The 55,905-nt window shown below is 58.6% G+C and carries 58 protein-coding genes, 3 tRNA genes and 1 pseudogene (1 of these 62 only partly in view); 17 read left to right on the top strand and 45 right to left on the bottom strand.

All coding sequences use genetic code 11. The features are described 5' to 3' along the window. From lipA to GAO09_RS05920, 14 genes and pseudogenes are all read right to left on the bottom strand, one after another. On the bottom strand, nucleotides 1-640 hold the 5' portion of the coding sequence (lipA, locus tag GAO09_RS05985; protein ID WP_153353136.1) for a lipoyl synthase. It extends 335 nt beyond the left edge of the window; only the first 640 of its 975 coding nucleotides appear in the window; the start codon lies at nucleotides 638-640; its stop codon lies off the left edge, out of view. 39 nt (nucleotides 641-679) lie between these two features. After that, a complete protein-coding gene (locus GAO09_RS05980; protein WP_112503624.1) occupies nucleotides 680-925 on the bottom strand; it encodes a GlsB/YeaQ/YmgE family stress response membrane protein in 246 nt (81 codons plus the stop codon). Between the two features lie 77 nt (nucleotides 926-1,002). Beyond that, nucleotides 1,003-2,448, bottom strand: a complete 1,446-nt coding sequence (gene lpdA, locus GAO09_RS05975) for a dihydrolipoyl dehydrogenase (protein WP_153353135.1) — start codon at nucleotides 2,446-2,448, stop codon at nucleotides 1,003-1,005. 75 nt (nucleotides 2,449-2,523) lie between these two features. Continuing rightward, on the bottom strand, nucleotides 2,524-2,796 hold the full coding sequence (locus tag GAO09_RS05970) for an HP1242/YdcH family protein (protein WP_153353134.1): 273 nt from the start codon (nucleotides 2,794-2,796) through the stop codon (nucleotides 2,524-2,526). A 68-nt stretch (nucleotides 2,797-2,864) separates the two neighbouring features. Beyond that, nucleotides 2,865-3,503, bottom strand: a complete 639-nt coding sequence (locus GAO09_RS05965) for an SGNH/GDSL hydrolase family protein (protein WP_153353133.1) — start codon at nucleotides 3,501-3,503, stop codon at nucleotides 2,865-2,867. Next, nucleotides 3,500-3,840, bottom strand: a pseudogene (locus GAO09_RS30445) (endonuclease domain-containing protein). The gene GAO09_RS05965 and the pseudogene GAO09_RS30445 overlap by 4 nt, the downstream one beginning before the upstream one ends. Before the next feature lie 81 nt (nucleotides 3,841-3,921). Then, nucleotides 3,922-5,274 carry a pyruvate dehydrogenase complex dihydrolipoamide acetyltransferase gene (locus GAO09_RS05955; RefSeq protein WP_153353132.1) on the bottom strand — a complete coding sequence of 451 codons (1,353 nt, stop codon included), beginning with the start codon at nucleotides 5,272-5,274 and terminating at the stop codon, nucleotides 3,922-3,924. A 1-nt stretch (nucleotide 5,275) separates the two neighbouring features. Then, nucleotides 5,276-5,554 carry a hypothetical protein gene (locus GAO09_RS05950; RefSeq protein ID WP_209018620.1) on the bottom strand — a complete coding sequence of 93 codons (279 nt, stop codon included), beginning with the start codon at nucleotides 5,552-5,554 and terminating at the stop codon, nucleotides 5,276-5,278. Nucleotides 5,555-5,580: 26 nt separating this feature from the next. After that, complete coding sequence (locus GAO09_RS05945; protein ID WP_153353130.1) at nucleotides 5,581-6,987, bottom strand: pyruvate dehydrogenase complex E1 component subunit beta; 1,407 nt, start codon at nucleotides 6,985-6,987, stop codon at nucleotides 5,581-5,583. 21 nt (nucleotides 6,988-7,008) lie between these two features. Next, nucleotides 7,009-8,079 (bottom strand): pyruvate dehydrogenase (acetyl-transferring) E1 component subunit alpha, encoded by a 1,071-nt coding sequence (gene pdhA, locus GAO09_RS05940; RefSeq protein ID WP_153353129.1) that lies wholly within the window; start codon nucleotides 8,077-8,079, stop codon nucleotides 7,009-7,011. A 185-nt stretch (nucleotides 8,080-8,264) separates the two neighbouring features. Then, complete coding sequence (locus GAO09_RS05935; RefSeq protein WP_153353128.1) at nucleotides 8,265-8,582, bottom strand: FtsB family cell division protein; 318 nt, start codon at nucleotides 8,580-8,582, stop codon at nucleotides 8,265-8,267. Between the two features lie 166 nt (nucleotides 8,583-8,748). Continuing rightward, complete coding sequence (gene eno, locus GAO09_RS05930; protein ID WP_153353127.1) at nucleotides 8,749-10,023, bottom strand: phosphopyruvate hydratase; 1,275 nt, start codon at nucleotides 10,021-10,023, stop codon at nucleotides 8,749-8,751. A 130-nt stretch (nucleotides 10,024-10,153) separates the two neighbouring features. Continuing rightward, the gene (gene kdsA, locus GAO09_RS05925; RefSeq protein WP_153353126.1) at nucleotides 10,154-11,002 is read right to left on the bottom strand and encodes a 3-deoxy-8-phosphooctulonate synthase; all 849 of its coding nucleotides are present in this window, start codon (nucleotides 11,000-11,002) and stop codon (nucleotides 10,154-10,156) included. 2 nt (nucleotides 11,003-11,004) lie between these two features. Beyond that, nucleotides 11,005-11,886 (bottom strand): VOC family protein, encoded by an 882-nt coding sequence (locus GAO09_RS05920; protein ID WP_153353125.1) that lies wholly within the window; start codon nucleotides 11,884-11,886, stop codon nucleotides 11,005-11,007. A gap of 172 nt (nucleotides 11,887-12,058) precedes the next feature. Here GAO09_RS05920 and lexA point away from each other — a divergent pair, with 172 nt between their 5' ends. Then, nucleotides 12,059-12,778 (top strand): transcriptional repressor LexA, encoded by a 720-nt coding sequence (gene lexA, locus GAO09_RS05915; protein ID WP_153353124.1) that lies wholly within the window; start codon nucleotides 12,059-12,061, stop codon nucleotides 12,776-12,778. Here the strand turns inward: lexA and GAO09_RS05910 are convergent. Continuing rightward, nucleotides 12,759-15,239 carry a ComEC/Rec2 family competence protein gene (locus GAO09_RS05910; RefSeq protein WP_235937950.1) on the bottom strand — a complete coding sequence of 827 codons (2,481 nt, stop codon included), beginning with the start codon at nucleotides 15,237-15,239 and terminating at the stop codon, nucleotides 12,759-12,761. The two genes, lexA and GAO09_RS05910, sit on opposite strands and share 20 nt — an antisense overlap. 606 nt (nucleotides 15,240-15,845) lie before the next feature. Here GAO09_RS05910 and gltA point away from each other — a divergent pair. After that, the gene (gene gltA, locus GAO09_RS05905; protein ID WP_153353123.1) at nucleotides 15,846-17,135 is read left to right on the top strand and encodes a citrate synthase; all 1,290 of its coding nucleotides are present in this window, start codon (nucleotides 15,846-15,848) and stop codon (nucleotides 17,133-17,135) included. Between the two features lie 31 nt (nucleotides 17,136-17,166). Here gltA and lpxB read toward each other — a convergent pair whose 3' ends face one another. From lpxB to GAO09_RS05830, 15 genes are all read right to left on the bottom strand, one after another. Further along, the gene (lpxB, locus tag GAO09_RS05900) at nucleotides 17,167-18,345 is read right to left on the bottom strand and encodes a lipid-A-disaccharide synthase (protein WP_153353122.1); all 1,179 of its coding nucleotides are present in this window, start codon (nucleotides 18,343-18,345) and stop codon (nucleotides 17,167-17,169) included. Further along, nucleotides 18,342-19,226, bottom strand: a complete 885-nt coding sequence (locus GAO09_RS05895; RefSeq protein ID WP_235937951.1) for an LpxI family protein — start codon at nucleotides 19,224-19,226, stop codon at nucleotides 18,342-18,344. The genes lpxB and GAO09_RS05895 overlap by 4 nt, the downstream gene beginning before the upstream one ends. Nucleotides 19,227-19,230: 4 nt before the next feature. Further along, nucleotides 19,231-20,046: an acyl-ACP--UDP-N-acetylglucosamine O-acyltransferase gene (lpxA, locus tag GAO09_RS05890; RefSeq protein ID WP_153353120.1), complete on the bottom strand. Its 816-nt coding sequence runs from the start codon at nucleotides 20,044-20,046 to the stop codon at nucleotides 19,231-19,233. Then, nucleotides 20,046-20,507 carry a 3-hydroxyacyl-ACP dehydratase FabZ gene (gene fabZ / locus GAO09_RS05885; RefSeq protein WP_153353119.1) on the bottom strand — a complete coding sequence of 154 codons (462 nt, stop codon included), beginning with the start codon at nucleotides 20,505-20,507 and terminating at the stop codon, nucleotides 20,046-20,048. Before fabZ ends, lpxA begins: the two co-directional genes overlap by 1 nt. Next, nucleotides 20,500-21,564 (bottom strand): UDP-3-O-(3-hydroxymyristoyl)glucosamine N-acyltransferase, encoded by a 1,065-nt coding sequence (lpxD, locus tag GAO09_RS05880; protein ID WP_153353118.1) that lies wholly within the window; start codon nucleotides 21,562-21,564, stop codon nucleotides 20,500-20,502. The genes fabZ and lpxD overlap by 8 nt, the downstream gene beginning before the upstream one ends. A 48-nt stretch (nucleotides 21,565-21,612) precedes the next feature. Then, the gene (gene bamA, locus GAO09_RS05875) at nucleotides 21,613-23,943 is read right to left on the bottom strand and encodes an outer membrane protein assembly factor BamA (RefSeq protein ID WP_153353117.1); all 2,331 of its coding nucleotides are present in this window, start codon (nucleotides 23,941-23,943) and stop codon (nucleotides 21,613-21,615) included. A 196-nt stretch (nucleotides 23,944-24,139) separates the two neighbouring features. Beyond that, on the bottom strand, nucleotides 24,140-25,264 hold the full coding sequence (rseP, locus tag GAO09_RS05870; RefSeq protein ID WP_209018619.1) for an RIP metalloprotease RseP: 1,125 nt from the start codon (nucleotides 25,262-25,264) through the stop codon (nucleotides 24,140-24,142). Between the two features lie 72 nt (nucleotides 25,265-25,336). Continuing rightward, the gene (locus GAO09_RS05865; RefSeq protein WP_153353115.1) at nucleotides 25,337-26,170 is read right to left on the bottom strand and encodes a phosphatidate cytidylyltransferase; all 834 of its coding nucleotides are present in this window, start codon (nucleotides 26,168-26,170) and stop codon (nucleotides 25,337-25,339) included. Further along, entirely contained in the window at nucleotides 26,170-26,913 is a 744-nt protein-coding gene (locus GAO09_RS05860; RefSeq protein WP_153353114.1) for an isoprenyl transferase, read from the bottom strand. Before GAO09_RS05860 ends, GAO09_RS05865 begins: the two co-directional genes overlap by 1 nt. 48 nt (nucleotides 26,914-26,961) lie before the next feature. Further along, nucleotides 26,962-27,522: a ribosome recycling factor gene (gene frr, locus GAO09_RS05855; RefSeq protein ID WP_153353113.1), complete on the bottom strand. Its 561-nt coding sequence runs from the start codon at nucleotides 27,520-27,522 to the stop codon at nucleotides 26,962-26,964. 57 nt (nucleotides 27,523-27,579) lie between these two features. Beyond that, nucleotides 27,580-28,302: a UMP kinase gene (gene pyrH, locus GAO09_RS05850; RefSeq protein ID WP_153353112.1), complete on the bottom strand. Its 723-nt coding sequence runs from the start codon at nucleotides 28,300-28,302 to the stop codon at nucleotides 27,580-27,582. 97 nt (nucleotides 28,303-28,399) lie between these two features. Beyond that, nucleotides 28,400-29,326: a translation elongation factor Ts gene (gene tsf / locus GAO09_RS05845; RefSeq protein ID WP_153353111.1), complete on the bottom strand. Its 927-nt coding sequence runs from the start codon at nucleotides 29,324-29,326 to the stop codon at nucleotides 28,400-28,402. Between the two features lie 245 nt (nucleotides 29,327-29,571). Continuing rightward, a complete protein-coding gene (rpsB, locus tag GAO09_RS05840) occupies nucleotides 29,572-30,345 on the bottom strand; it encodes a 30S ribosomal protein S2 (protein WP_153353110.1) in 774 nt (257 codons plus the stop codon). Between the two features lie 183 nt (nucleotides 30,346-30,528). Then, entirely contained in the window at nucleotides 30,529-31,242 is a 714-nt protein-coding gene (locus GAO09_RS05835) for a pentapeptide repeat-containing protein (RefSeq protein ID WP_153353109.1), read from the bottom strand. A 91-nt stretch (nucleotides 31,243-31,333) separates the two neighbouring features. Continuing rightward, entirely contained in the window at nucleotides 31,334-32,164 is an 831-nt protein-coding gene (locus tag GAO09_RS05830; protein ID WP_153353108.1) for a cell envelope integrity EipB family protein, read from the bottom strand. Between the two features lie 113 nt (nucleotides 32,165-32,277). On the opposite strand from GAO09_RS05830, the gene GAO09_RS05825 reads away from it, so the two are divergent. The 4 genes from GAO09_RS05825 to GAO09_RS05810 are packed head-to-tail and all read left to right on the top strand — an operon-like array spanning nucleotide 32,278 to nucleotide 35,161. Further along, entirely contained in the window at nucleotides 32,278-32,748 is a 471-nt protein-coding gene (locus tag GAO09_RS05825) for a RidA family protein (RefSeq protein ID WP_153353107.1), read from the top strand. Beyond that, nucleotides 32,745-33,473 (top strand): glycerophosphodiester phosphodiesterase, encoded by a 729-nt coding sequence (locus GAO09_RS05820; protein WP_153353106.1) that lies wholly within the window; start codon nucleotides 32,745-32,747, stop codon nucleotides 33,471-33,473. Before GAO09_RS05825 ends, GAO09_RS05820 begins: the two co-directional genes overlap by 4 nt. A 31-nt stretch (nucleotides 33,474-33,504) precedes the next feature. Then, nucleotides 33,505-34,692, top strand: coding sequence for a GNAT family N-acetyltransferase (locus GAO09_RS05815; protein WP_153353105.1), 1,188 nt, complete (start codon nucleotides 33,505-33,507; stop codon nucleotides 34,690-34,692). A gap of 37 nt (nucleotides 34,693-34,729) precedes the next feature. After that, entirely contained in the window at nucleotides 34,730-35,161 is a 432-nt protein-coding gene (locus GAO09_RS05810) for an HIT family protein (protein ID WP_153353104.1), read from the top strand. Here GAO09_RS05810 and GAO09_RS05805 read toward each other — a convergent pair whose 3' ends face one another. From GAO09_RS05805 to GAO09_RS05770, 8 genes are all read right to left on the bottom strand, one after another. After that, on the bottom strand, nucleotides 35,162-35,500 hold the full coding sequence (locus tag GAO09_RS05805; protein ID WP_153353103.1) for an AzlD domain-containing protein: 339 nt from the start codon (nucleotides 35,498-35,500) through the stop codon (nucleotides 35,162-35,164). It lies immediately after the preceding gene. Then, the gene (locus tag GAO09_RS05800) at nucleotides 35,500-36,246 is read right to left on the bottom strand and encodes an AzlC family ABC transporter permease (protein ID WP_153353102.1); all 747 of its coding nucleotides are present in this window, start codon (nucleotides 36,244-36,246) and stop codon (nucleotides 35,500-35,502) included. The genes GAO09_RS05805 and GAO09_RS05800 overlap by 1 nt, the downstream gene beginning before the upstream one ends. Nucleotides 36,247-36,348: 102 nt before the next feature. After that, the gene (locus GAO09_RS05795) at nucleotides 36,349-36,888 is read right to left on the bottom strand and encodes an RNA 2'-phosphotransferase (RefSeq protein WP_153353101.1); all 540 of its coding nucleotides are present in this window, start codon (nucleotides 36,886-36,888) and stop codon (nucleotides 36,349-36,351) included. Between the two features lie 150 nt (nucleotides 36,889-37,038). Then, on the bottom strand, nucleotides 37,039-39,573 hold the full coding sequence (gene clpA / locus GAO09_RS05790) for an ATP-dependent Clp protease ATP-binding subunit ClpA (protein ID WP_324184749.1): 2,535 nt from the start codon (nucleotides 39,571-39,573) through the stop codon (nucleotides 37,039-37,041). Nucleotides 39,574-39,582: 9 nt separating this feature from the next. Beyond that, entirely contained in the window at nucleotides 39,583-39,936 is a 354-nt protein-coding gene (gene clpS, locus GAO09_RS05785) for an ATP-dependent Clp protease adapter ClpS (RefSeq protein ID WP_153353100.1), read from the bottom strand. 363 nt (nucleotides 39,937-40,299) lie between these two features. Further along, complete coding sequence (locus tag GAO09_RS05780) at nucleotides 40,300-40,503, bottom strand: DUF3126 family protein (RefSeq protein ID WP_132273477.1); 204 nt, start codon at nucleotides 40,501-40,503, stop codon at nucleotides 40,300-40,302. Nucleotides 40,504-40,628: 125 nt separating this feature from the next. After that, the gene (cysE, locus tag GAO09_RS05775; protein WP_153353099.1) at nucleotides 40,629-41,453 is read right to left on the bottom strand and encodes a serine O-acetyltransferase; all 825 of its coding nucleotides are present in this window, start codon (nucleotides 41,451-41,453) and stop codon (nucleotides 40,629-40,631) included. 103 nt (nucleotides 41,454-41,556) lie between these two features. Beyond that, complete coding sequence (locus tag GAO09_RS05770; RefSeq protein WP_153353098.1) at nucleotides 41,557-42,333, bottom strand: alpha/beta fold hydrolase; 777 nt, start codon at nucleotides 42,331-42,333, stop codon at nucleotides 41,557-41,559. A gap of 169 nt (nucleotides 42,334-42,502) precedes the next feature. On the opposite strand from GAO09_RS05770, the gene GAO09_RS05765 reads away from it, so the two are divergent. The 3 genes from GAO09_RS05765 (at nucleotide 42,503) to GAO09_RS05755 (ending at nucleotide 44,302) form a co-directional block, all read left to right on the top strand. Further along, the gene (locus GAO09_RS05765; protein WP_153353097.1) at nucleotides 42,503-42,757 is read left to right on the top strand and encodes a hypothetical protein; all 255 of its coding nucleotides are present in this window, start codon (nucleotides 42,503-42,505) and stop codon (nucleotides 42,755-42,757) included. A gap of 113 nt (nucleotides 42,758-42,870) precedes the next feature. Next, on the top strand, nucleotides 42,871-43,116 hold the full coding sequence (locus GAO09_RS05760) for a zinc-finger domain-containing protein (RefSeq protein WP_153353096.1): 246 nt from the start codon (nucleotides 42,871-42,873) through the stop codon (nucleotides 43,114-43,116). A 16-nt stretch (nucleotides 43,117-43,132) separates the two neighbouring features. Further along, complete coding sequence (locus GAO09_RS05755; RefSeq protein WP_153353095.1) at nucleotides 43,133-44,302, top strand: FAD-dependent monooxygenase; 1,170 nt, start codon at nucleotides 43,133-43,135, stop codon at nucleotides 44,300-44,302. Here GAO09_RS05755 and GAO09_RS05750 read toward each other — a convergent pair whose 3' ends face one another. Further along, entirely contained in the window at nucleotides 44,303-45,493 is a 1,191-nt protein-coding gene (locus GAO09_RS05750; RefSeq protein WP_153353094.1) for a cystathionine beta-lyase, read from the bottom strand. 341 nt (nucleotides 45,494-45,834) lie between these two features. On the opposite strand from GAO09_RS05750, the gene GAO09_RS05745 reads away from it, so the two are divergent. From GAO09_RS05745 to GAO09_RS05730, 4 genes are all read left to right on the top strand, one after another. Further along, nucleotides 45,835-46,857, top strand: a complete 1,023-nt coding sequence (locus GAO09_RS05745) for an amino acid ABC transporter substrate-binding protein (RefSeq protein ID WP_153353093.1) — start codon at nucleotides 45,835-45,837, stop codon at nucleotides 46,855-46,857. A gap of 124 nt (nucleotides 46,858-46,981) precedes the next feature. Continuing rightward, entirely contained in the window at nucleotides 46,982-48,175 is a 1,194-nt protein-coding gene (locus GAO09_RS05740; RefSeq protein WP_153353092.1) for an amino acid ABC transporter permease, read from the top strand. A 3-nt stretch (nucleotides 48,176-48,178) separates the two neighbouring features. Then, entirely contained in the window at nucleotides 48,179-49,339 is a 1,161-nt protein-coding gene (locus GAO09_RS05735) for an amino acid ABC transporter permease (RefSeq protein WP_153353091.1), read from the top strand. Between the two features lie 14 nt (nucleotides 49,340-49,353). Beyond that, nucleotides 49,354-50,127 carry an amino acid ABC transporter ATP-binding protein gene (locus tag GAO09_RS05730; RefSeq protein ID WP_153353090.1) on the top strand — a complete coding sequence of 258 codons (774 nt, stop codon included), beginning with the start codon at nucleotides 49,354-49,356 and terminating at the stop codon, nucleotides 50,125-50,127. An 88-nt stretch (nucleotides 50,128-50,215) separates the two neighbouring features. Here the strand turns inward: GAO09_RS05730 and GAO09_RS05725 are convergent, their stop codons facing one another. After that, the gene (locus GAO09_RS05725) at nucleotides 50,216-50,872 is read right to left on the bottom strand and encodes a hypothetical protein (RefSeq protein ID WP_153353089.1); all 657 of its coding nucleotides are present in this window, start codon (nucleotides 50,870-50,872) and stop codon (nucleotides 50,216-50,218) included. A 567-nt stretch (nucleotides 50,873-51,439) separates the two neighbouring features. Here GAO09_RS05725 and GAO09_RS05720 point away from each other — a divergent pair. Next, a complete protein-coding gene (locus GAO09_RS05720; protein ID WP_153353088.1) occupies nucleotides 51,440-51,973 on the top strand; it encodes a PAS domain-containing protein in 534 nt (177 codons plus the stop codon). A 473-nt stretch (nucleotides 51,974-52,446) separates the two neighbouring features. Here GAO09_RS05720 and GAO09_RS05715 read toward each other — a convergent pair. The 5 genes from GAO09_RS05715 to GAO09_RS05695 all read right to left on the bottom strand — a co-directional run bounded on the left by GAO09_RS05715 (nucleotide 52,447) and on the right by GAO09_RS05695 (nucleotide 54,119). Further along, nucleotides 52,447-52,523: transfer RNA gene (locus tag GAO09_RS05715), tRNA-Arg, on the bottom strand. Between the two features lie 19 nt (nucleotides 52,524-52,542). Beyond that, nucleotides 52,543-52,848: an ETC complex I subunit gene (locus GAO09_RS05710; RefSeq protein WP_153353087.1), complete on the bottom strand. Its 306-nt coding sequence runs from the start codon at nucleotides 52,846-52,848 to the stop codon at nucleotides 52,543-52,545. Nucleotides 52,849-52,893: 45 nt separating this feature from the next. Further along, nucleotides 52,894-52,970: transfer RNA gene (locus GAO09_RS05705), tRNA-Pro, on the bottom strand. Nucleotides 52,971-53,061: 91 nt separating this feature from the next. Continuing rightward, on the bottom strand, nucleotides 53,062-53,538 hold the full coding sequence (locus GAO09_RS05700) for a DUF192 domain-containing protein (protein ID WP_153353086.1): 477 nt from the start codon (nucleotides 53,536-53,538) through the stop codon (nucleotides 53,062-53,064). A gap of 2 nt (nucleotides 53,539-53,540) precedes the next feature. After that, nucleotides 53,541-54,119, bottom strand: coding sequence for a cold-shock protein (locus tag GAO09_RS05695; protein WP_112731213.1), 579 nt, complete (start codon nucleotides 54,117-54,119; stop codon nucleotides 53,541-53,543). Nucleotides 54,120-54,320: 201 nt separating this feature from the next. On the opposite strand from GAO09_RS05695, the gene gloA reads away from it, so the two are divergent. The 3 genes from gloA (at nucleotide 54,321) to GAO09_RS05680 (ending at nucleotide 55,900) form a co-directional block, all read left to right on the top strand. Next, nucleotides 54,321-54,761, top strand: a complete 441-nt coding sequence (gene gloA / locus GAO09_RS05690; RefSeq protein ID WP_153353085.1) for a lactoylglutathione lyase — start codon at nucleotides 54,321-54,323, stop codon at nucleotides 54,759-54,761. A gap of 99 nt (nucleotides 54,762-54,860) precedes the next feature. Then, nucleotides 54,861-55,652, top strand: a complete 792-nt coding sequence (locus GAO09_RS05685) for a hypothetical protein (protein WP_153353084.1) — start codon at nucleotides 54,861-54,863, stop codon at nucleotides 55,650-55,652. Between the two features lie 173 nt (nucleotides 55,653-55,825). Then, nucleotides 55,826-55,900, top strand: a tRNA-Glu gene (locus tag GAO09_RS05680). Nucleotides 55,901-55,905 lie beyond the last annotated feature (5 nt).

The following is a 55,905-nucleotide window of genomic DNA, read 5'->3' as shown; positions in this document are numbered from 1 at the left end:
CCCGCTGTAGCAGGCGCACGGAGTGGAAATAACGCGCACCGGGGCGAACCGTGAGGTAATTGCCCGGAACCGTTTCCATATTATGGTTGAACACATCCGGCTTGGCGGCGACGACGCGCTCCAGCGCACCCGGCTTTTTCAAAAAGTCCGGCGTCAGGATTTCGATCGTCGTCAGCGGCGAAGCGGCGCGGATCGCCCAGATCACCTTTTCAAAGTGTTCGGCGCCACCATCGGCCAGATCGTCGCGGTCCACCGAGGTGATGACGACGTGGCTCAGGCCCATTTCCTTGACGGCCTTGGCGACGTTTTCCGGCTCGGCCAGATCGAGTGCGTTGGGCTTGCCTGTGGCGACATTGCAGAAGGCACAGGCGCGGGTACAGATTTCACCCATGATCATGAAGGTGGCGTGCTTCTTGTCCCAGCACTCACCGATGTTGGGACAGCCCGCCTCTTCGCAGACCGTGACGAGCTTGTGCTCCTTCACGATCGAACGGGTTTCCTGATAGCCTTTGGAGACCGGCGCCTTGACGCGGATCCACTCGGGCTTGCGCATGACCTCGGTATCGGGACGATGCGCCTTTTCAGGGTGACGGATGCGCTTCTCATCAGAGAGCGACGTCCTGTCGAGAATGGTGACCATGGTAGACTGTTCCTCCGCCGCTTCCGGTGCGGCCTCCCGTCAACGCCTGACGAGTTTGGCGACAAATAGCAAAATGCAGGAACCGACGAAACCCTGCACAAGGTAACCCAGCCATCCGCCGGCGACATGGATATTGGCGCTGTCGAAGATCGCATTGGCGAGTACGGCGCCGACAATGCCGATGATGATGTTCATGAATATGCCGAACCGCATATCCATCAGCTTGCCGGCGAGCCAGCCCGCTAGGCCACCGATGATGATTGCTGCAAACCAGCCGACGCCCATTCCATTCTCCTGATGTTCAAAGCCCAGATATGGTTAGGGCCTCATCCGCACACAATGCCGGATGAGGCCCCGCAATATCAGGCGTTCAGCACGCGACCATAGGCGTCGAGTACGCTTTCCTTCATCGATTCCGAAATGGTCGGATGCGGGAAGATCGTGTGCATCAGGTCTTCTTCAGTCGTTTCCAGGTTCATGGCGACGACAAAACCCTGGATCAGTTCGGTGACTTCAGCGCCGACCATGTGTGCACCCAGCAGTTCGCCGGTCTTCTTGTCGAAGATAGTCTTGACCATGCCCTGATCCTCGCCGAGCGCGACAGCCTTGCCGTTGGCGGCAAAAGAGAAGCGGCCGACGCGGATATCGCGGCCCTGTTCCTTGGCCTTCGCTTCCGTCAGGCCAACCGAGGCGACCTGCGGGTTGCAATAGGTGCAGCCCGGAATCTTGCTCTTGTCCGTCGCATGCACTCCGGCCAAGCCGGCGATCTTTTCGACGCAAACAACGGCTTCATGTTCGGCCTTGTGGGCGAGCAGCGGGCCACCGGCAACGTCGCCGATGGCGTAGATGCCATTGACGTTGGTCTTGCCGTAACCGTCGATGACGATGAAACCACGCTCGGTCTTCACGCCGGCAGCTTCGAGGCCGATGTTTTCGATATTGGCCTGAACGCCGACAGCCGAAATCATCCGGTCAGCCGTAATCTTTTCGGACGAGCCGTCCTTCTTCTCGATCGTGGCGGTGACTGAGTTTGCACCCTTCTCGATCTTGGCGACCTTGGCTTCGAGAAGGATCTTGATGCCCTGCTTTTCGAACTGCTTCTTGGCGAAGGCAGAGATTTCCGCATCTTCGACCGGCATGACCTGGCTCATGATCTCGACGACGGTAACATCGACGCCCATGGTGCGATAGAAGGAAGCAAATTCGATGCCGATGGCGCCCGAGCCCATGACCAGCAGCGACTTCGGCAGTTCTTCCGGCTTCATGGCTTCAAAATAGGTCCAGATCAGCTTGCCATCCGGCTCGATGCCAGGCAGCGCGCGCGGACGCGCACCCGTGGCAACGATGATGTGCTTGGCGGTGTAGGTGCCCTCGCCCAGCGTGTTCTTCGGCACAGGACCCTGCGGCTGGACGATTTCCTTGGAGATCTTGCCGACAACGATTTCGCCCGGCTTGGTGATCTTTGCTTCACCCCAGATGATATCGACCTTGTTCTTCTTGAACAGGAAACCGACGCCGTTGTTCATGCGGGCGGCAATACCACGCGAACGGGCAACGATCGCCTTGACGTCCGGCTTGATCGAGCCTTCCAGCGTCAAACCGTAATCCTTGGCGTGGGTTGCGGTGTGCAGCACGTCGGCGGAACGCAGCAGCGCCTTGGTCGGGATGCAGCCCCAGTTGGAGCAAATGCCGGCAAGATGTTCGCGCTCGACGACGGCAACCTTCATGCCGAGCTGAGCTGCGCGGATCGCCGCGATATAACCGCCGGGGCCGGAGCCGATTACGATAACGTCATAAGCGTTGGACATGAGCGCTTCCAATCCTCTTTTGTCTTAAGCCTCGGGCGGATGCCTGAAGCCTTTGGGGATGAGAAGCGTCTGGCGTCATACCGCCAGCTTGACCGCTTCCGCTTCTGGTTCAGGTTGAACCAGCATCCCGCAGATTTCATCCTTGAGCCGCATCCGCGTCTTGCACATATCCATGAGCAGGTTCGCGTCAGCGGGCTCGTTTCGTGTCTGGGCCTGGAATATTCTCCGGTTCAGGTCTTCATATCGCCGGCAGAGCTGGGCGAAATGCCCGTCGATCTGCTGGAGATGGCGCATCAGCGCCAGAAAATCCGGAAATTCCTCAGCCAGTTCATTCGGCGTCTCAGACATGGTCCCGTTCCCCTATGGTTGGAAAGGGCCAAGCTAGGTCCGCCTCAAATTACCTCCGTTGATCCAGATCAAAGACCGAGCATCATGCGCACGATCGGCTCCAAACCACGGCCGATTGCTCGCGTATTGTCCGCTGTGAGATGCACGCCATCGATCGGGCTGGTTTTGGCGACCGATCCCGCATCGAAAAAACCGCAACCAAGATCATCGGCAAGATCGCGGTAGAGCGAGGCCAGCATGGCCGATTGTTCGATGCCGCCGCGAAAGATGGCCGAAAAGATCGGATCGGCCGTCTCCGCAAGCGGTGGCGGCGAGACGATCAGGATATCGGGCGCATCGTAATCGAACGAATATTCGTGGTGACGGACCAGGCCGACCAGTCGCTGGATGCCTGCCCGTGCTGCATGCGCGGTCCCGGCGATCACCGGCTTCATGTCATTGGTGCCGAGCATGATGACGACGAGATCGAGCGGCTGATGCGTATGCAGCAGCGTCGGCAGGTTTTTCACGCCATTGCGGTCACAATCCGCGAGATGATCGTCGTAACCGGTGGTGCGACCGTTCAGGCCTTCGGCGATGACGGTAACGCCTTCACCGAGCGCCGACGCGAGAACGCTTGGCCAGCGATCTTCAAAAGCGTGCCGACCGCGACCTTCGGGATCGAAACCCCAGGTGATGCTGTCGCCGAAGCAGAGAACGGTTTTCATATCTTCGCGTCCTGTTCCCCTCCCCCTTGCGGGGAGGGGTTAGGGGTGGGGGTGGCTCCAAAACCACCAAGCACCACTCCAATTCGCCTCAATACCAATGGCATGTCCAACATTACGTCCCTGTTCGAGAAGCGTATCACGCGGAAATTCTGTCCTCGAAGACAAGCCTCCCGATCGGCATCTGACGCCGAAAATGCGAGTTATGCACTTTCGGTAGTTCGTTGCGAAGAGCGTTCCAAAGGCGTCGCTCCGCATCTGTCATCGTCTTGCGCAGACGGCCGGCATTGCGACTGGCCGCAGCGCTGGGTGGATTGGGATTTTCTCGATTCCATGCCATCCAGCGCGTCCTCCAGTCGATCCACCCCCACCCGTCCGCTGACGCGGACACCCTCCCCGCAAGGGGGAGGGAAAGGCCAGACTAAACCAGCATCGACATCGGGTTTTCGATGTAGCGCTTGAAGGCGGAAGCGAGTTCCGCGCCGAGCGCGCCATCGATGACGCGGTGGTCGAAGGCAAAGGTTGCCGTCATCACCGTGCCGACCTTGATCTCGCCGTTCTTGACGACCGGCTTCTCCACGCCGGCGCCGATCGAAACGATCGAAGCTTGCGGCAGGTTGACGATCGACGTGAAGTTGGAGACGCCGAACATGCCGAGGTTGGACACGGAGGTCGTGCCGCCCTGGTATTCTTCCGGCTTCAGCTTCTTGTCACGGGCACGCTTGGCCATGTCCTTCACCTCGTTGGAGATGACCGACAGGGATTTCGTTTCCGCCTTGCGAACGATCGGCGTGATCAGGCCATCCGGAATCGACACGGCAACACCGACATCGGCGTGCTTGTGCAGAACGCGGGCCGTCGAGGTCCAGGAGGCGTTCGCCATCGGAACATCGCGCAGTGCCAGTGCCATCGCCTTGATGATGAAGTCGTTGACGGAAAGCTTGAAGGCCGGGACCTCGCCCTTCTCCGTCTTCTTCACCGGTGCAGACTTGTTGATGTCGGCACGCAGCGCCATCAGCGCGTCGAGCAGGCAATCCATCGAGATCGTGTAGGATGGAACGGTCTGCGTCGACTCGGTGAGGCGGGCAGCGATCGTCTTGCGCATGCCGTCATGCGGGAGAAGTTCGTAGGAACCATCCGCAAACAGTTTTAGCACGTTGTCGTCCGAAGGACCCTTGGCGAGAGCCGGAGCCGCGGCAGACTGGCCAGCGGCAGCCGGAGCAGCCTTCGCACCACCGGCAGCAGCCTTCTCGACGTCAGCCTTGACGACACGGCCATGCGGGCCGGTGCCGGTGACGGCAGACAGATCAAGGCCAGCGTCCTTGGCCAGACGGCGAGCAAGCGGCGACGAGAAGACGCGTTTGCCATCGGCGGCCACCGGAGCCGGAGTCGACGGTGCAGGAGCAGCATCGGTAACCGGCTTTTCAGCCTTCGGAGCTTCCGCAACGGTTTCGGCCTTTGCAGCTTCTGCCTTAGGAGCTTCAGCCTTCGGCGCGGAACCCGCACCGGCGGCAGCGGCAGCAACGTCTTCGCCTTCTTCGGCGATGATGGCGATCAGGGCATTGACCTTGACCGCTTCAGTGCCGGCCGGAACGACGAGCTTGGCAATCGTGCCTTCGTCGATGGCTTCGACTTCCATCGTCGCCTTGTCGGTTTCGATCTCGGCGATCACGTCGCCGGACTTGACCTTGTCGCCTTCCTTGACCAGCCACTTGGAGAGGTTGCCCTCCTCCATGGTCGGCGACAGGGCGGGCATGGTGATGTTGATTGGCATATTAATCCTCCGCCCAAACAAGTTCAAACTGGGCAAGTTCTTCCGGGTGTTCCGTCAGCCGTTCGACTTGCTCAGCAGGCACTTCGATATATCCGGCAACATCTTCAAGCCATCCGTCCACAGCGCCAATCACACCAATCTCTTCGCGTGGAACGCCGACGATGACTTCGGTGTCCTCGGTCTTGACCAAGGCCCAGAACACGACTTTTTCCAGAACCGGGCTGTCCTTGGTTCCGATCACTCGGAACCAAGAACCGGAAACCGGCAGGATCTGCTTCACAGACGCTTTAGGCATCAGCCCAGCCCCTACTTGTAGCAGACGGTTTTGACCGCCTGAATGACTTCGTCGACAGTCGGCAGAGCCAGCTTTTCAAGGTTGGCCGCGTAAGGCATCGGAACATCCTTGCCGGCGATCGTCAGGATCGGGGCATCGAGATAATCGAAGGCCTGCTGCATGACGCGGGTGGCGATTTCAGTGCCGACCGAGTTCTGCGGGTAACCTTCCTCGACGGTAACGAGGCGGCCGGTCTTCTTGACGCTTTCGATGACGGTCGGAAGATCCATCGGACGCAGCGTGCGCAGATCGATCAGTTCGACATCGATGCCTTCCTTTTCCAGCTCGGCGACTGCCTTTGTGGCGTAGCTCATGCCGATGCCGAAGGAAACGACGGTCACGTCCTTGCCCTTGCGGTGGATGCGTGCCTTGCCGATCGGCAAAACAAAGTCATCCAGCTTCGGAACTTCGAACGACTGACCGTAAAGGATCTCGTTTTCGAGGAAGACGACCGGGTTCGGATCGCGGATGGCAGCCTTCAACAGGCCCTTGGCGTCGGCTGCCGTATACGGCATGACGACCTTGAGGCCCGGGATCTGGCTGTACCACGATGCGTAGTCCTGGCTGTGCTGGGCGCCAACGCGGGCAGCAGCACCGTTCGGACCACGGAAGACGATCGGAGCACCCATCTGGCCGCCGGACATGTAAAGCGTCTTGGCAGCAGAGTTGATGATCTGGTCGATCGCCTGCATGGCGAAGTTGAAGGTCATGAACTCTACGATCGGCTTCAGGCCCGCCATCGCGGCACCGACGCCGACGCCGGCAAAGCCGTGCTCGGTGATCGGGGTGTCGATGACGCGCTTGTCACCGAATTCCTGCAGCAGCCCTTGAGTGATCTTGTAGGCGCCCTGATATTCGGCGACTTCTTCACCCATCACGAACACGTCGCCATCGCGGCGCATTTCTTCGGCCATGGCGTCACGCAGCGCTTCGCGCACGGTGGTCATGACCATTTCGGTGCCTTCCGGAATATCCGGATCGGCAGCGACTTCGATCTTCGGCTGCGCCGGAACCTTGGCGGAAACCGGCGTCTCCTCCGAGGCTTCGCGGGCCTTGCCACCAGAGGCGTCAGAGGTCGCAGCCGGCGTATCGGCGTCGGCCTTCGGCGCGTCGGCGGAAATCGAGTCGGCGCTTTCGCCCTCTTCGAGCAAGATCGCGATCTTGGTGTTGACCTTGACGTTTTCGGTGCCGGCAGCGATCAGCAGCTTGCCGATCACGCCTTCATCGACGGCTTCCACTTCCATGGTCGCCTTGTCGGTCTCGATTTCTGCGATGACGTCGCCGGACTTGACGGTGTCGCCTTCGTTCTTCAGCCACTTGGACAGCGTGCCTTCTTCCATTGTCGGAGAAAGCGCGGGCATCAGGATATCAATAGGCATGTGTTCTTTCCTCCCCGCGGCTCAGAGCAAGATGTCGGTGTAGAGCTCGGATGCATCCGGCTCGGGGTCGTTCTGTGCAAAATCGGCCGAATCCGAAACGACGTCGCGGATATCCTTGTCGATCGCCTTCAGATCGTCTTCGGTTGCCCAGCCGCCATCGAGAATGCGCTGGCGCACCTGCTCGATCGGATCCTGCTCGGAGCGGATCTTCTGGACTTCTTCCTTGGACCGATACTTGGCCGGGTCGGACATCGAGTGACCACGATAACGGTAGGTCAGCATTTCGAGGATGATCGGGCCCTTGCCGGAACGGCAGTGCTCGAGCGCCTCTTCAGCCGCAGCCCTGACGGCGCGAACATCCATGCCATCCACCTGGACACCGGGAATGCCGAAACCAACACCGCGCATGGAATAGTTCGCCTGCGCCGTCGCACGGGCAGTCGACGTACCCATGGCGTAACGGTTGTTCTCGACGATATAGATGATCGGCAGTTTCCAGAGAGCTGCCATGTTGAAGCTCTCGTAGACCTGGCCCTGGTTGGCAGCGCCATCGCCGAAATAGGCGACCGAAACGCTGTCATTGCCGCGATAGGAATTCGCGAAGGCGAGACCCGTGCCGAGCGAGACCTGCGCACCGACGATGCCGTGACCGCCGTAAAAATGCTTCTCTTTCGAGAACATGTGCATCGAGCCGCCCTTGCCCTTGGACAAGCCGCCCTGACGCCCGGTCAATTCCGCCATAACGCCACGCGGGCTCATGCCTGCCGCGAGCATGTGACCGTGGTCACGATAGGCAGTGATGACCTGATCACCCTCTTTCTGGGCCATCTGCATGCCGACAACGACAGCTTCCTGGCCGATATAGAGGTGGCAGAAGCCGCCGATGAAGCCCATGCCGTAAAGCTGGCCGGCCTTTTCTTCAAAACGGCGGATGAGCAGCATTTCACGATAGGCGTGAAGCTCATCTTCCTTGTCGAAATCCGGCGTGTTCTTGCCGGTGAATTCCTTAGGAGCCGATTTGGAAACGGATTTGTTTGCAGACTTTGCCGCGGATCTGCGGCCGGATGTAGACGCGGTTTTTGCAGGCGCCATCAATCCCTCCCTATGTACTGCGCTTATCGAAGTAGGGCTCGCCATACCATTGTGGCGCGTCCCGGTTTCGAGGCGTAACATAGGGACAAAAGAGCGCCCCAGCAATGCCATATTTGCATGGCTCACATGCTTGATAAACCTATGATTTATCAAGAAAAATACAGATTAACTGAAATTCGGTTAAGTTAGCGATTGCCGTTAAAAATGACAATTTCGTCCGCGCGCGATACGTTGAGCTGGTAACGCGCGGTTTCATCGAGCATGTCGCGCTCCATCGAGCCATCACTCAAAAGAGCCACCTGACGCTCCAGCGCCTGGCGTTTTTCCGTCAGCCTAGCAAGTTCGTCTGCGCGAAGCACACGCTGACGCTCGAATTCCTCCGTTGCAATCAGACCGAGATCACCATGAACCGAATGATAGCCGAAATAGCCAAGAAAAGCGACGGTGATGGCGGGAAGGACAAAACGGCCCAGTTTTCTTTGCTTATGATGCTTGGTCCACATGCTCGTTCAGAATCCCGTCACGCAATAATCTGTCATGACAGTCGCAGAACTTGTTTAAGCAATCGTTGACCATGTTCGCCCGACACGGAGCGGAAACACAAAAGCCCGCGACCTGAGGCGCGGGCTTTCACAATCAGCATTAATGGCCTTACGGCCAACCTTGCTATCAGGCCTTCAGGATCGAACGACCAGCGTAGACAGCCTGCGGGCCCAGCATTTCTTCAATGCGGATCAGCTGGTTGTACTTGGCGAGACGATCCGAACGCGACAGCGAACCGGTCTTGATCTGACCGCAGTTGGTGGCGACCGCGAGATCGGCGATCGTCGAGTCTTCGGTCTCGCCCGAACGGTGCGACATGACAGCTGTGTAGCGTGCCTTGTGGGCGGTCTCTACGGCGTCGAGCGTTTCCGTCAGCGAGCCGATCTGATTGACCTTGACGAGGATCGAGTTGGCGGTGCCCATCTTGATACCGTCGCGCAGGCGGGCCGAGTTGGTGACGAACAAATCGTCGCCGACCAGCTGAACCTTGGAACCGATCTTGTCGGTCAGGTACTTCCAGCCATCCCAGTCGTCTTCGGCCATGCCGTCTTCGATCGAGATGATCGGGTATTTTGCGGCGAGTTCGGCCAGATAATCGGCCATGGCTTCCGGCTCGAGCGTGCGGCCCTCACCTTCCATCTCGTACTTGCCGTTCTTGAAGAATTCGGTCGAAGCGCAATCGAGGCCGAGGAAGACGTCTTCGCCCGGCTTGTAACCGGCCTTTTCGACCGACTTCATGATGAAATCGAGGGCTTCCGGAGCGCTCTTCAGACCCGGTGCAAAACCACCTTCATCACCAACATTGGTGTTGTGGCCCTGTGCGCCCAGTTCCTTCTTGAGAACGTGGAAGATTTCAGAACCGATGCGGACGGCGTCGGACAGCGATTCCGCGCCGACCGGCATGACCATGAATTCCTGGAAGTCGATCGGGTTGTCGGCGTGCGCGCCACCGTTGATGATATTCATCATCGGAACCGGCAGAACGTGGGCGGCTGCGCCACCGATATAACGGTAGAGCGGCAGGCCAGACGATTCGGCAGCAGCCTTGGCAACGGCCAGCGACACGCCGAGGATGGCGTTGGCGCCGAGACGCGATTTGTTCGGCGTGCCGTCGAGCGCGATCATCGTCTTGTCGATGTGGATCTGGCTTTCGGCATCAAAACCGCCGATGGCATCGAAAATCTCGGTATTGACGGCTTCAACAGCCTTCAGCACGCCCTTGCCGCCATAACGCTTGCCGCCATCGCGAAGCTCTACGGCTTCGTGCGCGCCGGTCGAAGCACCCGACGGAACGGCAGCGCGGCCCATCGTGCCGTCTTCGAGATAGACGTCGACTTCAACAGTCGGGTTGCCGCGGCTGTCGAGGATTTCGCGGGCAATGATATCGGTAATGGCAGTCAAGGGTCTCTCCTCAGGTTGACGTCTATGCGGTCACTGAAAATGGCTCACAATCAATGACACGGCAATTACAGTGCAGGCACTTTTGGTTCCTTGACGGCGATCAAAAGTGCAATTTGTCACATGGGCGGCTTCACGCAGCCTTGGCTATGGCGTCGAAGGCCAGCAGTTTTTCCAGCAGTTTCGGCATGTCCTTCAGATGCACCATGTTCGGGCCATCCGACGGAGCATTGTCCGGATCCTCGTGGGTTTCGATGAAAACGCCGGCAACGCCGACAGCCACAGCTGCACGCGCAAGCGTTTCCACAAACTCGCGCTGACCGCCGCTCGAACCGCCCTGACCGCCCGGCTGCTGTACCGAATGTGTGGCATCAAAAACGACCGGAGAGCCGAGGGACGCCATGATCGGCAACGAGCGCATGTCCGATACCAGAGTGTTGTAACCGAAGGAGGCGCCGCGCTCGCACAGAAGCACATTGCCGTTGCCGCTTTCTGTAAATTTTGCCTGGACATTTTTCATGTCCCAAGGGGCGAGAAACTGGCCCTTCTTGACGTTGATGGCACGGCCGGTCTTTGCGGCCGCCACCAGAAGATCGGTCTGGCGTGACAAGAAGGCCGGAATTTGCAGGATATCGACCGTTTCAGCGACGATCGCGCACTGCTCTTCGTTGTGGATGTCGGTCAGGACCGGAAAGCCGAATTCCTTCTTGAGATCGGCAAAGATTTCCATTGCGTTCTCAAGACCGATACCCCGCTTGCCGGCGATAGACGTGCGGTTCGCCTTGTCGAAGGACGACTTGTAGACGAGGCCGATACCCAACTTCTCGCACAGTTCGGCGAGCGTTCCGGCAATCATGAAAGCATGATCGCGGCTTTCCATCTGGCACGGACCGGCAATAAGGGAGAGTTTCTTGCTGTTGGAAAAAAGGACCTGCTTGGCCCCCTCGCCGACGGTTACTTCGGCCTTGGCGCTGACAGCCATGATCACTCCTCGAAAGCAAATACGGCACCTTGTCCCGGCGCCGGGGCGACCATGATGCGGCTGCCCTTTTCCATGAATGCGACGTCATTAGCAGCAAGCACAGCCCGTGTCACGGCAAGATCGGGCACACGGAAGACGATGGCGGCCCCGCTGAGACCACGCGCTGAAGATGCCTCAAATCCGGCATCCGTCGCAAACTCCGCCCCGAAGGCACCGGCAGAAAAAATCTTCACGAGGGCATTGCTCGCTAAAAAGGCGTCATTGTCGCCTGCGGCCTGATCCTGCGAGATATCGAGTCCGATCTGCAGGCGCTTTACGCAGGATGCGAGCGCATTTTCCGCCACCAGCACGATCTCCGCCAGCCCCGACACGCCGTTTTCGTGGCGCTCCAGAGCTGCACGGTCAGCCGGCAGGGGATCAAGCCGCTGGCACGTAAACACACCGAACGAATCGGTGCTGTCTCGTCCGGCAAAAGCAAGGCGGAAACGCGCCCTTTTTTCCGATCCGTCCGGCAATCGCGCCAGCCGCGAAAATTCCAGCATATCACCGCCAGAAAGCCCGGCCCCGGCAAAACGGTCGTGGTCGGCCCGTGCATCATCCGTTGCCAATGCGATGGCAGAAAACCCCTCCTCGCCCATCAGGACACGCGCATCAAGATCCTGAGCGACGAACACGTTGCCGGATGCAATTGCGCTTTCATACTGCCGCTGATCCACAACGGACAATGGCTCAAGATAAGTACCATCCCTCATGAAAACGCAGGCATTTCCCGTGCCGAACGGATGCGCTGCGTCGGCTGCGACGGTGAAGCCAAGTCGGGTCAATCGCAGGCGTGCGACAGCCAGAGACGCGGTAGGCAAAACGAGATGATCGATGGTGAACATGGCCGCCCTGATCAAATACGGGGTTCACCATCAGTTTTCGGCTTTTCCCGATCGTCGATCAAGGCAAACCTGCTCTCGCTTCGTTCCGGGCATTACCAATTTTCGTAGTTGCGGAACACACATGGAACATATAGTGTCCGTTCTGGATTTGTTTCACCTTCAAGGACCCGCCATGCTTACGCGCAAACAACAGGAACTGCTTCTGTTCATTCACGAACGCATGAAGGAATCCGGTGTGCCGCCTTCGTTCGATGAGATGAAGGACGCCTTGGATCTGGCTTCCAAATCGGGCATCCACCGCCTGATCACGGCACTTGAGGAACGCGGCTTTATCCGCCGCCTGCCAAACCGCGCCCGTGCGCTGGAAGTCATTAAGCTGCCGGAGGCCTATAATGCGAGCATGACGCCGCGCAAGCCGTTCTCGCCGAGCGTCATCGAAGGCAGCCTCGGCAAGGCTCAGCCGGTCAAGACCGTCACCCCGCCGCCGGTCGCCAATGACAGCATGGCGGCAACGACTGTACCCGTGATGGGCAGGATTGCCGCCGGTGTGCCGATCTCGGCAATCCAGAACACAACGCATGAAATCGCCGTGCCGCCGGAAATGCTCGGCAGTGGCGAACATTACGCGCTGGAAGTGCGCGGCGATTCGATGATCGAAGCCGGCATTCTCGATGGCGACACCGTCATCATCCGCAACGGCAATACCGCAACGCCGGGTGATATCGTGGTTGCACTGGTGGATGACGAGGAAGCGACGCTGAAACGTTTTCGCCGCAAGGGCGCATCGATTGCGCTGGAAGCTGCCAACCCTGCCTATGAGACCCGCATTTTTCCGCAGGAACGTGTAAAGGTTCAGGGCAAGCTGGTCGGCCTCATTCGCCGATATCACTAGCCTTCGGCCCGCGGCGAAAAAACTGCAGCGGCTCCGGCAATGCCGGATCAAAAACACCCCGCCGCCAATCATATTGGCGGTGGCGCGCCCAGGAACGATCAGCGCCGGCCATCGCAGCGATGACTGACCATTCCTGGGGATTGGCTTTTCCGTTAAAGCGGATTTCCAAAGCCCCCGTGCGGCGCAGGACTTCGCCGTTGATCATCAGAGCGCCGGATCTGCAGCGATCGAAACGAGCGCGCGTGGCAATGACCACTTGAGCCACATCACAGGCCGGACCGGCGTAACGTGCATCTTCCACGACCGCGATCGTGGGGCCGTCGCGTGATCTTGCGACGCACCATGATCGGGCCGCGCAGGCGAATGTTTCCGAAGGGTTTTCATGCAGCGCTTTCTGCATGACCTGCCGGGCCTGAGCGAGCGCTTCGGGTTTGAGCGGTTCTCGGCCTGCCCTTGTCCTTGCAGGAGTTGTTGCATCTGGACTTCCCTCCTTTTTCTGGGCAGTGCCCTTCCCCTCAGACGCTTGAGTTGCAGGGGACATAACGCCTGGGCTCTGCTGCCCTGCACCCGCATTGCCCGGCAACAGGGCACTGATTGAGGACGGTGCGCTCACCTCGTCTTCCGGTGCCTGAATATCCAGCAATGCCGGCCCGATCGGCTGGGGCAATGACAGGGCGTGACGCCACTGCGAATAGATGAACCCGGGCGGGCGATCGCGATTGGTAGCGACCTGCTCCTTCCCCAGAAACGCCGCAAGGCTGCCATCTTCCGAAACCAGGAAATCTGGCATCGGATCGTGCCCTGCCCGCCATGACAGAAAGATGGCCAGCGCCAAAAGCGGCAGCCCCAGCAGATGAAGCCGCGTACGCAGCAAGGTCAGGACGAGGAAACCGGCCGTTGCTACGGGCAGAAACGAAAATGGCTGTCGACCTATACCGACATCACCTCCCCAGCCGGCAACGGTCTTGGCTACGATGATGACGCCCTGCAATCCGATGCCCATCACCTTCAAAAATGGTCCATCCAGCCCAAAAGGCATCAACAGCATACCGATCAGGCCGAACGGCATGACGATGAACGAGACCAACGGCATGGCAGCCAGATTGGCGGCCAGCCCATAGGTGGAAAGCCGGTGAAAATGGTCGATGGAAAAGATCGCCGTCGACAGGCCACCGATCAGCGAGGTGACGAATACGCCACCAACCAGATGCCCCAGAGCAAAAAATGGCTTCAGCATCGGCGGGCGCCATGGCGGATCATCGCTATTCGCCTCCCTTTGCCTGCTCCATGCCGAATAACCCGCCACCAGCGCCACCGTGGCGGCGAATGACATTTGAAAACTCGGCCCCAGAATTTCCGAGGGCGAGAGGACAAGAACCACAAGCGCGGCCAGCGCGACATTGCGCAGACTGATGGATGGGCGATCAAAAAACACTGCCGCCAGCATGATCGCCATCATGATATAGGCACGTTCGGCGGATACACCGAAGCCGGAGATCAGGTAATAACCGGTCGCCATCAGGAGGGCCGCACCCGCCGCCAGCTTCTTGACCGGAAAAACCTGCGCAAAGCCGGGCAGAAGGGCGAAAAGGCTGCGCATGCCGACAAAAAAGATGCCGGCAGCAAGCGCCATGTTCAGCCCCGAAATCGCGACGATATGGGCCAGCCCGGAAACACGCAGCGCCTCGGTGGTTTCCTTGGAAATGGCTCGCCGTTCGTCGGTCACGATGGCGGCTGCGAACGCTCCGGGGTCGCCGGGCACAGTGCCACGGATGCGCGACGCTATTGCGCTGCGCCAGGTGAAGAACATCCGCTCCATGGCTTGCTCCCATCTCACCGTCACGGGACCATCAGCGACCACAGGCGCGCCGTAGAAAAAGCCGATGGCGCCAACGCCGTCAAAATACGAATTGAAGGCAAAATCGACCAGCCCCGGCAGAGCAGGCCCCGAAGGCGGCGATATCCGTGCCCGCCCGCCGATCCGCTCACCGATCTCGAAGACCGTCTTATTGCTGCGCGAAATCACGGTGACGCGTTGCGGCTGCCGCCGCAGCGTCGGCATTTCCGTCTTTTCCAGCGCCAGCACATATCGCCAGCGCCCCTCGCCGCTCGGCTCGCGCATTTCGACAATACCCGTCACCATGGTCGTCACCGGCTGATCGAGCATGACTGTTGCCATGCGCCAGTTTTCGCAGGCCGCAAGCAGCATCCCCGTCAGAAAGAAGAGCACAGCCAGTACCACATGACGTATCCAGCCTTGCTGCCCGCGTAGAAACAAGCTGAGGGTTGCGCAAATCAGAAGCGCCCCAATCAGCAACCATGGCGCGGGCTCTGTCGGGCGTGCGAACCAGATGGCCGCACCGAGGCCGACAATAACAGGAATAGCCAGGAAGACATGCCCATATGCCCGCTCTTCGGCGAGCATTGCGGGCAGCGCCACTTTCACGCGGGTGACAGCCATCCGAGCTTTCGACGCGATCGTGTAAGAATGATGTGGAGCAACGCCGAAAGATCGCGTCCGGCGGAAAAAATGCAGACCAGAGAATGAAGCAAAAGCAGGCCAAAGTCGGGTGCGACCATTCGCGTCATTGTCTTGATGGTGCCGAGGTCCTGCCAGCTCACCCGAAAGTGAGTCCATCCCGGCTCCAAAACGGTCTTTCGGATCGCCATTCCGGGTGCCTTGCGACGGCAAATTCGACCGAAAATCCGGCTGCCGATGAAGCTCCGCCGGCATTCACCCCTCCCAAACGCCGTCGCATCAAACACGACCCATGATTGCATTTCAAGAAACGGTCAGTCAACGCGAATTTCGCTCACATCTCCGGGTCGGCAGCATCCAGGAGCACGCCAGTGCATCAACAGTTAAAGCGCTCGAGAGAACCGAATAACCAACGATGCCCAACTATAGATTGCTGCCAAAACGAGCTGTTTGCCTAGTTATTTTTCGCATTGCACAAATACCGCCCACAGGCGCTTGGCAGCGAGCGTCGGATCATATAGCTAATCAGGACGCTTCTTTTCTTTTGGCGCGTCTCCAGCGCCATTTCCGCCTATTTCGGAGGATTATATGACGGATACGAGCGCAAACATCGTTCTCGGCGACAAAAAAGTAGAGATGCCGGTCAAGAAGGGCACGATCGGGCCTGACGTGATCGACATTGGCGCATTGTACAAGAACACCGGCGCCTTCACCTACGACCCCGGCTTCACCTCCACTGCGGCGTGCGAATCCAAGATCACCTATATCGATGGCGACAACGGCGTGCTTCTGCATCGCGGTTACCCGATCGAGCAACTGGCCGAGCACGGCGACTTCCTGGAAACCTGCTACCTGCTGCTTTACGGTGATCTGCCGACCGCCGCACAGAAGAAGGATTTCGATCATCGCGTCACGCACCACACCATGGTGCACGAGCAGATGAACAAGTTCTTCAGCGGCTTCCGTCGTGACGCCCACCCGATGGCTGTCATGGTCGGCACCGTCGGCGCGCTGTCTGCCTTCTATCACGACTCGACCGACATCACCGATCCGCATCAGCGCATGGTAGCGTCGCTCCGCATGATCGCAAAGATGCCGACGATTGCGGCCATGGCCTACAAGTACCATATCGGCCAGCCCTTCGTTTACCCGCAGAACGATCTCGACTATTCGACGAACTTCCTGCGCATGTGCTTTGCCGTGCCGTGCGAAGAGTACAAGGTGAACCCGGTTCTGGCGCGCGCCATGGACCGTATCTTCATCCTGCATGCGGATCACGAGCAGAACGCCTCGACCTCGACCGTCCGTCTGGCCGGTTCGTCGGGCGCCAATCCGTTTGCCTGTATCGCCGCCGGCATTGCCTGCCTCTGGGGTCCCGCGCACGGCGGCGCCAACGAAGCAGCGCTCAACATGCTGCAGGAAATCGGCACGGTCGACAAAATTCCGGAATACATTGCCCGCGCCAAGGACAAGAACGATCCGTTCCGCCTGATGGGCTTTGGTCACCGCGTCTACAAGAACTACGACCCGCGTGCGAAAATCATGCAGAAGACCACGCATGAGGTTCTGGCCGAGCTTGGCCACAAGGACGATCCGCTTCTGCAGGTCGCCATGGAACTCGAAAAGATCGCGCTGACCGATCCTTATTTCATCGAGAAGAAGCTTTACCCGAACATCGACTTCTATTCGGGCATCACGCTGAAGGCGATGGGCTTCCCGACCACGATGTTCACCGTGCTCTTCGCTCTGGCCCGCACTGTCGGCTGGATCGCCCAGTGGGCCGAAATGATCGAAGATCCGCAGCAGCGTATCGGTCGTCCGCGCCAGCTTTACACCGGCGAACCGCAGCGCGATTACGTGCCGGTTTCCAAGCGCTAAGCTCGGGACAAACAGACAAAGAAAAACCCGGTCACTGACCGGGTTTTTTATTGGAAAGAAGATCGATCACGATGGCGGCGGCGGCCTCACCCGGCGGCACGGGCACGCTGAGGTTCTTCCAGGTCAGATCGAAACCTTCCAGCATGGCGCGACGCGGGCCGCTATCATGTGAAAGTTGCTCAACCCAACGGCAGAGCGCACCCGGACGCACGACTTCATTGATATATTCCGGCACGACCACACGGTCGGCGATCAGGTTCGGCAACGCGCCCGACCATATCTTGATACGCTTGGCCATCATGGTGATCAGCCAGTCGGCCTTATAGGCGGAAACGACCGGAACATTTGCCAGCGCCAACTCAAGGATAACGGTGCCTGACGCCGCGATCGCCGCATCGGCCTCGACAAAGGCAGTCCACTTGCCAGCCTGATCCACAACGATCTCCGGCTTGATCTCCAGTCCCGCAACAATCTCGCGTACCAGTGCCTCGCGACGCTTGACGGTCGGCAGAATGAAACGCGCTGGGCCGTTGCGTTGGACAAACTCTTGCATCACATCGCCAAAGATCGGCAGCAATGCCTTGATCTCCGCTCCACGAGAGCCCGGAAGGAGCAGTATCGTTTTCGGGTCACCGGCATTTTTCAGGGGCCTTGCGGTACGCAGTTCGCGCACCCGCAGAATGTCGGAGTCAGCCGTCAGCCGGTGCCCCACAAAATCCGTGGGTGGACCGCCCAGTCGCTGCATCGCTTCCGGCTCGAAGGGCAACACGGCCAGCACACGGTCCACGTAAGGCAACATCGCCTTTGCGCGATATTCCTTCCAAGCCCAGACGCTCGGGCAGACATAATTGACAATCGGCAGATCGGGCAAAGCCGCCCTCACCTTCTTCGCCACGCGATGGGTAAAGTCCGGGCTATCAATGATGATCAGCACATCAGGCCTTGCGGCGATAATCGCCTCCGCAGTCTGGCCAATACGACGGATCAAGCTCGGCAGACGCGCCAGAACCTGGGTAATCCCCATGATCGACAATTCGGAAAAGTCGAAAAGCGAGCGCAACCCCTGTGCCTCCAGGGCATCACCGCCGACGCCGACCAGTGCGACGGGCGCACCCACTTTTGCTTTCAAAGCGGCAATCAGGTCACCGCCCAGAAGGTCACCGGAAACCTCACCGGCAACCACGGCCACCTTCAAAGCGGGTTCGCTCATGACAATCCCTCATCCGGCAGACCGGCATCAATACCACAGACAAAAATGCCTTCGGCGTCCGCCAAAGCAATCATGTCTTCGCGATCGAGAACCAGAGCGCGTCCGGCCTCGACGGCAATACCGCCAAGCCCGGCGGCAACTGCATTACGAACGGTCGAAGGGCCGATCGTCGGCAGATCGGCGCGGATATCCTGCTGCGGCTTGCAAAGCTTGACCAACACCCCTTTGCGACGAGCGGATACCCGTCCGGCTGCTCGAAGTGCGGCTACACGTTGCAACATGGCATCCGTGCCTTCCACACCCTCCAGCGCGACGATACGACCGCCGACACTGACGGAACCCTGCCCGACATCCAGCTCGCCAAGCAGCCGTGCCGCATGGCCTGCCTTGTGGACATCACGACGATCATCATCTGAAGGCTTTACCGCACCGACCGGCCCAACCGTGGCCAACAGGTCCGGTGCGATCTGGTGCACGCCCATGACCTCGCATCCCATCGCCTCGAACAGGCGAATGACCATCTGCAATACGGTGTCGTCGCCACCCGCCAGCAATGTGCGTACGACGGACGGCATCTTGCGGATCGTCCGCCAAGTGGGCCGGATCTCGCGCCATTCAGGCCTGCGCGCGACGCCACCTGACATCACCACACGACCGATGCCACGATCACGCACGGCCTTTTCAATGGTCGCCAAATCGCCGACACTTGCAGGCACGCACTCGAAAGCAGAGAAATCGCGATCGGCTTCGTTCTTCAATGGAACGATCAGCGGGTCCTCGCCGGCGCGGCGGGCGGCTTCAGCCACATACAACGGCAAAAGGCCGCTTCCGGCGATGATCGCCAAGCGGCCTTTTGGTGTTTCTGCCGGAACGCCGGCCAAGAGATCAGGCCTTGCCACGATGCGGCGACGAGATCGCACGATCGCTGTCTGCGCCGATGAAATCGAGGATCTCCATGACTTCCGGGCAATCCAGATACTCGTCGCGAAGTGCCGCAGCATTGGTTCGGATATTGCCTTCGGCTTCAAAGATGTCCTTGTAGGCCCGGCGCACTTTGTGAATAGTCGCCCGTTCGATACCGGCTCTCGTCATGCCGACAACGTTGAGGCCACCGAGAAGACCGGGATTGCCATTGAGCATGCCGTAAGGAATGACGTCATAGTTCACGGCGGACAGGCCACCGATAAACGCCTGACGACCAATACGGCTGAACTGGTGAACGGCGGAACCGCCACCGAGAATGACGCGATCGCCAACTTTCACATGGCCGGCCAGCATGACATTGTTCGACATGATGATGTCATTGCCGAGAATGCAGTCATGGGCGACATGTGAATTGGCCAGGAACAGGCAACGGTCACCAACGACGGTCGTGCCGCCGCCATCCACTGTGCCGGTGTTCATCGTCACACCTTCGCGCATCGTGCAGTTTTCACCAACGAACAGCGTGGTTTCTTCACCTGCGTGATGCACGCTCTGCGGATCACCGCCGATGACGGCCATCGGAAAGATGCGTGTGCCGCGCCCAACTTGTGTGCGACCTGTGACAACGGCATTGGAGATCAGCTCGACGTCATCGCCGAGAACGACCTTCGACCCGACCCGACAAAACGGGCCGATCGAAACGTTTTCGCCTATGACCGCACCATCCTCGACAACTGCCATCGGATGGATGCGTGCGCTTGCTGCTACCGTGCTCATCACGCGTCCTTACGACGGATCATCGCGCCGATATCGGCCTCAGCAACAACAGCTCCGTCCACCTTCGCATCGCAATGGAACTTCCAGATGTTGCCGCGCTGCTTCTGCTTGCTGACATGGAATTCGACGCGATCGCCCGGCACAACCGGCTTGCGGAAGCGGGCATTGTCGATCGTCATGAAGTAGACGAGATTGCCGCCTTCGCCTTCCTTCAGCGCGCAGATGGCGCCGGCCGTCTGCGCCATTCCTTCCACGAGAAGAACGCCCGGCATGATCGGCTGGTCCGGAAAATGTCCGGTGAAATGCGGTTCGTTGGCGGTGACATTCTTGATTCCGATCGCCGAATTATCGCCGTCGATCTCAATGATCTTGTCCACCAGCAGGAAGGGATAGCGGTGCGGCAAGAGCTTCATGATCTGCTGGATGTCTGCCGACGCCAGGGTCGTGTTGCCCTCAGCCATTCCGGTCTCCTCTTTTCTTTGCGCGTTCATCGGAACGCATCATGATTTCTGCAATATCTCTCAGGAAATCGGGCATGGGGCGCGCCGGAATTCCACCATATTTGGCCTTCGGCGGAATATCGCCGACAACGCCACTCATGGCTGCGATCTGCACGCCGTCGCCAATCGTTATGTGACCATTGATGCCCGAGGCACCACCGATCATCACGCCGTCGCCGATCGTTGTCGAACCGGCAATACCCGTTCCCGAGGCAAGGCCACAATGACGGCCGATACGGACGTTATGGGCAATCTGCACGAGATTATCGATCTTCGTGCCCTCACCGATAACGGTATCGTCCATGGCCCCACGGTCGATTGTGGTATTGGCACCGATCTCGACATTGTCCTGAATGATCACACGGCCGATCTGCACGATCTTCATGAAACCGCGTGGACCCGGCGCATAACCGAAACCGTCCTGGCCGATGCGTGCGCCATTATGGATGATCACACCATTGCCGATCATCGACGCAACGATGGAAGCACCAGCCGCAATCGTGCAGTCACGCCCGATCGTGACATTGGCACCGATGACAGCCCCTGCCCCAATCCGTGTCCCGGACCCGATTTCAGCGCCGGCGCCGATGACGGCCATGGGCTCGACATTCACACCATCTTCCAGCTGTGCCGTCGGATCAACGTATGCGGCAGGCGAAATACCGCCTGGTTCAGACGTAATGGCTGACGGGCGCAAGCCTTCCGGATGCAACAGCGCACCTGCCGCCGCAAAAGCGGCATGCGGCGTGCGCGTCAGCAGAACTGGAATGTGATCAGGGACAGCAGACCGCAGACCGGCATCACAAAGGATTGCCGAGGCCTGACAGGTTTCAAGCTCTGCCTTGTTCTTGCGGGAAAGGATGTAACAGATGTCACCCGCCTTGGCGCGGAAAACCGGCGAGACAGAGCGGACCAACCGCTCGCCTGCCGTCTCATCCAAAAGCTCCGCCCCCAAGTGGCGGGCGAGCTCTTTCAAGCTCACCCCCTCATGGGGCGGAAAAAATCGATTATCGTCCATCAGCCTCAGCTCCAGAACATTTTATGTGGTCGTTCTGGACCAAAAGGATCAGAACTGGTTCGCCATGCTGAAGCGGAAGTTCTGCGTTTCGTCGTAGTCTTCCTTGGCAACCGGCACGGCATAATCGACGCGCAGTGCACCGAAGGGCGAAGCCCAGGTCAAGCCTGCACCAACCGACGCGCGGATGGAGTTGTCGTCACGTACGCCGGCCGCCGGAACGTCGTTGCCATAAAGGACACCGGCATCGGCAAAGGCGTTCAGACGCAGACCAAAATCTTCCGGCAGACCCGGAGCGGGAATGCTGACTTCAGCCGAAGCGTTGAAGTAGGTGGTACCGCCGAGCGCATCGCCATTCGGCATACGCGGACCGAGACCGTTGTTCTCGAAGCCACGAACCTGCTTACCGCCGAAGGTGAACTGATCGAAAATGTTCAGCTTGTCGCCGGTGGCGATAACGTGTCCTGCACCCGCCGAGAGCTGGCCGATGATATCGGCTTCGTCAGACAGAAGGGTGAAGTAACGGGCACGGCCATAGATCTTATAGTATTCGGAATCACCGCCAAGACCCGCATATTCATGCGTCACGGTTGCATAAATACCTTCACGCGGAAGGGTCATGCTGTCGACCGTGTTATAGGTCAGCGTCTGCGAAATCGACGACTGCACGTAATCGCCATGATTGATCATGTCGATATATGGCTGAGACAGGTTACCGTTGTTCAGGTAATTATCGTTACCGTCGTAACCGATTTCCTTATAGGTGTACCGGAACGTCGTCGCCAGATCTTCGGTGATCGGAGCCGTCACACGCAGCGTGAAACCCTGCTCGTTGTAATCATAGTAGTCTTCGCTCGAAGACTGGCTTCTGAACACATCGAAACCGGCCGCCAGACGATACCCGAGGAAATAGGGCTCGGTGAACGAAAGCGAGTAGGTGCGAGCATCATCGAGACCGCCACCAACGGCGATACGGATGTACTGACCACGACCGAGGAAGTTCTTTTCTTCGATCGAAGCCTCGAGAATGGCGCTGTCGCTGCTCGGCGAGTAACCGACGCCGATACCGAACGAACCGGTCGACTGATCCTCGACATCAACAACGATGATGACGCGGTCGGCAGACGTACCCTGCGTGGTCGAGATGTTGACCTTGCCGAAATAGCCCAGAGCCTCGAGACGACGCTTGGCGCGCGTGATCATGGTCTGGTTGAAGGCGTCGCCTTCGCTGATATCAAACTCGCGACGGATAACATAGTCACGCGTACGGGTATTGCCGCGAACTTCGATGCGCTCGACATAGGCGCGCTCGCCCTGATCGACGAGGTACGAAACGCCGATCGTGTTGTTCTGGAAGTTACGGTCACCGCGCGGCGTAACACGTGCAAACGGGTAACCCGCAGCAGCGACACGCTCAGAAATGGCTTCCATGGACTTCTGGATGTCCTTGGCACTGTAGGTGTCGCCGGACTTCGTTTCGACAAGACCCTGCAGGTCTTCGGCATTGATGCCATCAACCGTCGATTCGACGCGAACATCACCAAACGTGTAGCGCTGACCTTCTTCGACGGTGAAGTTGACCGTGTAGGCGTTCTTCGACTCGTCCAGAGCAGCATCCGAAGACACGACACGGAAGTCGGCGTAACCGTGGTTGTAATAGAACTGGCGCAGAGCCTCTTCGTCCGCACGGCGCTTGTCGTCGTTATAGACATCCTTGCGGGTGAGGAACGAGAGCGGACCGGATTCCTTCGTGGCGATAACGTCACGCAGACGGCGGTTGCCGTAAGCCTGGTTGCCGACGAAGTTGATCGAGTCGATCTTGGTGCGGTCGCCTTCATTGATCTGGAACGCGATATTGACGCGACCCTGACCAACCGGAACGACCTGCGTGGTAATTTCGACGTCACTGCGGCCGGTCGCCGAATAGGCTTCCTTGAGGCGCTCCACATCAGACGACAGCAGGGCATCGCTGTAAGGACCGAGCGGCTGCGTCTGCACGGCACCCGCCAGCTTGTCATCCTTGATCTTGCGATTGCCGTTGAAAACGACCTGGTTGACGAGCTGGTTCTCGTTAACGGTCACAACCAGCGAACGACCGGAAACACTGATCCGAACGTCGGAAAAATAACCTGTGGAATACAGACGCTTCACCGATTCATCGATGTCAGCCTCGGAGAAGCTAACACCCGGACGAATGGTGATGTTGGAGCGAACAGCCTCCTCACCGGCGCGCTGCGCACCGCGGACGTCCACCCGCTGGATGGTAGCGGCCTGAGCAATCGGAGCAGAGGCAAGTACAACGACACCCGCACCCGATGCGACAACACTAGCAGACAGCGCAAACGCCGACACTGCGTTCAAAAACTTTGAACCAGCTTTCATATTCACTTCATACCTTTTTCCGTTGTCCCTCGACGGGAGACACCCGACTCCGGCCACGTGTGTCGTTTTACCTTCTTTTGTCCTACAAGCAAGGCATTGCGTTAATTTCTATTTACTTCCTTCGCAGGCGTGGCTCAATCGCCACGCGCACCTGCAAACAGGGTAAATAAACGGTTTCCGCACCGTTATGAAACACTTAACCGATCCACCTTCCGATCGTGTCATTCCAAGTGGCGAACACCATCAGCGTCAGAATCAGCGCAAAGCCAAGCCTGAAGACGATCTCCTGAACCCGCGCATTCAGAGGACGTCCCCTTAGTGCCTCAAGCGCGTAAAGCAGCAAGTGGCCACCGTCAAGCACCGGAACAGGCAACAAATTCATCAACCCCAGAGATACGGAGATAACCGCTGCAAAATTCAGCACGGCGACAAACCCGAGCGTCGCCATCTGCCCGGTCGTTTCAGCGATTCGGATCGGCCCGCCGATCTGATCGGCACGCATGCGACCGGCAAAAATATTGGCGATATAACGCCCGGTGCCGGTGATGATATTACCGGTCTCCTTGAAGCCTTCGATCACCGCGGCGCCTGGAGAAAACTGCTGTACGCGAAAATTGCCACGCTGCTCATTGGTGACGATGCCGATCAGGCCCAGTTCCACCTTGTTGCCGAACTGGTCCGTAATCTCTTCGCGCTTGGGAACCATCGGCAAATCGAGTCGCGACCCTTCTCGCTCCACGGTCACGATAATCGGCACGAGCGGGCGGATACTCACGTAGCGGCGCACCTCGTCGAACGTCGAAACCTCATGGCCATCGAGGGCGACCAGCCTGTCGCCGACGGTGACGCCAGCGACCTGTGCGGCGCTATCGGGCCGGACTTCCGCCACGACCGGATCTGCGACAATCTTGCCGTAGACACTGAACAAGACTGCAAAAATGGCGATGGCGAGAATAAAGTTGGCGATCGGCCCGGCGGCGACAGTCGCCGCTCTTTTCCACAGCTTTGCGCCGGCCAGCGTCTGGCCTCGCTCCGCCTCGCTCATGCCGGCAAGCGCATCGGCGCCCGGCATGCTGGCCGCATCCTCGTCGCCGTAGAATTTCACATAGCCGCCGAGGGGGATTGCCGAAATTTTCCAGCGTGTCCCATGGCCGTCGGTATAACCGATCAGTTCCGGCCCGAAACCGACTGAAAATGCCAGAACCCGAATGCCGCTCCAGCGACCAACCAGGTAGTGACCCATTTCATGAACGAAAACGAGCACCGAGAGGACAAGAATAAACGGGATTATGTACCCGGTCAGCACGCCGAAAACTGCCATTACGCCATCCATCCTGCTTAACCGGCTCCCTGCCCTGATTTATGTGCCTGAATTCACGCTTTCAGAACGGCCTTACAGACCGAAGAGGAAACCGGCAACCGATGTTTCGCCATATCCCGTCCAGGCAGCGTGAGCCATGGCCAGCAGAAACGCCGTGAAACAGGCAAAAACGAGACCGTCAACACGATCCATCACGCCGCCGTGTCCGGGGATAAGATGGCTGGAGTCCTTTACGCCGAAGCGGCGCTTGATGAAGGATTCGAAAAGGTCACCAATCTGGCTTGCCACCGACAGAGCCAGTGCCAACATCACGGTGCGAGGAGAAATCTGCGAAAAAAAGGAAAGAGTGAGCACGCTTCCGAGCACGACGCCCGAAACAGTGCCGCCGATTGCGCCTGACCAGGTCTTGCCGGGAGAGATGCGCGGCGCGAGTTTTGGGCCACCAATGGAGCGACCGAAAAAATAGGCAAGGATATCCGTACCCCAGACGACGGCGAACAGGAACAAGGTCGCCATAAAGCCGAACTGGTCACCACCGCGGATCGCGGCCAGGGAAATGCCGCTCAAGCCCGCATAAAGCACGCCACCCGGCATCCAGCCACTGCCACGTCGCAAAAACTTCAGCAGAAGCGCCGTAATCACGAAACCACCCAGAAGCGGCGCTCCCAGGCTGACGTCACCAAACGCAAGATTGGCGGCGATACAAACGACGGCGACCCAGCCGAAGGCATCACCACGCAGGTCAACCTCCGGCAGGCGCGTCATCTTCGACCATTCGTAATAGATCAGCAGCGACATCCCGGCTGCAAACAACCTGAATGGCGTACCGCCGTACCAGGTCGCTGCCAAGGTGACGGCAGCCATGACGATCGCCGAGATCGTACGCTTGCGCAGTTCGCTGGCCATCAGCCGGCAACCGCGGCAGGCTTGGTCGTCAAGCCGCCGAAACGCCGCTCGCGCGCGGCATAGGTTTTCAACGCGTCAAAAAACATCTGTCGATCGAAGTCAGGCCAAAAATCGGGGATGAAAAGAAACTCCGAATAGGCAGCCTGCCACAGCAGGAAATTGGAAAGACGCTCCTCACCGCTCGTGCGAATGATCAGATCCGGATCCGGAATGCCGGCCGTATCGAGCCGCCCATCGATCATGGCGGCATCAATATCTTCCGGCCTCAACAGGCCAGCCGCAACATCGACCGCGAGACGTTCGATCACGCGCAGGATCTCGTTGCGTGACCCATAATTGAAAGCGATCACCAGAGTCAGGCCACTGTTGGCGCGCGTCGTTTCTTCCGCTTCAAGCAGCATCGGCAGCAGATCGCCCTGAAGATTGCGGCGATCCCCGATAATGCGGATGCGGACATTCGAACGATGCAATTCGGCCAGATCGCGGCGAATGAAGCGCCGCATCAGGCCGAGCAAATCGGTCACCTCGGTTTCCGGCCGGCTCCAGTTCTCCGAAGAGAAGGCGAAAAGCGTCAGGTACTCGACACCCGCCTCGCCCGCTGCCTTGACGGCCTCACGCACCGCCTCGACGCCCTTGGTGTGCCCGATCGTGCGCGGCAGGCCGCGCTGGTTTGCCCAGCGACCATTGCCATCCATGATGATGGCAACATGCTTCGGGATCACGGTTAGATCAGGTTTCACCATTTTCGGTCCGACGTTTATGACAGCGATCAGCGGGCAATCATGCAGGCCTTAAACCTGCATGATTTCCTTTTCCTTCTCCGCAAGCAAGCGGTCCAGTTCGGAAATCGCATCGTCTGTCATCTTCTGGATTTTTTCAGACTGCGCGCGGCTGTCGTCCTGACCGATATCGCCGTCCTTTTCAGCCTTCTTCAAGGCGTCCATGCCGTCACGACGAACGTTGCGAACGGCGACCTTGCTCTTCTCGGTATAGTCATGAGCGACCTTCACCAGAGACTTGCGGCGCTCTTCGTTGAGTTCCGGCAGCGGAATACGAAGGTTCTGACCGTCCATGATCGGGTTGAGGCCGAGATTCGATTCGCGGATAGCACGGTCGACAGCGTTGACCATCGACTTGTCCCAGATGGACACGCCGAGCATGCGCGGCTCGGGAACGGTGATGTTGGCAACCTGGTTGAGCGGAACGCGCGAACCATAGGCTTCAACCGTCACAGGGTCGAGAATGTTGGCAGAAGCGCGGCCCGTGCGCAGCGAGGCAATGTCGCTCTTGAAGGCCGATACAGCGCCGTCCATGCGACGCTTGATGTCGTTGAGATCGATGGCACCGCTCATCTTACACTCCGTAGTTTGTTTTGAGGCCCGCTGCGATCTCGCGCGGGCCTATTGGGATCAATTGTCTGAAACGATGGTTTTGAGACCACCGCCGGTCAGGATTTCCGCGAAACCGCCGCGTTCGTGGATCGAGAAGACGATAATCGGGATCGTGTTCTCCTGCGCAAGCGCAACAGCCGTAACATCCATCACCGCAAGACCTTTTTCCAGCACTTCCGCATGGGTCAGCGTGTCGAAGCGGGTCGCGGTCGGATCCTTCTTCGGGTCAGCGGTATAGATACCGTCAACCTGGGTGCCCTTAAACAGCGCTTCCGCACCGATTTCGGCCGCACGCAGAGCGCCGGCACTATCGGTCGTGAAGAACGGGTTGCCGGTACCGCCGGCAAAGATCACCACCCTGCCCTGCGACAGGTGATGCAGCGCCTGACGCTGCGAGAAGCTTTCACAGATCTCCGGCATGGAAATGGCCGAAAGAACCACCGTATCGACGCCGAGCTTGCGCAGCGAGGTCGCCAGCGCCAGCGCGTTGATGACGGTTCCGAGCATGCCCATATGGTCGCCGGTGACCCGGTCGCCGCCCTTGGAGGCTACGGCCACGCCGCGAAAAATATTGCCGCCACCGACAACGATACCGACATCGACGCCCATCCGGCGCGCGTCGGCGATATCTGCCGCGATACGATCCGCGACTGTCACGTCAATGCCAAAACCCTGGCTGCCCATCAGGGCTTCGCCGGACACTTTCAAAAGCACACGTTTATAAATTGGCTGGGAAGACATGGATACTCCTTCGAGGCTCGCACCGCCAAGCCGGATACACGAAGGGCATCGCGTTGTCACGCGATGCCCTTGTGATTATTGATATTGTATAAAGTTATCAGCCCTTGGAAACGGCTGCGACTTCCGCTGCGAAGTCGGTCTCTTCCTTTTCGATGCCGTCGCCGAGCAGAAGGCGGGCCATGCCGGTGACTTCGATCGGAGCGCCGACTTCCTTTTCGGCAGCCTTGACAGCTTCGCCGACAGTCATGTCAGGGTTGATGACGAAAGCCTGCGACAGAAGGGCAACTTCTTCGAAGAACTTGCGCATGCGGCCTTCGACCATCTTTTCGATGATGGCTTCCGGCTTGCCGGATTCGCGCGACTGTTCGATGAAGACGTTGCGTTCGCGCTCGGCGACAGCAGCATCGACTTCTTCCGAACGGATGGCGAGCGGAGCCGTTGCAGCAATGTGCATGGCAACCTGGCGGCCGATGGCGCTCAGGGCATCCTTGTCGCCGGTCGACTTCAGGGCAACCAGAACGCCGAGCTTGCCGAGACGGTCCGCAGCAGCATTGTGGATGTAGGTCGCAACAACGCCGTCTTCGACTTCGAGAGCCGCCGAACGACGCAGGTTCATGTTTTCGCCGATGGTGGCAACGGCGTCCTTGATGGTGTCGGTGACCGACTTGCCGGTTGCCGGGTAGTTAGCAGCCGAAACGGCTTCAACAGTGCCGTCGGTGGTCAGAGCCACGTCGGCAATGCCGCGAACCATGGTCTGGAAAGCGTCGTTACGGGCAACGAAGTCGGTTTCGGAGTTGACTTCGACGACAACAGCCTTGGTGCCGTTCGATGCAACGCCGATCAGGCCTTCAGCAGCCGTACGGCCCGACTTCTTGTCGGCCTTGGCGATGCCCTTGGCGCGCAGCCAGTCGATTGCTGCTTCGATGTCGCCGTTGTTTTCGGTCAGCGCCTTCTTGCAGTCCATCATGCCTGCGCCAGACTTTTCGCGCAGTTCCTTCACCAGTGCAGCGGTGATTTCAGCCATTGTGAGCCTCTTGTCGGTTCGAGTTGCGTGCCGCCGGAAAAACCTCGGCGAACTCAAGGTTTTGGGAACGAATGTACCCGGAAGTATGACAGGGTGATGAAGATCATCACCGGCCTGCCGTCTCGACCGCAGAAGTAACGTATGCGGGAGGACAGGTCCTTAAACGACCAAGGCCAGGGATTGTGATCTCTGGCCTTGGACGAATTCGAAAAGATGGAGCGGTCTGGCCGCTCCGCCCCAGACGATTAAGCCTGAGCTTCGGCTTCGCCTTCGAGAGCCGGCTCGATCGGAGCTTCGGCCATACCGCCGAGGTCACGACCGGAAGCGCCCTGCTGGCGAGCGATGCCGTCGATAGCAGCGCGAGCGATCAGGTCGCAATACAGCGAGATGGCGCGCGAAGCGTCGTCGTTGCCCGGGATCGGGTAATCGATGAGGTCCGGATCGCAGTTCGAGTCGATGATAGCGACGACCGGTATGCCCAGGCGCTTGGCTTCGTCGATGGCGATCTTTTCCTTGTTGGTGTCGATGATCACCATCAGGTCCGGGGTGCCGCCCATGTCGCGAATACCGCCGAGAGCCTTTTCAAGCTTCTCGCGTTCGCGCTCGAGGTTCAGGCGCTCTTTCTTGTTGTAGCCGGACTGTTCCGAAGCCAGGATCTCGTCGAGCTTGCGCAGACGTGCGATCGAGTTCGAAATGGTCTTCCAGTTGGTCATCATGCCGCCGAGCCAACGCGAGTTGACGTAGTACTGGGCAGAACGCTTGGCCGAGTCAGCGATCAGCTCGGAAGCCTGACGCTTGGTGCCAACGAACAGAACGCGGCCGCCACGGGCAACGGTGTCCGAGATGACCTGCAGGGCGCGCGACAGCATCGGAACGGTCTGCGCGAGGTCGATGATGTGGATGTTGTTACGATCGCCGAAAATGTACGGCTTCATCTTCGGGTTCCAGCGGTGAGTCTGGTGGCCGAAGTGGACGCCTGCTTCGAGAAGCTGACGCATGGAGAAATCGGGCAATGCCATGCCTAGTTATCCTTTTCCGGTTGAACCTCCGCAAGGCGAACAGCATCCCATTCAGGAATGCCACCGGGCGGAACCGATCGGATTTCTCCCGAACGACCCCATGCCTTACGTGTGGAATGCTGGTGCCCATACAGCGCTTCGCCCGTCAGATCAAGGCAAAAGCGTAAAAAAGATCGTACCGCTTCAGTCGTCGCCGCAGGGCCAAATGGCGGGCGCTTGCAAACCGCTGGGCAGTTTGGTGCCCTTATCGCCGCAGGCAAGATCGACCTGCGCCTGAGACAAGTCCGCAGCGCCGGAAAGATCAAGCCCCTCGATATGGGTCAGGAACATGAAGGCGCGATCAAAGCGGGGCGGCTTGGTGAAGGTCGCCTTGCTCAGGTTGGCACGCGAAAGATTGGCGAGCGTAAAGTCGGCATCGGTCAGGTCGGCCTTGTCATAGGTCGTCCGGCCAAGCTCCGCCTTCTCGAAATTCGCACCCGTCAGATTCGAACCCCCGAAATTTGCTCGCTGCAACTCGGAGGATTCGAAATTGGCATTCTTCGCCGAAATGTTCTGAAGTCCGGCGCGATACCCTTCGGCACGAGAAAAATCAGCATCATCCGCAGTCGAGCCGGTAAACCAGGCGCGAATTATGCGGGCCTTATGGAGATTGGCGCCGGAAAGATTGTTGTTCCTGAGATCGGTCAGCGAAAAATCGGCTTCGGAAAGGTTCGCTCCCTGAAAGTCGTTGCCCGACATCATCAGGTTCTTCTTGATGCAACCACTCCAGTCGACCTTTGCCGCCGGATAGGAACCGCAACTGGCTGCACCGGCAACAGCCGGCACAACAAGGTAGCTCGCGCCGGCAATGACCGCCGCACACAAAAGACCGGAGATAACACCAGATCGCTGATACATAGCCCGACTTCCAACTCAGCTTCGAACTTCTGCCCACATATATGGGGCCGATCAAAGACAACGTCATCACTTTGTGCTGATAGACAGTCGTTTATTTGCAATCCGGCGCCTTATCGAGCACTTCGAGTTTCGCAAGCTGCCCGGTCAGAACGAAATCGCCATAATCCATGGTGAGATCGCGCGTAATTCCGTTGTCGTAGAGCTTGAACGACATGCGGTAGATCGGCACCGCGTCACCCTCGCCGCTATCGTTGAAATAGGCAATCGTCACCGGCCAATAGGGCTGCTTGGAAAATTCGCCTGCCTGACCGGCATCCGTGTCATCGGCGGCCGGTGTCTGCTTCTTGCCGACGACGGTCGAGGTCAGCATGCTCTTGTCGCCATCCTCGGAGCCGTCAAAAACACGGGCCTCAAAGAATCGCTTGCCCTTGCGGGCATTCTCCAGAACCTCCAGCATATGCTGGGTCGGAAACTGGCTGGGCGTCAGGTCCAGTTGGCGCGTGTCCGGCTTCTGCAGTTCCACCTTGACGCCGGTCGAGACGTTGGTTGCCTCGCCGCTCACCTGCTTGTCGAGCTGCTCATCGGTAAAGGACTTTGTCTCGAAGCGGAATTCCTTGAGATCCGCGTTCTCGAATGTCGTCGTCTGCTGGTCGGTGGTGCGCTGGTCTTCGCCGGTATCCGTCTTGGTGACGAATCGGAAATTGGTGGTGAAGCCGGTACAGGCGGAACCTGTAAATTCGTAGACCATGCGGCCATACATGCCCTCGATGCCGGAACGTTCCGACACATCCTTGAGCTTGAGATCGTAGATAGCCCGATGCGGGATGAGCGCGCGCGCGCCTTCGACGCCGGCAGCAGCCGATGTGGCGGCAGACGCCATCATTGCCGCCGTGAATGCCAGCCCGAGCGTCAAACGAAACATTCAATCTCTCCTATCGGACTCACAGCGCAGTGTTATAAGAACGCCATAGAGCAATGCTTATCGTCCTGCATGCAGGATTTCTGCTCATATTACAACAAAAGCCGGAGACCGAAATGTCCGATGCCATCGAAAGCCGCCTGAACGAACTCGGGATCACCCTGCCCGTCGCAGCAGCGCCCGCCGCCAACTATGTATCCTATGTCATCAGCGGCAACCTGCTCTACATTTCCGGTCAATTGCCGACTGAAGATGGCAAACTTGAGATCAAGGGCCTTGTTGGTCAGGACGTCGATGTCGCGACCGCCAGCCGCGCCGCCGAACTCTGCGCCATCAACATTCTCTCGCAGGCCAAGGCAGCGCTTAACGGCGATCTCGGCAAGATCAAGCGTGTCGTCAAGCTTTCGAGCTTCGTCGCCTCGGCTCCGGGCTTCACCGAACAGCATATCGTCACCAATGGCGCATCGAACCTGATCGCCAATGTTCTGGGCGAAGCCGGCAAACACGCCCGCGCCGCCGTCGGCATGGCCGCTCTGCCGCTCAACGCCGCCGTCGAAATCGAAGCCATCATCGAGATCGACGCATGACGTCTGCATCCTGGATCAAGGACCTGCCGGTCGCCCATCGCGGCTACCACGACATGAACAATGCGATCTGGGAAAACACGCTGTCTGCTTTCGAGCGGGCAGCGGAAGCCGGTTTCGCCATCGAATGCGACCTGCAGCTTTCCGCAGACAGCGAAGTCATGGTTTTCCATGATGATACGCTGGATCGTCTGTGCGGCATTTCAGGTGATGTGCGCGAGCGAACTGCTGCGGAACTCGGCATGCTGTCGATCGGCGGCACCAAGGACCGTATCCCGACGCTGAAGCAGATGCTGAAGCTCGTCGCCGGCCGCGTGCCTTTGGTCATCGAGATCAAGGGCCGCACCGCAGAACTGGATGACGGTTTCGTCGAGGCTGTGCTGGAAGTGCTGGAAGACTACAAGGGCATGGTCGCCCTGATGAGTTTTGACCATCACATCCTGCGCGACCTGAAGCGTGTCGAGGCGCCCTACCCACTTGGCCTCACCGCCATGGGCGACAAGCCGGATGATTTCTTCAAGCACGACGATGCCATGCATCTGGGGCTGAATTTCATCTCCTACCATTGGCCGCACCTGCCCAACAGTTTCATCACGGCTCAGCAGAAAGCCGGCATTCCGATCATCACCTGGACGGTGAGGGATGAAAATGCTCGCGAACATACTTATAAATATGCTGACCAGATGACTTTTGAGGGTTTTGACCCGAGGGAGACTTCCTCCCGCTAAGAGGCAGACTTCCTCCTGCCAAAAGAGACGCATGACCGGAAATCTCACAATCCGCATCGAAAACTCTTTCAAAGCGATCAGCCCCGAAAGCTGGTCGCGCCTCTCCGGAACACACCGGGGCGGCACCCTGCCCTATAATCCCTTCCTGTCGCATGCCTATCTTTCCGCGCTGGAAGAATCCGGCTCGGCAACCGCCAAGACCGGCTGGCACGGCCATCACCTCCTGCTCGAAACTGAGGCTGGAAAACTGATCGGCGCCATTCCCGGTTACCTGAAAAGCCACAGCCAGGGCGAATACGTGTTCGACCACGGTTGGGCCGATGCTTTCGAGCGCGCCGGCGGTCAATATTACCCGAAACTGCAATGTACCGTGCCGTTCACGCCCGCCACCGGCCCGCGCCTCTTAACCGCCGAAGGTTACGATGCCGATGTGATGCAGGACACGCTGGCGGCCGGTCTGCAGGAAGTCACACGACAGCTCGGCATTTCCTCAGCCCACGTTACCTTCGTGCGCGAGCAAGAGTTGGCCGCGCTGGAAGATGACGGCTATCTGCACCGAACCGACCAGCAGTTTCATTTCATCAACAATGGCTATGCCGACCATGCGGCTTTCCTCGACACCTTGTCGTCCCGCAAACGCAAGGATCTGAAGAAGGAACGCCGCGCCGCGCTGGAAAACGGCATCAGTATCGACTGGCTGAAGGGTTCCGACCTGACGGAAGACATCTGGGACCAGTTCTTCACGTTCTACATGGACACCGGCGGCCGCAAATGGGGTCGGCCATATCTCACGCGCCAATTCTATTCGCTGATCGGCGAACGGATGCCCGGTGATATCCTGCTGGTGATGGCCAAACGCGAGGGAAAATATATCGCCGGCGCCATCAATTTTATCGGCGAGGATGCGCTTTACGGCCGCCATTGGGGCTGCATCGAGGATCACCCGTTTCTGCATTTCGAGGTCTGCTACCATCAGGCCATCGATTTCGCGCTCGCCAACGGTCTGAAGCGGGTCGAGGCCGGCGCGCAGGGCGAGCACAAGCTGGCGCGCGGTTACCTGCCCGTCACCACCCATTCCGCCCATTACATCGCCCATCCGGGGCTCCGCAACGCCGTTGCCCAATATCTCGAGCGCGAACGGCATGAGGTCGAGGAAATGAGCGGTTATCTGAGCGAACACAGCCCGTTCCGCAAAGGCGAACGGCAGGAACAAGACTGAAGCGCGACCAAGCGCACCAAAGGAGAGGATTACATCCATGAGCGGCATCGCCTATGACGACGGCAATATCTTTGCAAAAATCCTGCGCGGCGAAATCCCATGCCACCGCGTTTATGAAGACGCCGATACGCTGGCCTTCATGGATGTGATGCCACAGGCGCCGGGTCATCTGCTCGTCATCCCCAAACAGCCATCACGCAACATGCTGGATGCCGACCCGGCTGTGCTCGCCAAGACGATTGCGGTGGTCCAGAAGCTCGCTCGCGCCGCGCAGGACGCGTTCGATGCCGATGGCATCTATATCGCCCAGTTCAACGAACCGGCGGCCGGCCAGACCGTGTTCCATCTGCATTTCCACATCGTGCCGCGCCATGAAGGCGAAGCCCTGAAGCCGCATTCCGGCAAGATGGAAGACAACGAAATCCTTGCCACCAACGCCGAAAAGATCATCGGCGAACTCGGCAACTGATTACGGCTGCAGAAACAACAATCCGGCAATGAGGATGGCGATCGGCACAAGCACACCGACCGCTACTCTCTTTCCCGTTCCGAGAAACACCGCAAAACCGATGCCGGCAGCGGCCAATCGCAGCCACAGCGGCGAATTGGCAAGTGTGCCGGTCGGAAACACGATCAGCTTGGCCGTGACCGCCATCACCAGTGCCGTCGCTACCGCCCTCACCCAATACAGCGCTTCGGAATCCTCGTTCAGCCGATGGCCGATCAGCACCCCCATCCAGCGCCAGATATCGGTCGCGAGAAATCCGGCAATGATGATCACCGCATAGGTCCACCAACCGTCAGCCATTACGCCACCTCCGATTTCGGCAGCACCTTGCGGCGACGCCGCCGGTCGATGAGATAGGCGACCGTACCCCCGCCGATACCGGCAACGAGAACATCAAATCCCGGCACCACCAGCGCCAGCGTCGGCCCGGCGACGATGCCGATGACAAAGGCGATCTTCACCACCGGCTGAACCGCGCTCGCCCAGATCGACGAAATGAAATAGACCGGGGTCAGCATGAACAATGCTCCGGCGATGACCGGCGGGAATTGCGACACCACGCCGTAACTGACACCGACGATCAACGTATTGGTCAATGTCAGCGTCATGCCGAAACCGGCGAAAAACGCCACGCGATGATTGCGCGGCACATCGCGCAAATGCCGCGAGGCAAACACCCAGGATGTGATGGCGATGAAGTGCGAGACGAACAGCAGGATCGGCAGGGGCGTCTTTTTGGTCCGCATTTCCGGCATGATCGACGCCACCATCGGCATCATGCGGATCGACGACAGCGTCACCGCCAGAAATGACGCCGCTATATGAGCATTGCCGAGCATGCTGCCGACCAGAATCATCTGCGCCGGCAAAGCCCATATGCCGAGCGTCATCGCTACGGCCTCACCGCGCGTCAGCCCCGATTCCAGCGCAAAAGCGCTGAAGCCGATATAGGATGTCATCAGGATGAAGGCGGGCAACGAAATGATGCCGCGCATGCCGGTCAGGAACCAGCCAAGATTGCCGCGCGTGTCTATTGGATGAGACATGGAGTGTCCGGTTGGGAATGTCCGATTGGCGGGAGAGGTCCGGTTATCGTTCGTCAACCGCACTACCGAAATGCCGCCGTCGGGACAAGCCCATCACGCCTTTCAAACGCCGTCAAACCCCAGATAGGCAGGTGGCACCTTGTCCGTCAGCCACACCCCATTATCCGCCTGAAAGAATTCAAAACCGTCGCGCTGCATGGCACCGGTGTCGACTTTCAGCACGACCGGCTTCCCATGTCGGCTGCCCACCTTGATCGCAGTCTCTTCATCAAGCGACAGGTGCACATGCCGCCTGCTGCCGGCCTTCAGCCCTTCGGCAAGGATCGAATCGAGATTGTCACGCGAGGTGCCGTGAAACAGGCTTGGCGGCGGCTCCCTCGGCGTCAGAGCCAGATCGATCGCCACCGAATGCCCCTGCGCCGCCCGGATCAACCGGCCATCGTCTGACAGGCTGAAGCGCTTCTTGTCGCTGGTGGCAACAGTATTTTCAAGTATTTCTCGGTCGATCTTAAAGCCTTGATTTCGCGCCGCTACGATCAGCGCATCGACCGGCGTCCAGCCATTGGCATCAAGCGTGATTCCCAGCCTCTCCGGCGCGTGGCGCAAAACATGGCTCAACAGCCTGCTGATTTCACTCGACATCGGTAGCCTTCCCACCGGCGTCAACGCCGGCATTCACTGCTCTCATCACAAGGCGGCGAATATAGGCGACGGTCGAACAGCGGAAAGCCAAAAACGACAATGCCGGGTTTTTACCCGGCATTGTACTCATTCAGAACCGTCGGAACGGTATCACTTTTTTTTCGGCACCTTCGGAACGGCGCTGGTCTTCTTAGGCGTTGCCTTGGCAGGCTTTTCCTCGGCGATGACGTCACCATCATCCGCGGCCTGCGCCTTGGCAGCGCTGCCACCCTTGGCTTTCGGTTCGGACTTCTTGGCCGCCTTCGGCTTCGAAACCTTGCCCTTCACCTCTTCGGCAGCTTCCTTCACCTCGGCTTCCGGCTTCGGCTTGACCGGCACGGCTTCCGAGATGCATTCGAGCTTCAGCGTGGTCTTATCATCCTCGTCCTTGCCGACCGTGACGTTGACCACACCACCCTTGCGCAGCTTGCCGAACAGGATCTCGTTGGCGAGCGGCTTCTTGATGTGCTCCTGGATGACACGCGACAACGGCCGCGCACCCATCTTTTCGTCATAGCCCTTGTCGGCCAGCCAGGCGATCGCATCCTGATGCAGGTCGAAGGTGACGTTGCGTTCAGACAGCTGGGTTTCCAGCTGCATCACGAACTTCTGCACAACCTGATGAATGACTTCCGTCGGCAGCGGTGCGAACGGAATGATCGCATCGAGACGGTTGCGGAATTCCGGCGTGAACAGGCGGTTGAGTGCCTCTTCGTCTTCACCGGTGCGCTTGGAGGAACCGAAGCCGATGGCGGCCTTGGCCATTTCCGATGCGCCCGCATTGGTCGTCATGATCAGGATGACGTTACGGAAGTCGATCTTCTTGCCGTTGTGGTCGGTCAGTGAACCGTGGTCCATAACCTGCAGAAGGATATTGTAGATATCCGGATGCGCCTTCTCGATTTCGTCGAGCAGAACCACTGAATGTGGATGCTGGTCGACGCCATCGGTCAGAAGACCGCCTTGGTCGAAACCGACATAGCCTGGAGGTGCGCCGAGCAGTCGCGAGACCGTGTGGCGTTCCATGTATTCCGACATGTCGAAGCGCAGCATTTCCACACCGAGCGATGCGGCAAGCTGTTTGGCGACTTCCGTCTTGCCGACGCCGGTCGGGCCGGAGAAGACATAGGAGCCGATCGGCTTGTTCGGTTCGCGAAGACCCGCACGCGCCAGCTTGATCGCCGTCGAAAGAGCCTCGATCGCCTTGTCCTGACCGTAGACGACGGAACGCAGTTCCTTTTCCAGGTTGGCGAGAACCATCTCGTCATCCTTGGACACCGTCTTTGCCGGAATGCGAGCCATCGTGGCGATCGTCGCCTCGATTTCCTTTTCCGTGATCAGCTTGCGGCGCTTGGAAGCGGTCAGCAGCATCTGCGCCGCACCGGTCTCGTCGATCACGTCGATCGCCTTGTCCGGCAGCTTGCGGTCGGAGATGTAGCGGGCCGACAGTTCGACAGCCGCCTTGATCGCTTCGTTGGTGTAACGCAGCTTGTGATACTCTTCGAAATAAGGTTTCAGGCCCTTCATGATCTCGATCGCATCCGGGATCGACGGCTCATTGACGTCGATCTTCTGGAAACGGCGAACCAGAGCCCGGTCCTTTTCGAAGAACTGGCGATATTCCTTGTAGGTCGTCGAACCGATGCAGCGGATCTGACCAGAGGACAGAGCCGGCTTCAACAGGTTGGACGCATCCATGGCGCCGCCCGACGTCGCACCCGCACCGATAACGGTGTGGATTTCGTCGATGAACAGGACGGCACCCGGATATTCTTCGAGTTCCTTGACGACCTGCTTCAAACGCTCTTCGAAATCGCCGCGATAACGGGTACCGGCCAAGAGCGTGCCCATGTCGAGCGAAAAGATCGTCGCATCGGCGAGCGCTTCCGGCACTTTGCCTTCGACGATACGCTTGGCAAGACCTTCGGCGATCGCCGTCTTGCCGACGCCCGGATCACCCACGTAAAGCGGGTTGTTCTTGGACCTACGGCACAGAACCTGGATCGTACGGTTGACCTCGGAATGACGACCGATCAGCGGATCGATACGACCATCCTTGGCCTTGTCATTGAGGTTGACGCAATAAGCCTTCAGTGCGTCTGCCGGCTTCTTGGTCGCGCCATCATCCTGCTCGCGAGACGACGAGGATTTGGCATCCGCATCGCCTTCTTCTGCGCCACGCGGCGTACGCGCCTGCGAAGCACCCGGCCGCTTGCCGATGCCGTGGCTGATGTAGTTGACCGCATCGTAGCGCGTCATTTCCTGCTCCTGCAGGAAGAACGCGGCATGGCTTTCACGCTCGGCAAAAATAGCGACGAGCACGTTGGCACCGGTCACTTCTTCACGACCGGAAGACTGGACATGAATGACGGCGCGCTGGATGACGCGCTGGAAGCCGGATGTCGGTTTGGAATCCTCGTCGTAACCGGTGACGAGGTTGGCAAGTTCGTTATCGACGTAATCGGACACCGTCTTGCGAAGGTTGTCCAGATTGACATTGCACGCGCCCATGACAGCCGCCGCATCGGAATCATCGATAAGCGCCAGGAGCAGATGCTCCAGCGTTGCATATTCGTGGTGCCGCTCATTGGCGAAGGTCAGTGCCTGATGCAGCGCCTTTTCGAGACTAGGCGAAAATGTTGGCACGGCGTTACCTCACTTCTTTTCCATAACACATTGCAGCGGATGCTGATGCTGTCGGGCGAAATCCATGACCTGACTTACTTTGGTCTCTGCGACCTCATACGTAAAGACACCACATTCGCCCACGCCGTGATTGTGAACGTGGAGCATGATGCGCGTCGCCGCGTCGAGATCTTTCTGGAAGAAACGCTCCAGAACATGAATGACGAACTCCATGGGTGTGTAGTCGTCGTTCAGCAAAAGCACACGGTAGAGACTGGGCTTCTTGGTCTTCGACTTCGTTCGGGTAATGACCGACGTCCCGCGATTGCCGTCGTCGCCGTCCCCGTTCTTGTCGTCCTGCATGTAGATCGGCGCTGCGATCATAGTCTTTCATTCCTCAGTCGTCCGGCAACCGATCCTTGGGAGGTGATCGAACCAGACGTTGGACCTTTAACTTAGTTCATTCGCGAAGGATTTTAAGCCCTCCACGCTCCTGCGCAATCACAATTCCGAACGAAACCCATCCATGAAGCGGAAAGTGCGGGACTGCGCGACAGTATCAAGTCATCCCGACAGCAATTGATATCGCTGATGTCGGTCATATAGGAGCGGCGGCTCATCGAAAAAAGGTGCGCCCGCAAGCTTGCGTCGGGCCGACTTCGCGAAAGCTGCGTAGGTGGCCATGAAAAAAGCGGGCATGAAAGCCCGCTTCGTTCAATCGACCATCTGGTCGGCATTCCGCATCGATCAGAGATCGACGTCGAGGATCGCCATCGTAAAGTTGTAGGAACGCTCTTCGTCCTCATCATCGATGTAAACAACACCGAGGAATTCGTCGCCGGCATATACCTCGGCCGAATCGTCCTTGCGCGGGCGCGCCTTGACTACGAAGGTCGGGTTGAAAACGCGCTTGAAATAGGCGTCGAGTTTCTTGATTTCGTCCGGTTTCACTGGCGTTTCTCCGTCTGTCGTTCGTGTTGCGGCGCTTGTGGCATGGGTTGGCGGGAATTGTAAAGACGGGAAAAACCGCCATCCTCATTGATGAGAATGGCGAGATAGCGCACAGGCTTTAAGGGTCAATCCTCGGCCAGCAGCATCTGGTTCATGACGCGCGACGGCTCCGAGCAGCCGGCACTACCAACAACCTTGGCGGGCACGCCGGCCACGGTGGTGTTATGCGGCACGGGCTTGAGCACGACTGAACCGGCAGCGATGCGCGAGCAATGACCGATCTCGATATTGCCAAGAATTTTCGCCCCTGCCCCGATCAGCACGCCGTCGGCGATCTTCGGGTGGCGGTCAGCACCTTCCTTACCGGTGCCGCCAAGCGTCACGCCATGAAGGATGGATACATTGTCGCCGATGATAGCAGTTTCGCCCACGACCAGGCCGGTGGCGTGATCGAGGAAAATACCCTTGCCGATGCGGGCAGCGGGGTTGATGTCGGTCTGGAAGACGCTCGAAGACCTGCTCTGCATGTAAAGCGCAAAATCGCGACGGCCGCGGTTCATCAGCCAGTGCGCGAGGCGATGTGTCTGCAGGGCATGAAAACCCTTGAAATAGAGAACGGCTTCAAGGAAGCGCAGGCATGCGGGGTCACGGTCGTAAACGGCCTGAATGTCGACGCGCAGGATGGCGCCCCATTCCGGCCAGTCCGCCAACATTTCCTCAAACGTCTGGCGCAAGAGAACAGCCTGCAGATCCGGATGATCGAGGCGCTCGCAGATACGGTGGATGACGCAATCTTCCAGCGAACGGTGGTTCAGCACCGTCGAATAGAGAAATGCAGCCAGCAGCGGATCGTGTTCCGCTCCGGCGCGCGCTTCCTGGCGCAGCGTATCCCAGATCGGATCCACCATGGCGACGGCATCCTTCTGCAGGGCCTCGTGACGTGCGGACATGGAGACTTCCTTGTTTCTTCAGGCGCTCATTATATAGAACAAGTTTGCGACGATACCAATGCCACCGGAAATGCATTCCGGTGAACCATAGGTTCAGCGCAGCTTATAGGCTTGCGTAGAATTCCAGCACGGCCGCCTTGAACACACGGTCGCCGACGGCCAGCATATGATCGCGGTTGGGGATATCGAGCGCCTGAGCATTAGGCATCAGTGCGGCCAGTTCCTGAGGCGAACCGGCGATATCATCCTTGGTGCCGACACCGATCAGCGTCGGGATATCGATCTTGCCCATATCGGAATGCTCGACCAGATCGCGCGATCCGCGGATGCAGGCTGCCAGCGCGTCGCGGTCGCTCTTCGTCTGCTCGGCAAACATGCGGAACATGCGACCACGCTCATGCGTGACATCATCAACGGATGGCGCCACCAGCGCATCGGCGATGGGATCCCAGTCACCGACGCCATCGGTCATGCCGATGCCCAGACCACCGAGAACCAGCGAACGGATACGCTCCGGGTTGGCAAGTGCGGCGAAGGTGGAAATGCGTGCGCCCATCGAATAGCCCATGAAATGTGCCTTTTCGATACCGAGATGATCGAGCAGCGCGACCGCATCGGTCGCCATCACCCAAGGGCGATAGGCTTCGGCATCGCGCGGCTTGTCGCTGGCGCCGTGGCCGCGGTTGTCGAGGGCGATAACGCGATAACCCGCCTCGCCCAGCGTCTTCAGCCATCCTGGATGCACCCAGTTCACCGTCGCCGTCGAAGCAAAGCCATGGATCAGCAGAACCGGGTCGCCGGACGGTTCGCCTTCGTCGAAGAACGAGATTTTCAGGCCATCGTGGTCGAACTGGGAAAATGTGGGCGCATTGAGGTTCATGGCAAATCCTGTCTGGACGACATCCGGTTCGAATGATCTCGCGACTACGAAAACCATCCGTCGGTGCTTAAACGCAATTTTTGGTGCAAGTTTCAAGGCCGGATGATCAATTCCACTTCATCGATGGAAAGACGCGGTCTATAAGCGCGGCAAATCGAAAGGACAGATCTTGGCTGCACGCGACCGATATTCCCGAAAGCTCGAATGCTCGCAATGCGGACATAGCGGTTATGCCGAGGTTTCGGAAGACGACGATCCGCGCCGCAAAACGCCGGGTTTTCTGGTCGATGACATGCCGATCGGTTTTGTCACGGAATTCGCCTCGAACGATCCACGCAAATACATGATCCGTTGCCGCTGTGGCCATAAGTTCCGATTCGAGCAGAAGACGGTTTACGCGCCGGGTGGGGAACCACGGCGATGATCTGACGATTAACAAGATGCGACCATTCCGAGAATGGTCACATTAGAATTTTTCCTACACATTCAGCGGGCCTCACGATAAGGTCCGCCGCAACACATCGATCGGAGACGAACATGGCCGGGCATGCAATTCCTCACTTCCAGAACGACGGCGGTCACGCGGCTATCGAAATCGGCGTCAAGGAATTCATGTGCACGGGCGCCAATGTGCCCTTCGACCATCCGCACATCTATATCGACATGGGCGACGACAACGAGAAGGTCTGCTCCTATTGCTCGACGCTCTATCGTTACAATCCCAAACTGAGGGCCGACCAGACCGAGCCGGCCGGCTGCGTTTTCCACGTCAAGGCGGCCTGACCTCCGGTTCAAGCGCATGACAGTAAAAAGAGTTGCGATCGTCGGCGCCGGCATGGCCGGCCTGATGGCTGCGTTGGCATTGGCGCGGCGCGGGATCGCCTGCGACATCATCGAACAGGCAACACGCCTCGAGGAAGTTGGCGCGGGCCTTCAGATTTCGCCCAATTCCGCCCGCATCCTTGCCGAGCTCGGCGTCCTGAAAACACTCGAGCCTGTCTGGAACGAGCCCGATCACATCGCGCTGGCCTCGGGCCTGTCGCTTCGGGTTCTGGCCAATGTCCCGGTCGGCCGGTTCGCCCGCGAGCGCTGGGGTGCTCCTTATGGGGTGCTGCACCGAACAACGCTCCAGCGCGCCCTGCTGACCGCCGTAGAACAGCAACCGCTTTGTTCGCTTCATCTCGGCATCCGTCTCGATCACCCCGACATGGACGCACTTGCTTCGATTACAGGCAGTCGCCCTGATCTCATCGTGGGTGCCGACGGCGTCTGGTCTCAGGTGCGCACCATCGTTCCACAGGCACCGATCCCGACATTTTCGGGCAATATAGCCTGGCGTTTGACAGTCCCCTCCCGCAAGGCTCCCCCGGCCCTGAAAATTAATGCCGTGACAGCCTTCCTGGGGCCAGGCGCGCATCTGGTCTCCTATCCGCTCAAGGAAATCGACGGATATAATGTTGTCGCCATATCGACCGGTCTCAACCCGGGACAGACATGGCAGGCGCACGCCAACACAAAACAGCACGATCTGCTAATGAGCCAGTTTTCGCTCTGGCATTCACAAATCCAGGAGCTTTTGGGTCAGGCAAAGGACGCCACCTTCTGGCCGCTCTACGAGGTCGAACGCGGTCAATGGCACAACGGGCGGGACACGGTCCTGATCGGGGATGCCGCACACGCGATGATGCCATTCGCGGCCCAGGGCGCTTCCATGGCGATCGAGGATGCAGCGCGCCTTGCCATTCATCTCGGGCGTCCAGGCACCCTTCCCCACAGACTTTCCGCTTTCGAGCAGGAACGCGTGGCCCGAACCGACAAGGTTCGAAATCGCGGCGCCTTCAACCGTTTCGCCTATCATGCGCGCGGCCCCGTGCGCCTGGCACGCGATTTTGTCCTGTCGATGCGGTCGCCGCAATCGCTTGCGGCCGACCTTGACTGGCTCTACGGCTTCAACGCCGCCGATCCGTGATTATTTTGCCGCTGCGGCAGCGGCAAACCCCGCCTCGAGGTCACGCTTGAGGTCGGCGACATCTTCCAGACCGATCTGCAGGCGAATGACCGGGCCTTCACCCGGCGCCTTGCGGATCGTTCTGTCGGTCAGATTGACCGGCACGGCGAGGCTTTCGTAACCACCCCAGGAATAACCCAGACCGAAAATCTTCCGTGCATCCAGAAAAGCGTGCGAACGGGCTTTGAACTGCGCCTGCTCGTCAACCTTGAGCACGAAGGAAAAGACGCCGCTGGCTCCCTTGAAGTCGCGCTTCCAGATCTCGTGGCCGGGAAAGCTCGGCAGCGCCGGGTGCAGGACCTTTGCAACGTCGTCACGACTTTCAAGCCATTGTGCGATTGCGAGCGCGCTCTTCTGGTGATGATCGAGGCGGACGCCCATCGTGCGTAGCCCGCGCAGGATCTGGTAGGAATCGTCCGGCGCACCGCAGATGCCCATGGCGCCATGCGCTGCCAGAAGCGCCGACCAGTGCTTGGCGTTGGCGGAAACCGACCCCATCACGATGTCGGAATGGCCTGAAGGATATTTCGTGGTCGCATGGATCGACACGTCCGCGCCAAAATCTAGCGGGCGAAAATACAGGGGCGTCGCCCAGGTATTGTCCATGGTCACGACACAGTCGTGCCGGTGCGCTGCATCACTGATGGCGCGAATATCCTGCATCTCCATCGTGTTGGACCCCGGCGCTTCCGTATGGACGAGCTTTGTATTCGGGCGGATCAGGCTTTCGATGCCCGCGCCGATTTCCGGATCATAATATTCCACCTCTACGCCCAGACGCGTCAGCATCGTATTGCAGAAATGCCGGCATGGTTCGTAGACGGAATCGACGATCAATGCGTGATCGCCTGCGGACAGATAGGCCAGAAACGGAATGCTGATGGCGGCAAGGCCTGACGGCACCAGAACCGTGCCCGCCGAACCCTCGAGTTCATTCAGTGCATCGCAAAGCGCGTCCGTGGTGGTCGTTCCGCGTGTCCCGTAAGTATATTTCTGCTCACGACGCTCCATCGCGCTGCAATCGGGAAAAAGAACCGTCGAGGCATGGACAACTGGCGGATTTACGAAACCGTGATAATCGCGGGGATTGTATCCGATATGCGCAAGCCGCGTATTTGGTCCAGCATTGTCTAAAAAAGTGTCTTTTGTCATATCCTGCTCACGGTCCTCTTTCAGAGATGTGACGCAATCTTTGGCAGAGACGCGCATCAGCGGTCAAGCCGCAGGCAAAACCGAGAAAATATCGGCGTTACGACAGCTTAGCGCTTATGCATTGCATGCTCAGCCATTGAGCTTTTGCTCGCCGATTGTGCATATTCTCGCAATTATCACGGTTTGAGGCAGGAATTAGGCAGGCACATCTTGACCATGACTGCATTTGCGACTGTGATAGGCATTGCTCGCTCTGGGAGGCATTGCGAGCAGCCGTTATCCGCTGAAGTTTTGCTTCGCGGTTGGCTGGGATCCATCAAATAAAAGATAAGGTTGGGAAAATGAAAAAGACGCTTCTGTCCGCTGCAATTGGCGCAGCAGTCCTGGGCATCGGCTCGGCGGCATCCGCTGGTACGCTCGATGACATCAAGGCCAAGGGTTTTGTCCAGTGCGGCGTCAACACCGGTCTTGCCGGCTTTGCACAGCCGGACGCTTCCGGTGCCTGGAAGGGTTTCGACGTCGATTATTGCCGCGCCGTTGCCGCTGCGATTTTCAACGATGCCAGCAAGGTGAAGTACACGCCGACCACTGCGCAGAGCCGCTTCACAGCGCTGCAGTCCGGCGAAGTCGACATTCTGGCTCGTAACACCACTTGGACCATCAGCCGCGATACCGCGCTCGGCTTCAACTTCCGTTACGTCAACTATTACGACGGCCAGGGCTTCATGGTTCCGAAGTCGCTCAACGTGAAGTCGGCTCTCGAACTGTCCGGCGCTGCCGTCTGCGTGCAGTCCGGCACCACGACCGAGCTTAACCTTGCCGACTACTTCCGCTCCAACAACCTGCAGTACAACCCGGTCGTCTTCGAAAAGCTCGAAGAAGTGAACGCCGCCTACCAGGCCGGCCGTTGCGACGTCTACACGACCGACCAGTCGGGTCTGTATGCAACGCGTCTGGCGCTGTCCAACCCGGACGAGCACGTCATTCTGCCGGAAATCATCTCCAAGGAGCCGCTCGCACCGGCTGTCCGACAGGGTGATGACAAGTGGCTCGACGTCGTGACCTGGGTTGGTTACGCACTGGTGCAGGCCGAAGAATTCGGCATCACCCAGGCCAATGTCGACGAGTTCAAGAACTCGACCAACCCGGATATCAAGCGCTTCCTCGGCACCGAAGCCGATACCAAGATCGGTACCGACCTCGGACTGACCAACGACTGGGCTTACAACGTCGTCAAGGGCGTCGGCAATTACGGCGAAGTCTTTGAGCGCAACATCGGCCAGGGCAGCCCGCTGAAGATCGCTCGCGGCCTCAACGCTCTGTGGAGCAAGGGCGGCCTGCAGTTCGCACCGCCGGTCCGTTGATCCAATGATCTGAAAGTCCGCAAGGTGGCCCTGCCGCCTTGCGGACTTTTCTTCCTGACGTATAAAAACAACAATAAAAACAGATAAAATGGCCCATAAGAGGCCACAGGGGATTGGCAAAAGCATGACGGATAAAGCCGTAACTGCGCCCCCGCCCAAGCGGGACACCACATCACTTCTTTACGACCCCAAGGTTCGAAGCATCTTCTTTCAGGTGCTGACCGTGGTGGTCATCGTCGTTTCTGTCATGTGGATCGCCCACAATGTCAGCAGCAACCTTGCACGTTCGAATACGGCTTCCGGATTCGGCTTTTTGAACGGTCGCTCAGGCTTCGATATCGGCCAGTCGCTGATCGCCTATTCCAGCGATTCGACCTATGGCCGCGCCATCATGGTCGGCTTCCTCAACACGCTTCTGATCGCCGTCACCGGCATTATCACCGCCACGATCGTCGGCTTTATCATCGGTATCGGACGCCTTTCGAAGAACTGGCTGGTTGCCAAACTCTGCACGGTTTATGTGGAAATCTTCCGCAACATTCCGCCGCTCCTTGTCATCTTCTTCTGGTATTCCGGCGTTCTTGCCATCCTGCCGCAGCCGCGCGATGCGATCCAACTGCCGTTGTCGACATTCCTCAGCAATCGCGGACTGACCTCGCCCTACCCGATCTGGGGTGAAGGCGCGTCCATGATACCCGTCGCCTTCGTCGTTGCGGTCATCATCGCTATCGCCTTCGGCCTCTGGCAGAAAAAACGACAGATGCGCACCGGCAAGCAGTTGCCGACCGGCTGGATCGCGGCCGCGATCATCATCACCCTTCCGCTGATCGTCTTTTTTGTCGTGGGGGCACCGCTCACCTTCGATTATCCGGTCGAAGGACGGTTCAACCTGTCCGGCGGCGGCACGATCCGTCCCGAATTCGTCGCTCTTTATCTGGCGCTTTCGCTCTACACCGCAGCCTTCATCGCCGAAATCATCCGTGCCGGCATCAAGGGCGTCGGCAAGGGGCAGACCGAAGCAGCGGCAGCGCTTGGTCTTCAGCCGAACAAGACGACACAACTCGTCGTCGTGCCGCAGGCATTCCGCATCATCATTCCGCCGCTGACCAGCCAGTATCTCAATCTGACGAAAAACTCGTCACTGGGTGTGGCGATCGGCTTTCCCGAACTGTTCTCCACGGGCAGCACGACGCTGAACCAGACTGGCCAGGCGGTCGAAATGATCTCGATCATGCTGATCATCTATCTGACCATCAGCATTGTCACCTCGCTGTTCATGAACTGGTTCAACGCCAAAATGGCACTGGTGGAGAGATAAGCGATGGCTGACAATATCAACCTCTCCTATATCCGCGGCGAGATGATCGCAGCCGAACCGCCACCGGTCAGCAACCGCAACGTTGCGGGCTGGCTGCGCACCAACCTTCTCGCCACGCCGAAAGACGTGGTCCTGACCATTCTGGCGCTGGCGCTTCTGGCCTTCACCCTGCCCGCCATCTTCAACTGGCTGATCGTGCAGGCAAGCTGGTTCGGGTCCGACCGTTCGGTCTGCGCCACCATTGCTCAGGGCGGCATTCAGCCCGATGGCTGGAAAGGCGCCTGCTGGGCCTTCGTACAGGATCGTTTCCAGCAGTTCATCTTCGGGCGGTATCCGATCGACGAACGCTGGCGCGTGATGCTGGTCGGCGCCATGTTCGTCGTGCTGCTCGTGCCGCTGATGATCCCGAAACTGCCGCATAAGGCGATCAACGCCATCCTGTTGTTCGTCGTTTTCCCGGTGGTTGCGTTCTTCCTGCTGCTTGGCGGCTATTTCGGCCTTGTCCGTGTCGATACGCCGCTCTGGGGCGGCATGATGGTGACGCTGATCCTGTCCTTCGTCGGCATCGCCGTGTCCTTCCCGGTCGGCATTCTTCTGGCGCTCGGCCGCCGGTCGCACATGCCGATCGTCAAGATGTTCTGCGTCCTCTTCATCGAGGTCATCCGCGGCGTGCCGCTGATCATGGTCCTGTTCATGGCCAACGTCATGTTGCCGCTCTTCCTGCCGGTCGGCTGGACGATCGATAACTTCCTGCGTGCGGTCGTGGGCGTTGCCCTGTTTGCCTCCGCCTATATGGCTGAGGTCATTCGCGGCGGCCTTCAGGCCATTCCGAAGGGGCAGAGCGAAGGCGCCGATTCGCTCGGCCTCAGCTACTGGCAGAAAATGCGGCTGATCGTTCTGCCGCAGGCGATCAAGGTGGTCATTCCGGGCATCGTCAACACGTTCATCGGCCTGTTCAAGGATACCTCGCTCGTGGCGATCATCGGCATGTATGACCTCCTGAACATCATCCGTCTGAACTTCGCCGATACGACATGGATCACGCCGATGACGCCTCTGACGGGTCTCGTCACTGCCGCGATCATCTACTGGATCTTCTGCTTCGGCATGTCGCGCTATTCCGCCTTCATGGAACGGCACCTCGATACCGGCCACAAACGATAATAAGGGGAAAAAACATGGCTGACGCCCAACCCAAGAACCTGACCGTCTCCGCCACCGATGTCGCTGTCGAGATCATCGGCATGAACAAGTGGTACGGTGATTTCCACGTGCTGCGCGACATCAACCTCAAAGTGATGAAGGGCGAGCGCATCGTCATCGCCGGGCCTTCGGGTTCCGGCAAGTCGACGATGATCCGCTGCATCAATCGTCTGGAAGAGCACCAGTCGGGCAGCATCGTGGTCGATAACATCGAGCTCACCAACGATTTGAAGAAGATCGATGAGGTGCGTCGCGAAGTCGGCATGGTGTTCCAGCACTTCAACCTTTTCCCGCATCTGACGATCCTGGAAAACTGCACGCTGGCACCGATCTGGGTCCGAAAAATGCCCAGGAAGGAAGCCGAGGAAGTGGCAATGCACTACCTCAAGCGCGTCAAGATCCCGGAACAGGCCCATAAATATCCGGGCCAGCTATCCGGCGGCCAGCAGCAGCGCGTGGCGATTGCCCGCTCGCTCTGCATGAAGCCAAAGATCATGCTGTTCGACGAGCCGACGTCGGCGCTCGATCCGGAAATGGTCAAGGAAGTGCTCGACACGATGGTGAGCCTTGCCGAAGAAGGTATGACCATGCTGTGCGTGACCCACGAAATGGGCTTTGCCCGCCAGGTCGCCAATCGCGTGATTTTCATGGACCAGGGTCAGATCGTTGAGCAGAATTCGCCGCAGGAATTCTTCGACAATCCCCAGCACGAGCGCACAAGGCTCTTCCTCAGCCAGATCCTGCACTAGGATTTTTGGGCAGAAACACGAAAGGGGCGCCGCAAGCGCCCCTTTTTTAGTCGAGCTTTGGCAGCGGACGGCAGCCCGCCCGCGAAGTTCACCACTTGAACGTATATCGCGCGCCAATATTGCTGGATGGCCCATCCGCATTGGTTGCCTGGTCTATCCGGCCGTTCAGCGACAGGCGCTCGCTGATCTTCTGTTCCACGGCAATACCGGCGCCAAGCTCCCTGAATGTATCCAGCGCCCTCGCCTCAAGGATAACGGCGGTGCCGGTGCCTGCTCTGGAAACCTTTACGGATTGGCTGGCCTCGCCGATCCAGTTGGAAGCCGCGCCGTCATAACGCATGCCGTATTGTCGGTTCACCTCCACATCAAGCGCCTCGCTGGCGATCCGCTTTTCCGACATGATGACCCGGGCGCCGCTGCTGCCGGTCACCGCGTCCAGATTGATGCGAATGTCACGGTTGAGCTGATATGCGGGCGTCTGGATGCTCGAGGCGGTTATCTTGCCCCATAATCTTACCGGTGTGTTCACCACCGCATTCTTTTGCGAATCCAGACCGAGATTGATGCCCGCCTCCGACTGCAATTCATTCGGCAGACGCAGGCCAAGCCTGACGCCGTAGCTGGTGTCGGAGTTTTTGGTCGGCGTCCAGATTAGCGGTCTTTCGTCGGCAAGGCTTCGCTCTGCCGAAATCATCAATGTCATGGACGTCAATACCGCGCTTGCCGTTGCAATAATTTTTGCCATGAAATCCTCATCGAGGCTTTGATCTGTGCGCGCGCATTCCTATCGATGCGCTTCGACGCAGTTCGGGCCTGCAGGAGGCATGAATGGACCCAACGGTCCGGCCCCATGCTGACGAAGTTCCGGAACGGCAGAGCTGCCCCGGAAACGAAATCGATTACGATGTAATGGTGCTTTTCAGCGTTTTAACCATGCCTTCGGCACGGTGTCCGCGACAGCTTCATGCAATCGCTGCAACGCATATAAACATACCGAAGAATGTGGCTTTTTTCAAATCCTGAATGCAACATGAACAAGAAAACTCGTTGGCGGGATTTTTTCGCGACAAATTTGCCGCACTGCAGCAGGCCGCGATCCACCAGCAAGGCGCAGAAAACGTCTGAAATCCAGCACCGAGAGAGAACCAAACCGGTTTTTCGCCGCGATGCGTCAACTGAGAAGGACGGATCGACGGGATCGAAACATGGGCTCTCGCCCATGTCCACAGCGCACCATAGGTAACGCACGCATAGCGCTTGCTATTTCGGTATTGAGGAATAGTCTTCAACCATCTGCTGTTGAGGCCTCACCATGAGCGAACCAGAAACAAGCATTTTTGCACTGTCATCCGACGATGCCGGCGTTTTCAACTGGAATGTCGATACCAATCTTCTGTGCGCCGATGAGCACTTCGCCGACATTTTCGGACTGGACCCACAGGAAGTCCGTGACGGACTTCCGATTGAAGCCTATCTTGCTGCGGTCTGGGAAGGTGACCGACGCGATGTCGCCAAAACCTTGCATCAAGCCATTTCGACAGGCGGCTCCTGTTTTCAGGACTATCACGTCGCCCGCCCGGATGGCAGCATCGTTCATGTCGTCGGGATCGGTCGCTGTTTCCGTAATATCGAAGGCGAAGCGACCCGTTATGTCGGCGTTGTCTTCGACGATGTCGAACTTGACGAACAACAGTGCGAGAAACTGCTATCCGGCCATTACCGCAACAGCCAACAAAGCCTGTTCGAACTTGACGAAGACGACGTGGCGGACGTTCTCGCGAGCGCCGTGAACCGTTTAGAGCATGATGACGAGGACAAGAAAAAACCGCTCGTCGTGCATCATTGATTCGGATTGCCGAACCGCATATCCGCCGAGACGGCATGCGGACCATCTTCTCCTTTCCCGGCCATTCGATTAGGCCACCGGCATGGGCTGCCGGCAGACCTATCCGTCCAGCCGCAAACTCAGCTGCCGACCGGACTTCGAAGCTGCCAATGGCTGGCGCGTATTGGCGATCTGAATTCGTTCGAAACGGTCTTTTTTCTCACGATCCCACCGCTCGCGTCGCTGCTTGGATTTTTCAACAGCGGCAAGTGCGCGTTCTATGACAGTGGTGGAATTCGCACTACGCTCTGCATGCATGGCATTCTCCCGCAATCAAATCGTTTGTTCTCTTTATGTTCCGTCATTCTTTTGGAAATGTCAAGCTACGGCACCGGGTAGCCGCTATGCAGGATGTGACAAGCTGATCATTCGAGTTGCCGAAAATGCAAAAAAAGCGCTCGGCAGCAACCGAACGCTTTTCATTACAATGACTTTGGCGACCCCTGCAGGACTCGAACCTGCGACCTACTGCTTAGAAGGCAGTTGCTCTATCCAGTTGAGCTAAGGGGCCGTCTGCCTGACGCTACGAATCAATGTGTCCAGGGCGTCGTACGGTTGAAGCGGAAATTGTCGGTATAGGAAACGGTCTGGCGGGCCGGCTCTTTCGGCTGGATCACCCGGTATTCGATACCGTTGCGTTCCGCATAGGCACAGGCCTGCTCCAGCGTTTCGAACGTGAGCTTGAGTTGCTGCTTCATGTCGCCGGTGGAAGTGTAACCAAGGATCGGGTCGATGCGACGCGGCTCTTCCTGATCGAATTCCAGCAGCCAAAGATGCGTCTTCGCCTTGCCGGACTGCATGGCGGTCTTAGCTGGACGGTAGATCTTGGCGGACATGCTGTGCTCGTTCCCCGATATGGGCGTAACCGAGCCCGGTATCGATGGTCGGAGTGGAGAGATTCGAACTCCCGACCCTCTGGTCCCAAACCAGATGCGCTACCAGACTGCGCTACACTCCGTTCCTGCGATGAATGCGAGATACACGGTTCATGCCGTTGCTGCAACAGCAAAAAACACTGTTCGCACATCAATCGTCAAAGCCATGCACGTTTATTTCGAATTGCCTATCTGGCCGCTTCTCACAACATCACCCGCCTTGATACCGAGCACCTTGCTTCGGCCGCCATTCAGCTCAAGCACGTGTTTGATCGGCCCGCGCGAAGAGATGATCGCGTCCGACTGTGGTTCGGCACTATCGTGGATGTGTGTGATCCGGCCCGAGGCGTCGATGAACAGCATGTCGAGAGGAATCAGCGTGTTGTGCATCCACATGCTGACATCGCGTACCAGACCGAAATCGAACAGCATTCCACTGTCCGGCGCCATTTCGCGGCGCAGCATCAGCCCCTGTTCGCGTTGTGCGTCGTCGAGTGCCAGTTCGACCGTGAACCTGTGCTGTTTGCCGCCGACCGATTCGATCGTCAACGGCTCCGTTTCGAAACGTACGGGTGCTGCGACAGCACTGGCCACAAACAGAGAGAGCGCCAAAACGGCGCTCACGAACAATGTCGATACGGCGGCGCGCATGATCAATGCGCCCTATTGCCGGGATTTGGATTATCCGGGTGGATTTCCGCCGCCATCATGCCCTTGTCGCCGGGCCCGAAACGCACGAGCACCACCTGGCCGGGGCGCAGTTCCGTGAGGCCGAAACGGCGCAGCGTTTCCATATGGACAAAAATGTCCTCGGTCCCCTCGCCCCGCGTCAAAAAGCCAAAGCCCTTGGTGCGGTTGAACCATTTTACGATCGCGCGTTCGAGACCGCTGGTCGGCGTCACCTGAACATGGGTGCGAACCGGCGGCATCTGCGAAGGATGCACCGCTGTCGACTGGTCCATGGAGAGAATACGGAAAGCCTGGAAACCGCGGTCGCGCCTCTGGATCATCGCCACGATACGCGTTCCCTCAAGGATCGTCTGGTATCCGTCGCGACGCAGGCAGCTCACATGCAGGAGAACATCCTGCATGCCGTTGTCGGGCACGATGAAACCAAACCCCTTGGCAACGTCGAACCATTTTACCACGCCGGTGATTTCGATGAGCTCGACCGGTTCGCCCGAGAGTTCTTCGAATGCGGCAATGTCTTTCGATGACATTCTGTCAGCCATGTTTTCTCAGCCCCTCGATACGCGTCACGAAGTTACGGTTAACTGATTCTTGAGAAGTCAGAATAACATTGCGCCGACCATGGGGCGCAAGTCCCTACTTCCTTAATATTCTGCTTAAACGGCATGCCTTGCCCCAGGCTGACGAGTGATGCATATCCCAAGACGTCGCCACGCCTGACATCACAAGCATTAGGAGACCCCATGCGCTATCTTCACACAATGGTCCGTATCAAGGACATCGACGCCTCGCTCAAATTCTACACCGAGATATTTGGGCTTCAGGAAGTGCGCCGGACCGAAAGCGAAAAGGGCCGTTTCACGCTGATTTTCCTCGCCGCCTCGGAAGATGTGGAAGCCGCCCGCACCAACAAGGCCCCCTGCCTCGAACTCACCTATAACTGGGACACCGAGGATTATACGGGCGGCCGCAACTTTGGCCATCTCGCTTACGAGGTCGACAATATCCACGAATTCTGCCAGCAGCTGATGGACAAGGGCGTCACCATCAACCGCCCGCCGCGCGATGGCAACATGGCCTTCGTGCGCTCGCCCGACGGCATTTCCATCGAAATCCTGCAGAAGGGCGCAGCCCTGACCCCGGCCGAACCGTGGCTGTCCATGCCGAACACCGGCAGCTGGTGACCTGAAGCGCCAAGGCGCGCAAACGGCTTTCCCGAAAGCCTGACACAGGCTTGCATGTCCATCATGCAGGCCTGTTTCGTTTCAAAGCGGGGAATGCCGGTGCCGCGTCAATCCACTTCCAAAACAAGGCTCGCCGCGTCGGCGTCCCTGATCATCATCACACTTGCCATGTCCGGCTGCTCCCTGACGGGCTCCAAGCCGGAGGTCGCGGCAAAGACCACGCCTGGCCCGCGCGCCTCCTCTGCCGCCGAAGCGATGCAGCAGGCGGCTGTCGCCAAACAGCAGCGACAGACCAAAAGCGGCACCACCACCTATGTGGATCCGCTGGTCAGCGCCCGCCCAGGCCAGAATCAGAACGACACCCGCGCGACCGGCAGCCAGACTGACATTGCAGACGGCCAGAATGTCCGCGATTTCCGGGCCTCAGGTCGCAGCGCCATGGCTGCCATGCGTTCCGAAAAAACATCATCGGCTAGGCAGGCGCCTACACAGCCCACCGCCACACCGTCGGCTGTACCTGAACTGACGGAATCGGCCATGGCCGGTATCGTCACCCAGCCGACCGTCATCCAGGCCGGACGCAACAGCATCTTTTCCGCCGCAGCGGCACCGGCAGCAGACCTTACAACCGCAAGCGCATCTCCTGCTCCGGCACAGAATGTGTCGAGCGCCACCGGATCGCTCAGCACGGATGCGGTCGCCTATGCACCTGTCCGTCGTATCAGCGGCACGACCGGCGGCCTGTTTGCCGGCGGTCCGCAAATGGCGTCGAATTCCAATGTCGGCAACGCAGCGGCGGCACCCGCAGCCGTAAACCATACGCCACCTGGCATCGCCACTCGCCCGGCCGTCCCTGCCGCCTCAGAACCGGTCGCCCAAGGTCTCTGGTAAGCCCGCAGCTTTTCCACAGGCCACGGAAGCGGCTGAAATCCCTTTGTTTTCCGAGTTTTCAGACGGCGCTCACGGGCGTCGTCATTTTTTTGTAAAAAATCATCACTCGGCGCTTGCGGAAAAAAAAAGGCCTGACTATAAGGGCGCCACCGCAGCAAACGCGGACACGGCATGCGCCCTTCGTCTATCGGTTAGGACGTCAGATTTTCATTCTGAAAAGAGGGGTTCGACTCCCCTAGGGCGTGCCACTCCC

The sequence above is a fragment of the Endobacterium cereale genome, from assembly GCF_009617585.1.
GTDB classification, from domain to species: domain Bacteria; phylum Pseudomonadota; class Alphaproteobacteria; order Rhizobiales; family Rhizobiaceae; genus Neorhizobium; species Neorhizobium cereale.
Note: the sequence above shows the minus strand (reverse complement) of the source record. Positions and strands in the feature narration are given on the sequence as shown.

Excerpts from the sequence above, each read along its gene's own strand:
- GAO09_RS05980 (WP_112503624.1), bottom strand. The coding sequence starts at position 925 with ATGGGCGTCGGCTGGTTTGCAGCAATCATCATCGGTGGCCTAGCGGGC.
- lpdA (WP_153353135.1), bottom strand. The coding sequence starts at position 2,448 with ATGTCCAACGCTTATGACGTTATCGTAATCGGCTCCGGCCCCGGCGGT.
- GAO09_RS05970 (WP_153353134.1), bottom strand. The coding sequence starts at position 2,796 with ATGTCTGAGACGCCGAATGAACTGGCTGAGGAATTTCCGGATTTTCTG.
- GAO09_RS05965 (WP_153353133.1), bottom strand. The coding sequence starts at position 3,503 with ATGAAAACCGTTCTCTGCTTCGGCGACAGCATCACCTGGGGTTTCGAT.
- GAO09_RS05955 (WP_153353132.1), bottom strand. The coding sequence starts at position 5,274 with ATGCCAATCAACATCACCATGCCCGCCCTGTCGCCGACCATGGAGGAG.
- GAO09_RS05945 (WP_153353130.1), bottom strand. The coding sequence starts at position 6,987 with ATGCCTATTGATATCCTGATGCCCGCGCTTTCTCCGACAATGGAAGAA.
- pdhA (WP_153353129.1), bottom strand. The coding sequence starts at position 8,079 with ATGGCGCCTGCAAAAACCGCGTCTACATCCGGCCGCAGATCCGCGGCA.
- GAO09_RS05935 (WP_153353128.1), bottom strand. The coding sequence starts at position 8,582 with ATGTGGACCAAGCATCATAAGCAAAGAAAACTGGGCCGTTTTGTCCTT.
- kdsA (WP_153353126.1), bottom strand. The coding sequence starts at position 11,002 with ATGGCTGTCAGCGCCAAGGCCGAAGTAACCGTCGGCGAGGGGGCCAAG.
- GAO09_RS05920 (WP_153353125.1), bottom strand. The coding sequence starts at position 11,886 with ATGTTCACCATCGATCATCTCGTTTTGCCTACCGCGTCTCTGGCTGTC.
- lexA (WP_153353124.1), top strand. The coding sequence starts at position 12,059 with ATGCTTACGCGCAAACAACAGGAACTGCTTCTGTTCATTCACGAACGC.
- GAO09_RS05910 (WP_235937950.1), bottom strand. The coding sequence starts at position 15,239 with ATGGCTGTCACCCGCGTGAAAGTGGCGCTGCCCGCAATGCTCGCCGAA.
- gltA (WP_153353123.1), top strand. The coding sequence starts at position 15,846 with ATGACGGATACGAGCGCAAACATCGTTCTCGGCGACAAAAAAGTAGAG.
- lpxB (WP_153353122.1), bottom strand. The coding sequence starts at position 18,345 with ATGAGCGAACCCGCTTTGAAGGTGGCCGTGGTTGCCGGTGAGGTTTCC.
- lpxA (WP_153353120.1), bottom strand. The coding sequence starts at position 20,046 with ATGAGCACGGTAGCAGCAAGCGCACGCATCCATCCGATGGCAGTTGTC.
- fabZ (WP_153353119.1), bottom strand. The coding sequence starts at position 20,507 with ATGGCTGAGGGCAACACGACCCTGGCGTCGGCAGACATCCAGCAGATC.
- lpxD (WP_153353118.1), bottom strand. The coding sequence starts at position 21,564 with ATGGACGATAATCGATTTTTTCCGCCCCATGAGGGGGTGAGCTTGAAA.
- bamA (WP_153353117.1), bottom strand. The coding sequence starts at position 23,943 with ATGAAAGCTGGTTCAAAGTTTTTGAACGCAGTGTCGGCGTTTGCGCTG.
- rseP (WP_209018619.1), bottom strand. The coding sequence starts at position 25,264 with ATGGCAGTTTTCGGCGTGCTGACCGGGTACATAATCCCGTTTATTCTT.
- GAO09_RS05865 (WP_153353115.1), bottom strand. The coding sequence starts at position 26,170 with ATGGCCAGCGAACTGCGCAAGCGTACGATCTCGGCGATCGTCATGGCT.
- GAO09_RS05860 (WP_153353114.1), bottom strand. The coding sequence starts at position 26,913 with ATGGTGAAACCTGATCTAACCGTGATCCCGAAGCATGTTGCCATCATC.
- frr (WP_153353113.1), bottom strand. The coding sequence starts at position 27,522 with ATGAGCGGTGCCATCGATCTCAACGACATCAAGCGTCGCATGGACGGC.
- pyrH (WP_153353112.1), bottom strand. The coding sequence starts at position 28,302 with ATGTCTTCCCAGCCAATTTATAAACGTGTGCTTTTGAAAGTGTCCGGC.
- tsf (WP_153353111.1), bottom strand. The coding sequence starts at position 29,326 with ATGGCTGAAATCACCGCTGCACTGGTGAAGGAACTGCGCGAAAAGTCT.
- rpsB (WP_153353110.1), bottom strand. The coding sequence starts at position 30,345 with ATGGCATTGCCCGATTTCTCCATGCGTCAGCTTCTCGAAGCAGGCGTC.
- GAO09_RS05835 (WP_153353109.1), bottom strand. The coding sequence starts at position 31,242 with ATGTATCAGCGATCTGGTGTTATCTCCGGTCTTTTGTGTGCGGCGGTC.
- GAO09_RS05830 (WP_153353108.1), bottom strand. The coding sequence starts at position 32,164 with ATGTTTCGTTTGACGCTCGGGCTGGCATTCACGGCGGCAATGATGGCG.
- GAO09_RS05825 (WP_153353107.1), top strand. The coding sequence starts at position 32,278 with ATGTCCGATGCCATCGAAAGCCGCCTGAACGAACTCGGGATCACCCTG.
- GAO09_RS05820 (WP_153353106.1), top strand. The coding sequence starts at position 32,745 with ATGACGTCTGCATCCTGGATCAAGGACCTGCCGGTCGCCCATCGCGGC.
- GAO09_RS05815 (WP_153353105.1), top strand. The coding sequence starts at position 33,505 with ATGACCGGAAATCTCACAATCCGCATCGAAAACTCTTTCAAAGCGATC.
- GAO09_RS05810 (WP_153353104.1), top strand. The coding sequence starts at position 34,730 with ATGAGCGGCATCGCCTATGACGACGGCAATATCTTTGCAAAAATCCTG.
- GAO09_RS05805 (WP_153353103.1), bottom strand. The coding sequence starts at position 35,500 with ATGGCTGACGGTTGGTGGACCTATGCGGTGATCATCATTGCCGGATTT.
- GAO09_RS05800 (WP_153353102.1), bottom strand. The coding sequence starts at position 36,246 with ATGTCTCATCCAATAGACACGCGCGGCAATCTTGGCTGGTTCCTGACC.
- GAO09_RS05795 (WP_153353101.1), bottom strand. The coding sequence starts at position 36,888 with ATGTCGAGTGAAATCAGCAGGCTGTTGAGCCATGTTTTGCGCCACGCG.
- clpS (WP_153353100.1), bottom strand. The coding sequence starts at position 39,936 with ATGATCGCAGCGCCGATCTACATGCAGGACGACAAGAACGGGGACGGC.
- cysE (WP_153353099.1), bottom strand. The coding sequence starts at position 41,453 with ATGTCCGCACGTCACGAGGCCCTGCAGAAGGATGCCGTCGCCATGGTG.
- GAO09_RS05770 (WP_153353098.1), bottom strand. The coding sequence starts at position 42,333 with ATGAACCTCAATGCGCCCACATTTTCCCAGTTCGACCACGATGGCCTG.
- GAO09_RS05760 (WP_153353096.1), top strand. The coding sequence starts at position 42,871 with ATGGCCGGGCATGCAATTCCTCACTTCCAGAACGACGGCGGTCACGCG.
- GAO09_RS05755 (WP_153353095.1), top strand. The coding sequence starts at position 43,133 with ATGACAGTAAAAAGAGTTGCGATCGTCGGCGCCGGCATGGCCGGCCTG.
- GAO09_RS05750 (WP_153353094.1), bottom strand. The coding sequence starts at position 45,493 with ATGACAAAAGACACTTTTTTAGACAATGCTGGACCAAATACGCGGCTT.
- GAO09_RS05745 (WP_153353093.1), top strand. The coding sequence starts at position 45,835 with ATGAAAAAGACGCTTCTGTCCGCTGCAATTGGCGCAGCAGTCCTGGGC.
- GAO09_RS05740 (WP_153353092.1), top strand. The coding sequence starts at position 46,982 with ATGACGGATAAAGCCGTAACTGCGCCCCCGCCCAAGCGGGACACCACA.
- GAO09_RS05735 (WP_153353091.1), top strand. The coding sequence starts at position 48,179 with ATGGCTGACAATATCAACCTCTCCTATATCCGCGGCGAGATGATCGCA.
- GAO09_RS05730 (WP_153353090.1), top strand. The coding sequence starts at position 49,354 with ATGGCTGACGCCCAACCCAAGAACCTGACCGTCTCCGCCACCGATGTC.
- GAO09_RS05725 (WP_153353089.1), bottom strand. The coding sequence starts at position 50,872 with ATGGCAAAAATTATTGCAACGGCAAGCGCGGTATTGACGTCCATGACA.
- GAO09_RS05720 (WP_153353088.1), top strand. The coding sequence starts at position 51,440 with ATGAGCGAACCAGAAACAAGCATTTTTGCACTGTCATCCGACGATGCC.
- GAO09_RS05710 (WP_153353087.1), bottom strand. The coding sequence starts at position 52,848 with ATGTCCGCCAAGATCTACCGTCCAGCTAAGACCGCCATGCAGTCCGGC.
- GAO09_RS05700 (WP_153353086.1), bottom strand. The coding sequence starts at position 53,538 with ATGCGCGCCGCCGTATCGACATTGTTCGTGAGCGCCGTTTTGGCGCTC.
- GAO09_RS05695 (WP_112731213.1), bottom strand. The coding sequence starts at position 54,119 with ATGGCTGACAGAATGTCATCGAAAGACATTGCCGCATTCGAAGAACTC.
- gloA (WP_153353085.1), top strand. The coding sequence starts at position 54,321 with ATGCGCTATCTTCACACAATGGTCCGTATCAAGGACATCGACGCCTCG.